The organism is Paenibacillus sp. FW104-T2 (genome assembly GCF_058789975.1).
In genome coordinates this window covers 1-57,671 of the sequence record NZ_JBYTCE010000022.1, presented here as the reverse complement: position 1 = coordinate 57,671, position 57,671 = coordinate 1, and the positions used below count along the sequence as shown (strand labels likewise).

Here is a 57,671-nt window from a genome sequence, read left to right as displayed (position 1 = left end):
TTAAGTGGATCAGGCTTTTTTTATGACAATATGATGATTCGTAGCCACCTAAATGTTGGAGTATTATCAATAAAATATGTAATGGACTTGCCGAAACGACAAGAATGTGTTGCAAAATGTAATAATTTAGTTCAAAACGTAAATTTAATCTCCAATTATTTCATTTATCTTGTTATGATCTAGAGGATAGATTTGGTAACACACAACATAAGACAAGAGGTGAAAGGGATTTATGAAGCATCGTAGTAAGCTCAGCTGGATTGTCATCATGGTTTTGGTGTTCTCTACTCTTTTTGGTGGAATTGCGGCTGCCGAGACGTACACCGTTAAAAAAGGAGATACGTTGTGGACCATCGCCAAAACAAATGGGACAACCGTAGCAGAGATGCAAAAGCTCAATCGATTGAAAAACGTAAATGTCCTTCAAATTGGCCAAAAGTTAAAGCTTCCTGAGAAGCCGTCCACAGGGAGTGAGGTTCCTCAAAAAGAAGAGGAAGCCGACTCCACTACAATCACCATTCTGGGCACCTCTGACGTGCACGGGAATCTGTGGGGCTATACTTATGAAGATAGTGCGGAAACAACGAATAACGGGCTCGCACGGATATCTACATATGTCAATGAAGTGAAGAAGACCTCCCCTAACGTGCTGTTGATTGACAATGGGGACACATATCAAGGCAATATTTTAACTGATGATATTTATCGTAAAAACACAGATGTCATTCATCCTGTTTCCAAAGCCATGAATGCCATGAAGTACGATGCCATGGTTTTTGGTAATCATGAATTCAATTTTGGACTGGATCATGTTGATCGAATTATGAAAGAACTGAACTTCCCCGTACTTGGAGCCAACATCAAGACAGAAGATGGCGGAACACTTGGCGAGCCGTACAAGATTATTAATGTAGATGGCATAAAAGTAGGAATTATCGGTGTAACGACACCCAATGTACCTCGTTGGGACGGCGATAAGGTAGACGGCCTTACGTTCGAGCATATGGGTGAAACGGTGAAGAAGGTTGCACAATACCTCAAAAATGAGAAAAAAGTGGATGTACTTATCGCGAGCGCTCATGCAGGCATGTTTGCTGAGTTCGACGAAGACGGAGCTTCAGACTCGGCTGAACGAATTGTAAAGATGGTGCCTGAACTTGATGCCATGCTGGTTGGGCACATGCACATTGTGGTTAACGAAAAAATCGGACAAACCGTGATCGGTGGCCCTCGTAACCTCGGCCGTGACATTGTGCGTTTTGATATCGAAGTGAAAAAAGATCAAGGTAAAAATAAAGTGACGGACCGTCAGGTTCAAGTGGTAGACATGGCTTCCTACACCCCTGATCCGGCGATTCGTGACCTGGTGAAGGAAGAGCACGAAGCTACGATCCAATTCATTACAGGTGGTGGTTCTGCCGGAGCGGAAGGCTCGTCGGGTGGTATCTTCGGTCAGGCAACCGAGGACTTCCAGCCTGTGAATGAAATTAATGGGATTCCTGAAGGCAAACTTCAAGATACAGCCGTGGTTGATCTCATCAACAAGGTTCAGATGGAAGTGAGCGGAGCGGATGTTTCGGCTGCTGCACTCTTCAAAGACACCTCCAATCTGAAAAAAGGTAATATCACATATGCGAATATTTTCGATATTTACAAATTCGATAACGTGCTCTATACCGTTAAGGTTACGGGTAAAGAACTGAAGGCGTATATGGAATGGTCTGCTTCCCATTACAACCAGTGGAAAGAGGGAGATGTTTCGATCAGCTTCGATCCTGAGGTTCCAGGTTATTTGTATGACATGTTTGCTGGCGTAGACTACAAAATCGACCTGTCCAAGCCTGCAGGGCAGCGTATCGTCGATGTAATGTATCAAGGCAAGCCTCTGGCTGATACACAAGAACTGAGGCTTGCTGTAAACAACTACCGATACAGCAGCGCACTGAAAGCTTACAAATTGGTAGAAGCAAACCGCGATTGGGAATCACCACGCAGCATTCGGGATTACCTGGTTGAATATATTCAAGAACATCAGGAGATTTCCCCGGAAGTGGACAATAACTGGGAGATCGTTGGAATCGATCTCGCTAGCCCTTATCGGGATGAGATCATTAAACTGGTGAATGAAGGCAAGATCGATGTTCCTTATGACCAATCACTTAATGTGAACGAGCTGCTCAAGCAAGGAATTATTAAGAAATAATAGGAAGTAAACCTGCTTCCAAATTGCAAGATAAATCAGTCGCCATCATGGCGGCTTTTTTATTTTGTGAAGGCAATTCGGATAGGTCAGATTATGTAATAATGTGGTTTTGGTTATTCTTCAAGTTGACATGACCAGGAGATTAGACATCTGGTGAACGAAGGAGTATTCTTGTTTATACTTATGATTAATTGAAGGAGACCGAAAGATGAAGCCGCATTCCATAGAACGTATTAAGATTCCAGCCGGATTCTGGGCAGGCTTGGAGCAATTGGGGATCGACACGCATGTCGTAGCCCGCAGAGCACAACTGCCACTCACCAAGATTACGAATACAATCGTCAATACAGACGAATATTTTGCAATCTGGCAGGCTTATTCCGACCTCATGGGCGATACGGCTGAAGGAATCATCAAACTGGCAACCGCTTTTGAAACAGCCCACTATCCACCAAGTGTATTAGCCACCTACCATGCTCGTGACTACCGTGATGCGCTATATCGGATGGCTCGGTACAAACGGATGTGTCCTCCCGAAGGCTTGCACATTACCGAGGAGCATGATCGCTGCATTATTGAACTGGAGTGGATGAATGGTGGACCGTCCGGACCTCCCGTCCTGGTTGGAATTACGCTGGCCTTTCTTCTGGAGCTGGGACGTCGTGGTACAGGGCTCTCTTTGAATGCACTGCAGGTCGAATTCTCACAGCCCATGGGGGATGTGAAGGCTCTGGAAGCTTACTTCGGCTGCAATATCCGGATGGGTGCACCAAGCAATCGATTGATTTTGCATCAAAAGGATTTGGATCTGCCCTTCATCACGTATAACGAAGAGCTGCTTGAGATGCTGACGCCCATACTTGATCGCTCGCTGGATGAACAGAAACAGGCTCAATCCATGACAGAAGCGGTCGTATGGATTCTGAAACGGAGCCTCACAGGTGGACGTCCCGATGTCCAAATCGTAGCGAAGGAGTTAGGCGTAAGTGATCGTACACTACAGCGCAGACTCACCGATGAGAACACCAGCTTCAAGCAGCTGCTGACCCAAGCCAGACATGAGCAGGCTCGAGTATACCTAGCTGATCCGTCACTTGATATCAAAGAAGTGGCCTTTCTTGTAGGGTATGAAGACCAGAATTCATTTTATCGGGCATTCCGGCTATGGGAAGGGGAGACGCCTTCGAATTGGCGCTCAAAGCAAGAAAGCTGGCCTGAAAGGCTAGTCACGAATTGATGGATAATCTATTAGATACAAAAACCACTGAATTAGGATTCAGTGGTTTTTGGTGTTAATGAAATAAATGATAGATTAGTGCCTATTCTTCATAAGGAAGGATGGCATAGATTTTCCAGCTGTTATCATTCATTTTCTTGAGTTTATACAATCCGTCCATGGAAACCGTTTCTTCCTGTTGTTCTTTACCCGAATGGATCGTTACTTTCATCTTGCCGCCTTCTGCTTCTAATACAGCCAAACGGTTAGAGGTTTCGATGACGGTAAAATTCGGTTGGGAGAGCATTTCAATATCCATTGTGGTTTCTTCATCTACTGCAGAAGTGATATCTTCCAGAGACGTAAAATTGGATGAAAGCTGATACCCTGTGTAATAGGTTGCATAGGTTACAGACAACTGATCATATTTATGATCCGTCATAGCTTGAATCTCCGACTTCGTAGCAGTGGAAGCAAGTGCCGTCAGTTCAGATGTATCCGGCAGCTCGGTTTGCTCCAATTGTAAAGCACGTTCAAGCATGACTACAGCTTGAGCGCGTGTAGCTTTTGCGAAAGGTTGAAACGTAGTCGTTGTCATTCCTGAAACAATACCAGCCTGGCTCGCTTTGGTAATAGCGGAAGCTGCATAGTAGTTTGGGACGTCCTTGAAGGTTTTGGATGCACCTTTAAACTCCACCGTATCGGAGAACGCACGTACGACCATTACCGCGATATCGCCGCGCGTGATCGGGAGGTCAGGTCCGAATTCAGTGCTGCTTACACCCCCAACGACGCCAAGTGAACTGGCAATCCGAATGGACTCAGCATACCATTTGCCTGCTTTTACATCACTGAAGGATTTTCCTTGAGCTGTACTATGTAGTCCTGTAGCCTGAACAAGAATAGCTACGAATTCTGCACGAGTGATGGGATGATTGGGCTTAAGAGCGACCTCGCCATTGCCTAGGCTGTAACCGTTAAGGAGGTCAGCGTTAACGAAATTGTCAAGCGTATCGTACGCCCAGTGGCCATCAATATCTGTCGGGAAATACAAATCTAGCGATTTGTACGAAGCGGCAGCATGGGCTTTGCTCCACGAAAAAGGGAATACCACAAGGATCATGGCGAAGAAGAAAAGAGTGAAGCGGTTAATCTTTTGTCTCATCTAGGAAGTTCCTCCTGTAAATTGAAATTTGCCGTCATTCAGCATAACAGAGAAGGGGAGGGATGGCTAAAGGAAATCTTTGCTAACGATTGATTCGATTAAATTTGAGACTAAAGATCCATTTATATACCATTTATTCACTTATTTTATATATAGTGTAAATTATATTATAGGAGAGTGAATAATGTGAAAAAGAGTAAAATGTTTTTTGCCATGGTCATGAGCATACTGATAGCCATTTCGATACCTGGTATTGGTCAAAGCTCAAAGACATTCGCTGCGACAGAACGGACACCTGTTGTTTTTGTTCATGGATTAACAGGTTCTGATAGCAATTTCACTTTTATTGAAAGTTATCTGCGTGGTCAAGGTTGGTCCAGAGATGAGCTGTTTGCGATTGATCTGCCCAGCAAGCAGGGGAATCAGCTGTTGAATTCGGCAGCTATCAGTCAATTCGTAGACAATGTACTTCGGGAAACAGGCCATAGCAAAGTCAACATTGTGGCTCATAGTATGGGCGGGGCTAATAGTTTATATTACATATTGAACCGCGGGGGCTCTACCAAAGTGGACAAGCTGGTCACCTTGGGGGGCGCCAATCGTTTGACTACAACTTCAGCCCCACAGGGAGTTGAGGTTACTTCCATCTACTCTACCAGTGACACGATCGTATCTCCTGCACTTTCCCGTTTGAGCGGAGCGAATAACATACAGGTTTCGCTAGTTTCCCATATCGGTCTGCTCTTCAATTCACGGGTTAATGCCTTGATTAAGACAGCATTGAATGAATAGAGAGACAGCGGCAGCTGAATGAAACATGAGTGATCCCATAGGTCACTCGTGTTTTTTTGTATTTTGTTAACAGATGAATTTATAATAGATTGTATTGTACATTGCTGGGTCCATACATAGAATTTTGGCTGCCCAAATAGACACAACGAAGGAGATTTCAAGAATGACGATGACCGAGAAAGAAAAAGCACAACAAGGGCTCTTATATGATAATAACAACGACCCGCAATTGGTAAACGAACGCCTTGAAGCAAAAGAGCTGTGCTACGACTACAACCAGCTTCGTCCGCGCATGATATCCGAAAGAGAAGCCATTATGAAAAAACTTTTGGCGAAAACAGGAGAGAAGTTTTGGATTGAACAGCCTTTCTATTGTGATCAAGGATACAACATTGAGATTGGAGAAAACTTTTATTGTAATCATAATGCGGTGATGTTGGATGCAGCGAAGATTACCTTTGGCAGCAATGTGTTCATTGCACCAAATTGCGGATTTTACACTGCTGGTCATCCCCTGGATGCTGAACAGCGCAATCAAGGGTTGGAGATTGCACTCCCGATTACAGTAGGGGACAATGTCTGGATTGGCGGAGGTGTATCTGTGCTGCCAGGTGTAACGATTGGAGATAATACAGTGATCGGCGCGGGAAGCGTAGTGACGAAGGATATACCGGCAGGAGTCATTGCTGCAGGCAACCCATGCAGAGTCATTCGAGCGATTACGGAAGCGGATAAGAATAAATACCCTAGACGGTAAATGGGTCATAGCCCAAGAGAATAGAAGAGAGAACGGGAGCCAGTTTACTGGAACCCGTTTTTGGTTTCATTGATTTGGCGTTGGACGGATGCATTCCCTTCAGAAGAATGAACGAAATGATCACATGACTTGAGCTTCAGAGCAAAGTAAATCTTGCAGAAAAGCGTTATGGTTATGTTTGCAGCAGATGACAGAAGGTAGGAAGAAGAATGGATGTACAACGAACTGAAAAATTAATTCATGCTCCCAAAGGAATGGAACAGGCACCAGACAAAGAGGGAAGCTTGAAATGGAATGGGCTTACAGTCATCCAATTTTGTTTGCATACGCAGGGAACCAGAGGAAGCTTTTTTCTGAAAGACCATCTACTGCTGTTCGTTAAATCAGGCGTATACACGGTTAAATTTAGGAATGAAAAGTATACAGTGCGGAGTAATGAAATGATATTCTTGCACAAAGCGATCAAGGTAGACTACGAAAAGTCAGGTGAGCCCGGTACTGAATATTTACTGGATTATATGATGTTTTATATGAACGGGGATATACTTCAGAAGTTCGCAGATTTTGCAGATTGGAAGACCATTCATTCCATCAATGAGGTCGCCCCGGTATCTGTCATTTCAGTTAACGCCCCAATGAGAGCATATATTAACTCCCTAAAATCATATTTTAACCAATCTGATTCGATCAGCGACGGATTGGTCGGCGTCAAGTTCATGGAGCTGCTGTTTCATCTTGCTGAAGCAAACACAAATTTGCTGCAACAGCTGCTGTATCCTCATCCTACTGAACGGAGTCAGATTGAACAGGTCGTTGAAGAGAATGTGACCAATCCCGTTTCCATTGAAGATCTGGCCTATTTGTCTGGCAGAAGCCTGTCAACATTCAAGCGTGAATTTCGGACATTGCATAACTCTTCTCCATTAAAATGGATCCGTAATCGCAGATTGGATCTGGCCAGTCAGCTCCTGCTCGAGTCGACACAATCGGTAACGGATATCTGTTTCGCCTGCGGCTTCGAAAATACGACCCACTTTTCCAAGGTGTTTAAAATGCGCTTTGATCTATCGCCAACTGAATATAGACGACGGAACTTAAGAAAAGAATAACGAGGAGGACGAGAAAATGGAATATGTGAAGCTGGGGAAGACAGGGTTGGATGTGTCTAGAATTTGCCTCGGATGCATGGGATTTGGCGATGCCAGCCGCTGGATTCATCAATGGGTACTAGACGAGGGGAATAGCCGGCCAGTCATTAAGAAGGCTCTGGAGCTCGGCATCAACTTTTTTGATACAGCGAATGTCTATTCGCTGGGTGCAAGTGAAGAGATCCTTGGGCGGGCCTTGAAGGACTATGCCAAACGAGACGAGGTTGTTATTGCGACCAAGGTGCATGGACGAATGCATGAAGGACCGAACGGCGCCGGATTGTCCCGTAAAGCCATCATGAGCGAAATCGATAAGAGTCTGATGCGGCTTGGAACGGACTATGTGGATCTGTATCAAATTCATCGCTGGGACTACCATACCCCAATCGAAGAAACCATGGAGGCATTACATGATGTAGTCAAAGCCGGAAAAGTAAGATATCTCGGTGCTTCTGCAATGTACGCCTGGCAGTTCCAAAAGGCCTTATTTGTCGCTGAGCGTAATGGCTGGACCAAATTCGTTTCCATGCAAAATCATCTGAACTTGCTGTACCGTGAAGAGGAACGAGAGATGCTTCCCCTATGTAAGGAGGAAGGGATCGGAGTCATTCCTTACAGTCCGCTTGCTTCAGGAAGACTGACGCGTGACTGGTCGGAAACAACGCATCGCTCGGAGACGGATCAGGTCCAGAAATCCAAATACGACTCTACTGCCGATACGGATCGCTTCATTGTAGAGCGGGTTGCAGAGATCGCAAGCAAGCACGGTGTTCCGCGGGTTCACATTGCTCTGGCATGGCTGATGCAGAAGCAGCCCGTAACAGCTCCCATTATCGGTGCGACGAAGATATCACATTTGGAGGATGCCGTTGCAGCCATAGATTTGAAGCTGACAGCAGAGGAAATTGCGTGGTTGGAAGAACCTTATGTGCCACATCCGGTTGTGGGTTTAATTCCAATTCAATAATCAGTGTAAATATATTAGCGGATGAAGGGCTTGCCCTAATCGTTCGCTTTTTTTTGTTTCCCGTCTTCAACATGAAAAAGGGTCGATTGGGAAAGGATACCTTAAGCGGTCCAAAATATTACAGAAGAGGAATGAAGAAATGAGTAAAGCATCAGAGGCCTCAACGGAGGAAAAGAAACTAAAGTGGTGGCAGCTCAGCTTGCTTGGTGTAGCAGGCACCATTGGTACAGGATACTTTCTGGGCTCCAGCCTCGCGATTTCGATCGGTGGCCCTGCAGTATTAGTGGCTTACATTTTGGCTGCCCTCGGTACATATGTAGTTTTTGATGCCTTGGCGAGAATGACATCGGATCACCCTGAGCAGGGATCTTTTCGTTCTTATGCCAAGAAGGCATTCGGAAGCTGGGCAGGCTTTGCCAGTGGATGGGTGTATTGGTTTTCGGAGCTGCTTATTATGGGAAGTCAGTTGACGGCCTTGTCCATTTTTTCGCGTTTTTGGTTCCCGAATGTTCCTCTCTGGATATTTGCTGCCGGATTTGGAATTGTCGGTCTTTGCATCGTTTTCTTCGGGAATAAAGGATTTGACCGGGTTGAAAATGTACTTGCCATAATCAAAATCGCAGCAATTCTTATGTTTTTGGTACTTGCCATCGCGCTTCTCGCAGGATGGATTGGGGGAACAAAATATGAGCATAACGTACCGCTGAGCATGACTGAAATTTTCCCGAAAGGCGGGATCGGTCTGTGGTCTGCGTTTCTATTTGCCTTTTATGCCTATGGGGGAATTGAGGTGCTCGGAATCATGTCTTACCGTCTTCAAAAACCTGAAGAGGCTCCCAAGGCAGGCAAAGTGATGCTGATCTCGCTTTCAACGGTATACGTTGTGTCGATTGGACTGGCTCTGACCATGGTCCCGCTGGGGGCCTTTAATCCCAAAGAGAGTCCTTTTGTACTGGCACTGAGCAGTGATCATTTGGCATTTGTTCCGCATTTGTTCAATGGAGTGTTAATTGTAGCAGGTTTCTCTACCATGACGGCGTCACTCTATGCGGTGACCTCCATGATGCTGACCTTGGCCCAGGAAGGAGATGCTCCGCGGTTATTCTCGCGAAAATGGAAAAAGAAATATCCATTATTCGCGCTCTCACTGATCGGATGCGGGCTTATCGCAACCATCGTCATGTCTTTGCTGCTTCCTGGCAAGGTGTATGAATATGTAACAACTGCAGCCGGATTGATGCTCATGTACAATTGGTTGTTTATTTTGTTATCTTCTGGCCGTCTCCTGAAAGCAGGGAGGTTCAGCGTTGTCAAACGATGGATTGGGCTTGTACTGATTGGCCTCGCTATAACAGGTACGCTTTTTCACCCGCTGAGTCGACCCGGATTCTTTATCAGTCTGCTGCTTGTCTTACTTATTGGAATTAGCGATATGATTGTGCAACGAGTTCGTAAGAAGAAGAAAAAGGAAGAGCCCACCAGCACAGCTCAGGAAGAAGAGCCGCATAACACCCTGGAAAGTCCGAGCTTCCACATTACCGGGATTCGACTTCGAAAGAACAAGATCAAATGAAAAACAGAAACTGAACAGCTTTCGCTCCAAAATAACATCCGAAACCGACAAGAGAGAGGCCGGAAATGATGGATATGCCCTTAAGGACGCCTAAAGTAAGATACTTGCGAAATAAACTCGCAGCGGCGGCCATGAATATATCCCAGATCAGGATACCCAGAATAACGGCTACGCTGTTGATTAGCGTCTGCTCCAAAGTTGAATCATTCACGGCCTTGGCCAGAATGGATCCGTAAATGCCAAGCCAGAACATAATGGATAGGGGATTGAACAGTGACATCAGGAATCCATTCATGAACGATTTGGATAGCGCTGCTTCGTCCCCTCTCATATTCGACTGCGTAAGGGTTCCAGCATTTTTGATGCTTTCCACACCGGTATACACAAGCACAAAAAAACCAAATAGCCATAAGAAAGCCTTTACAAAGGGCAGATCCAGCAAATGAATGATGCCGAAATAGACGAGCAGCATGTAAATGATATCAGCAGTGATCGCGCCGAGTCCAACAAACCAGGAAGGCATGAATCCACCCCGAACACCCTTGTCCAACTGAGCAGCATTGATGGGACCGATTGGGGCTGATAATGAAATCCCCAATAAGATATAACCTAGTATCATGGAACGTTGTCCTCTCCTTTCATGTACTTTATCAGCTTATTCCAGGGATTACTTAAATAGGACAACGTCTAGATTTTGGCATAATCTTTAAGGAAATGATCCATATTAAACGGAAAATAAAGGAGGTGAGATGATGCTGTTCCGCTGGATGAAAAGAGTATTTCAATCACAACCGCAGAACAAAGGGGAAGAACAACAGAGACAAACAAAACAACCAGTAAAATTGGGCCCATCTCTTCAAAGTAAATTTGAATTGATTAAAAAGGCGTTTGAGAGTAGTCCCGATTTTGTCGCTCGTGATTTTCCTAATCCTGTGCCAAGTCATACTTCGCTGGCTGTCTGTTATCTTGAAGGATTGACAGACCCATCGCTTGTAGGAGAACTCATGGAGAAAGTCATTCAAATAGTCAACACTTCTCCACAATGTGAAGAAGAAGTTCCCGATCTGTCCCTCGAATTAAGCCTGCCTTCAGGAAATATCGAAAGAATAGAATCCCTCGAGGAAGTGTATCAAGCGGTATTAACCGGACATCTGATCATTCTTGTTGAAGGGATTGAACATGTCATAGCTGTATCTGTTTCCGGAGGGGAACGAAGATCAGTAGAGGAGCCTACTTCCCAGACGGTCGTTAGGGGACCAAAAGAGGGCTTTACAGAAGAGCTTGCTACGAATATTACTTTGATTCGACGAAAGATACGGTCACCGGATCTGAAGTTTTTTAAACACAATATTGGTGAATATACCCAAACCTCGGTAGCTGTGGCCTATATCCAGGGGATTGCCAAACCGGAAGTGGTAGATGAAGTCAATAAAAGACTCCGTTCAATTCATACAGACAGCATATTGGAGAGTGGATACATCGAAGAATTCATTCAGGATGCGCCTCTAACACCTTTCCCAACCATGCTTAACACGGAACGACCAGATACCGTTGCTGGTAGTTTGCTGGACGGACAAGTTGCCATTCTAATTGATGGAACCCCCTTTGCCCTGGTTGCTCCAGTCACCTTTTTCAACTTTTTTCAGACCACAGAAGATTACTACCAGCGTTATGATATCTCCACTTTTTTGAGAACCATTCGTTTCTTGTCTTTTCTAGTCTCTTTATTGCTGCCATCTACTTTCATTGCTTTAACTACGTTCCAGCAAGAAATGATACCCACCACATTATTAATCACTCTGGCAGCTCAGCGGGAAGGTGTCCCTTTTCCTGCGTTACTTGAAGCCTTGCTTATGGAAATTACATTTGAGGTTATTCGTGAGGCTGGAGTTCGGATGCCGCGAGCAATAGGACCGGCGATCTCCATTGTCGGTGCATTGGTTATAGGTCAAGCTGCAGTAGAAGCTGGGCTGGTTTCGGGAGCGATGGTTATTGTGGTATCCTTCACGGCCATATCGAACTTTGTTATTCCATATTTCAGCATGGCAACAGCAGTCAGGTTAATGCGTTTTCCATTTATGGTGCTGGCAGGTACCCTTGGTTTGTTCGGCATATTGGCAGGTGCAGTGCCTCTGTTGGCTCATTTGGTGTCACTAAAGTCATTCGGCGTGGATTACTTAATGCCATTCGGTCCATTTTACAAGTCAAACATGAAGGATCTGATCTTGCGGGTACCTTGGTGGGCGATGAAGACAAGACCGGCTGAAAAAGCGGATTCAAATAAAACAAGGCAAGCTCCGCATCAATATCCGGCAGGTTCAGACAATGCCATAAGCAGTATAAACCAATCTGATGATAGCGAGTAAAGGAGCAGTTTATGTGATTCCTATGAATAGACGACACATGTTTTTAGCGCTTATGTGGGTAACTTTACTTGGAGGTTGTGGTAATCGGACTGAAATGAACGATCTAGGCATTACATCAGCAACGGGTTTTGACAAACAAAACGGAAAATGGAACATCACTTATCAGGTTATTGTACCACCAGCGAGCAGTACAAGCGGATCCTCAGGGGGAGGCTCTCAGTCTACCGTGACCACCTTTACTTCTCAAGGAAAAACGATCAGAGAAGCTGTTGCAAAAAGCAGTGTAGAAAATCCTAAAAAGTTGTATTTTGCACATACCAACGTGTTAGTAATTGGGGAAGAAGCAGCAGAACAGGGAATTGCGGAAATTCTTGATAATTACTATCGTAATATCGAACCCCGCGAAACCGTAAAGATGCTAGTCGCAGATGGGGAAGCAAGGGATTATCTGAATAAAATGGTTCCACCGGAAAAGAACCCAGGTCGTGCCCTTTCCGATATCTTACAACGAAATCATGAGCGGGGATCGTACTATCCTCTAGTTAACTTACACGAATTTGCTATGAAAATCTCTTCTGACAGCGGAGCGGCAGGGATACCCATCGTTACCGTCAAAGGTCAAGATCATAAAAAAATTGAAAATATAGATGTTTTTAAAGAGACTTCATCACCAGCCAAACTAAGACTGGAGGGGTTGAGCGTTTTCTCTAAGGACAAGAAAATTGGAAAGCTAAGCCAAAGTGAAAGCTTGGGGGTAGCTTGGCTAACGGATCAGGTCAAAAGGACGAATCTTAGATATGTAGGTGAAAATGGGGAAATCAACTCATTTCTTGTTCGAAAAGCAACTGTAAAGACAAAGCCGATCAAGACGGGCTTCCATTATACCATTCGTGTAGATGCGAAAGTGAGCGGAGAGCTGGAAGAGAGCACTTCCCCGAAAAAAATCTCATCTACAGAAAGTATCAATGAGTTACAGCATCAGGCTGAACAGTTGATCGAAGCACAGATGATGGAAGGGTGGAAGGCAACTCAGCAACTAAAAGTGGACCTCTTGGGGATTGGGAACAAAATTCATCAGCATCAACCCAAAGAGTGGAAGTCCCTAAAAGAATCCTGGCCAGAAGAAATTAGAAACATGGACATTAATATCAATGTGGATGTTAGCGTGAGAAGAACAGGATTACTTCAGGACTCTTTTAGCAAATTGCTTGGATCCGAATAAGGAAAAGGTGTAAACTCACTCAAGGAGATGAAGAATAATGACCACAGCTAATTCTCTTCGCATATCGGAACTGGCTGTTTGTCTTTCCCTATTTGAAGTTGGAAGTACAACTTTATTTTTAATGGGTGGGGAAGCCAAACAGGATGCGTGGTTAGCCATGCTTGCAGGGGCTCTAGCCGGGTTGTTACTGTTACTTATTCATTTGGGAATTCATCATCAGGAACCTGAATTGGATTTGTTTCTGTTGTTTCGTCGTTATATGGGTAAAATCATGGGAACCATACTTAACTTGATGTTTGTGGGTTATTTTGCTTATGAGGCTTCCCGAAACTTACGTGACTTAAGTGAAGTCACCGTATTGACGCTGCTAAACAGAACACCAATGTGGCTTATCACCGTGATCACCATCCTGGTGGTCTCCAATACTGTACGATACGGATACCGTGTCCTGTTTTTAATGTGTATGATTTTGTTTCCTATGATGCTGTTGGGATATACCTTGATCAGCATTTTGATTCCTTCAACAGGCATTTTTCACGCGGAACTGATATTACCTGTTTTGGAGAATGGATGGAATCCCATTTTCAAAGCTGCATTTCCTGAAATCATTTCCTTTCCATTCGGACAGGTTGTTTTATTTCTGGTTTTTTATCCATATGCTCGTAAAGGAAGAAATTTTAATAAAGTCGTGATCACTGCTTATATCGTAACTGCACTTGCTCTAACTTTTATTAATCAACTTATTATTTTTGTGCTAGGCACTAAGATTGCTGCGTATAGTACTCTGCCACTCCTCGAAACGGTTCAAATGATTGAATTGACTGAGGTGTTCGAGCGGATGGATGCTCTGTTTACTTTGCTTCTATTTTTAGGGTTAGGCATTAAAATTGCCGCCTTCTTTCATGGTGCTGTTATAGGTCTTGAAAGAGTAACAGGAGTCAATTACAAGAAGTGGGTATTTGCGGTAGGGATCCTTCTATGTGGTTTGTCATTCTTGTCACCGACTTATACTGAACATATAGAAGTCGGTCGGGGGGTTACATTGAATTATTCTTCTCCTGTATTCCAAATTTTCCTTCCGATATTGTTATTTGTAGTTATCTTACTAAAAAAAAGAACGAACAAAAAAACGACTCCGTGAAAAACAGAGTCGTTTTTTTGATGGGAAAAGTAACATTTAGTTAGAATTCACCAATTTTAAAGCATTATCCGACTTTTCCAAATCATGCTCGACTTGTTCTTCGATGTTGTAAGGATGATACATTTCGTTTTTGATCATATAATCGGCGATTTTTTGATGCGTATCAATTGCAGTGTCCAGTTGGGCCTTCAGCACTTTTCGAACTCGAGGTGTTGCCGTTTCGGTAAGAGCAATCGCGTAAGTGCGTACGGCTGACTTGGCGGACAGAAGCATATCGGTAGCAATCGCAAGATCATCCATTGGCTTGATGGCCTTTACCAGCATTTCTTTGGTCATCGTTGTAGACATAATAAGATCCTCCTTATTTCAATAGGGATTTCAACTCTTCAATCGCTTGGGAAGAATTGTTCAGATCGTCTTCAATCAAGGATTTTAGTTTCTCGTCTTGGACCAGCTCCAGCATGGTAACCGCTTTGGTAGCACATGATGTTTTGAGCGTTAGCAGTTCATGAATTTCAAGTTTCTCGTGGACAGCAAGTTCCTTCGTCGCCATCGTGAAACACCTCCAGATATCGTTGTCTATTGATTAGTACCCAAAATAATAGAGCAGAAACGTAAATGAAATGATAAATATAATGAATATTTCAATGGGTTAACGATTACTTATCGCTCGCTTTCCCATCGAGGTCGTGATGAAGTTCTGTGGCAGGAATGACAGGCTCGTAGACTTGTCCTTTTGGAACCGGGTTGGATACGTACACAAAATCCCCAGTACCATCTGGAGCACTTCCTTTCGCCCACAAACCTTCACTGGATTCTGTACCTTCGGAAAGATTCCAGAACTCATAGGCTTCAGGTTGAGATTCCTGCTCGGCCTCGGGTGGGAAGGAAGCAGGAACAACGACGCCGTTCTTTTCCTCCAATTCCTGAATGGCAGCCATCCACTGATACTGGTGGTAACGGTCACGTGCCAACATTTTGCGGAATGTAGCCCGAACGCCTTCATCGGTAGTCATGTGATAGAGTCTTGCAACCTGGAGACGGCCCTGACTTTCGGCGTGAAGGTTGGATCTCATGTCTGCAAGAAGGTTGCCGCTTGCCACAATATACGAACCGTTCCAAGGGACGCCGGTAGAGTTCGTAGGTAAGCCGCCCAGTCCACTCACCAGCAGATGTTGAGGATTGATGCCTCCCATAATGGCAGCCGTAACAGGGTCCTCAGCTGCTTTTTGCTGTTCAGCAGGTGTGGCGCCATCCAGCAGCTGGCTAATCAAAGCACAGAGCATTTCAACGTGGCCGATTTCCTCTGTGCCGATATCCATCAGCATATCTTTATATTTTTCTTCGCCACGACAATTAAATCCTTGAAAGAGGTACTGCATCATTACGGTCATTTCCCCGAATTGTCCTCCCAATACTTCCTGGACCTGACGGGCGAATACGGGATCCGGGCGATCTACTTTTACTTCAAATTGTAATTCCTTCTGGTGTCTGAACATGTGAATCCCTCCATTGGTATGGTTGATTAATTCTAAATCTATATAACCTGTCCAATTAAATTTAAACAAAAGGAAACACAAAAAAAGACAAAGAAGGAGCAGCACGCTGCTCCTTCTTTGTCTTGAATGGGCATTAAATGTTCCTAAAATTAGCCTCTGCTTAGGCTTTGTCCGAATCTGGTCTTTTGATTTGCAGAGGAGGAGGAACAAGCCAGCCTTTTTCTTTGACCAATTGCAAAATGCGCACACCTAGTGCCGTCTTGGTTACGTGATATTTGGCGAATAATGCACCGATATCTTCTCGGATGGATTGTCCCATAACCTGGCTTGCTGCAACCAGACCCAACGAGGTGTCTGCTGCGATTTTGGCTGCGATTTCAGGATCAGTGAACCTTGCGCCTGCGGGGATATCTTCCAATTTGACAGGAGGTCTTTCGGGCAGCATTGGAGCTGGAGCAATGCCATTCTCGGTTAACAAAGCATCGCACTCTTTGATTTCCAGTTTGGCCTGATCCAGCAGGTCATCTAGGATTTTTTTCAGATCCTTATCTCCGGCATGGTTCATGTACGCCTGGTAACAGGAAATGGAGCCTTTTGCCATCATGGAGCATTGCCACACGCTAAAGATTTCTCCGTAGTGCATAGGTTCATCTTTGGGATTGCCACTTAAAATACCCATTATCGTATCCCTCCAAATATTCAGTCGTTTTACCAGGTTAGGTTCTCCTTAATAAAAGAATTATATTCTTGCTTCGAATCCAATCATTGGTTGAGCTTGCTTTCACATAAATCCAGGAAGAAGGCAGAAACTAAGGCCGTAATTTACTTGAATGGAGGACGAGCATGTTTTTTTATAGAGAAGATCTGATTAATATGATTGTTCCGGATAAGCCGGATCCGGCCGCAGCTAAAGTGTTACAGGAAACATTGGGCGGGCAATTTGGAGAAATGCGTACGATGATGCAGTTTTTCTTCCAGAGCAGCAACTTCCGCGGAAAAGCAACACAATACAGAGACCTGCTTCGTGGTGTGTTTCTGGAGGAATTAAGCCACATCGAATTGGTACAACAAACGATAAATCAATTATTGACCGGAGCAGGAGCGGAGGGGGCAGGCGATGCCGGCCTGGACGGAGCTCCACTCGACGAAGCCATCAAGCATGCGAATCCGCATCATTATATTATGGGGGCTCAGAGTTCTCTGCCTGTAGATGCAGCTGGTAACCCATGGCTTGGGAATTACGTCTACGATCATGGCAATCTGGTCAGCAATTTGCTTGACAACGTTGTATTGGAATCGACGGGAGTATTACAAAAAACAAGAATCTATGAAATGAGTACAAACAAAGCGTTTCGTGAAACGTTGGGTTTCCTGATCGTTCGTGATAATGCACATCAAAATGCATTCGCGAAGGCCCTCGAAACGTTGGGTGTGAATTGGGGAAAAGTGTTTCCAGTGCCGAACTACGATATCAACAAATACCCGGAATGCCAGAAATACGTTGACCTCGGCTTCCATAATGCCCAGTTTAACTTCCGGTTGGACAATACCCGGATTGCTGAAATATATAGCGGCCAATCACCTAGTCGTAATGGCGGCGAACTGAAAGTTACTGACCCTCCGCAGGGATTCCCGCTCCCATATATGCCGGAACTTCCTAATGAGCATAGTCCGGGCCTGCATGACTTGAATGCCTGAGCACTTCCTTACATGAAATAATAGCTCCAAAAAAAAGAGCCCATATCCATGGGTTCCTTTTTTTTATACATATGTTATTGACGATGCTGGTTTGGAAACTGTCCGAACGTTTGCCCAGTAATACCGACATTCGGGTTGTTATAAGGTTGTTCTAAGTATGAAACATGTTGAGAAGTCGTGCTCACGAGCTGTTGAGCGAGATTGGCGATTTGCTGCAATTGCTGGATAGCTGTTTGGTGTCCTTGAAGTGCTGTTTGAATCATATGAGCCGCTTGCTGCTCGCGTTGAGCCAGTTGTTCGAGCTGCTGAGCATTGCTCTGCTCCTGTCTCAGCAGTTGTTGATACTGCATGGAAGCTTGCTGTGTTTGCTGCGTGAGCTGCTGAGCCAGTTGGCTAATTTGTTGGGACTGTGAAAATTGATTCAAGTGAGTAGCCTCCTAAATGTCATTTGGATTACTTGAAGTAGTATGCAAATCAGTTTGGTGAAATATTCATGATTTACTAAGAAAAAGGGAGCTAAACGTTACTTGAGGATGATCCAAGTTGAACAAAATACAGACTAGATATAATTTGTTAATTGCTCCCAGATTAATCCTCTTGTATACTAGATTCGTTCCAAATGTTTACTTTTTACGCAATCAAGATTTAGTAGATTTAAGAGCTTACATGAACATGAAGGAGGATTTCCATGCCGAACAAGCAGACTAAACCACAAACGGAGAAACGTAAATATCACCCCTACGTTCGCACCCTTACAGGGCTGACTGCTGCTATGATCGCTGTTAGCGGAGGGTACGCCGCGATGCCTTCTCAGGCACTGGCGGAGAAAGCGGATATCTCCATCTACGATTGGAATTCATATTCCAAATTAACGGTACCTGAACTTAAACCTTCCTGGACAGTGAAGGTAGACTCTTATACGAATCAGAATGAAAGCTTTCAAGGACAACAGGCTGTTGCAGAAGACGGTAAAGTATTTGCCTTTTCTAATCGCAAGCTGATCGCCTTGGATGCAGCAACGGGCAAACAGCTCTGGACATTTGGTAAAGATCTGACCCCGAGCATGGTTTATGACAATGGCGTTCTGTATGGTCTAACCTCCAGCCATAAGCCATATGCGGTAAATGCCAAGACAGGAAAGGCTGTATGGCAATCGGGCACTTCCACATGGATGGATACGCGCGAGCGGACCGAAGCATTAATTCCTACTGCAGATACACTATATGTCATCAAAGGAAGCACCACGTATGCTTTTGATCGGAAGACAGGCAAGCTGCGGTGGAAGGTGGATGAAGCATTAGCCGAAGGCAATGGTACATCGTATCTGCAGGAAGCGGATGGAGTGGTGCTGCGAACCTTCTTCGTGCAGGGGGCACTGACTTCTGTGCAATTGAATGCTTATGACAAGAAAACCGGGAAAAAGCTATGGAGTGAGTTCGGACAGGGAGAGGCATTTCAAATTAAAAACGGATTGGTGTATTCCGTCGATTACTACACTCCGCTGCTTCAAGATTATGAATCTGTTCCGGACCGGAAAGTACAGGTGAATGCCTTCAATCTCAAGACAGGGACACGTAAAGGAAGCATGGACTTCACTTGGAAAATGTCCGGCGACCCGCCGTATGAGCGCGGCCAAGGGAGTATATTGGCTAATGATGGGAAGATCTATATTGAACAGGCAGGCAAGATTGCTGAATATGATCTGAATACGTACAAGAATGGTGATGCTCCGACGAGGACATTTCAGCCTCCTGGTGGGGTGAGTGGCGAGCTGGTAGGGGTTGTTCAGGAACGTCTGATCTACAGGGACTCTGTTACAGATAGTGAATTAAAGGGTGTCAAGCTGGTAAACGGCAGTGCGGTTCAATGGAATGGCGATGCTCCTGTGTCGCAGGTTAGCATATATGGCAAAGGAATCTATCGTGCGCAGCGTAACGGAACACTGCTTGGAATCAATATGCTGACAAGCCAGCCTGTATTCCGTGTGAAAACCGGGGCTGACTTGCACGAGGCAACGCTGAAGACCGGCAGCATGATTATTGTACAGGCCGAAGGCAAACTGATTGGCGTCAAGCTACCAGCATCGCTGAAATAGTGGGCGATTGAAGAGTGGTGCTATGAGGGAAAATAAATAGAGCTTAGAGGGACGGATATTTTTCGTCCTTCTTTGCTGTGCATAAGTGTCTTATAAGATAGGCAAATATGGATTGACGAATGAGTGCATAGTGTATATATTATATATACACACTATGCGCTTAATAAACACCAATGAGGTGAATGACCATTAAAATTCTGATATCCAACGCTTCGAGCGATCCTATCTATATGCAGATATTAACCCAGATCAGGCAAAGTATTTTAAGCGGGGAGTTGGTTGCCGGGGATAGTCTTCCCTCCATCAGGCAGCTCGCCAAGGATCTGCAAGTCAGCGTGATTACCACCAAACGTGTCTATGAAGAGCTGGAAAAAGAGAAATTAATTGATTCCGTTGTAGGCAAGGGCAGTTTCGTCTCAGGAGCCAATCAGGATTTTATTCGGGAGCAGCGGATGAAACGGCTGGAAGAGAAAATGCTGGAGATTATTCGGGAAAGTAAGGAATTAAGTATGACGGAGCAAGATGTGATTCATCTTTTTACTATGTTGTCTGAGGAGGAAACTTCATCATGAATGCAATTGAACTGCGTAATTTAACCAAGGTGTATCCCTTATTTAAGGTGGACAATGTATCTCTGGATGTAAAACAGGGGTATATTACTGGCCTCATTGGACCGAATGGGGCGGGGAAAAGCACCCTGATCAAAATGATCATCGGCTTGATCCACCCAGACTCGGGTACGATCAGGACACTGGGACAGCGGATGCCCGCTCAGGAGGTAAACATCAAGCAGCGTATTGGTGTCGTATCTGATGAATGCTTTTATTATGAACATCTGACGATCCGTGAAATGAAAAAAATGATTGCACCCTTCTATAAGAAGTGGAATGAGCAAAAATTCAATGGCTACCTAGAGCAATTTGAATTGTCTCCGAAAAAGAAAATCGCTGATTTGTCCAAAGGGATGAAAATCAAGTTCTCTCTGGCCATCGCTCTATCACACGATGCTGATCTTCTCATTATGGATGAGCCGACATCCGGTCTTGACCCTGTATTCAGAAGAGAACTTCTGGATCTGCTCTCGGATCTGATACAGGATGAGACAAGATCCATTATTTTCTCAACGCATATCACGACGGATCTGGAGCGTATAGCGGACTATATTGCATTCGTCAATCAGGGAAAACTTGTTTTTAACGAAACAAAAGATGATGTGCTTGAGAGGTATACGATCGTTAAAGGAGATATGGAGCTGCTAGATGGGGATATCCGGAATCAATTTATCGGACTTCGCGAGACAGCTGTTGGTTTTGAGGCACTGGCAGACAACAGGGAAGAGGCTGCACGGTTATTTGGAAGTTTTGCCCTTTTGCAAAGACCAACTTTGGAGGATCTGATCTACTTTACGGCAAAAGGGGGACGCAAACATGCTTAACCTGCTTCGCAAAGACTTCATAGCATTAAGAAGTTCATTATGGACTATAGGATTATATCTTGTTGTGTTTAGCTTGGCCTTTATACCCAATATTGAAATGTCGATGTATTTTGTGGGGATCTACACCGCATTTGGTTCGGTAATCTTGGCAACCATGATCGATATCAAAAACCATAATCATAATTTCCTGGTTACCCTGCCAGTCAGCCGCAAAAATATCGTGCAAGCCAAGTATGTATCGGCCATCCTATATACCTTATTTGGCGTGCTGGCCTCGTTCGGAATTCACTGGCTGGTTAACTTGAATTTCCCAGAACTGAACAAGCCAAGCTATACCTTCATGGACATTATGGTTTCCATAGGCATGGTAATGGTGCTGGTATCTATCTATATGCCGCTCTTTTACGCACTTAGTAAAAAAGGAGCCGGAATAATCAACGCCATTTTCATGGTTACACTCATTCTTCTGGCGCAGCCTTTTGCTGTGCTTATGAATATGGTCAGTGAGAAGGGCGTAGATGGCCAAGTAATAGCCATGATATCGATTGGGATAATACTCATCTTCGGTGCATCCTATGTTTTAACCACTCGTTTGTTTGCGAGAAAGGATTTATAAGAATTTGATCAAATGATATGAAGAAAACCCCGTCGCCTGATTCATCAGGTAACGGGGTTCTTTATTATTTTGGATCGGATTTCGTGACTTCAATCTGAAATTGATCGGAATATGATTTGAGGTTGCCTGCTAGGCTGGCAAGCTGACCAGAGATATCCGACAGTTCGCTCGCGGATCGCTGCTGCTCCTCGGCACTGGCTGTGACTTCTTCCGCCATGGCCGAAGTTTCCTCTGTTGCAGAAGCGATATAGCTTAGGTGCTGTTCCACTTCCTGACGAATGGAATGCATATTCATTGTGCGGTTCTCCAAACGCTGAGCAAGCTCGTGCACTTCAGTCGATAATTGGCTAACCTGTCTGAACGCCTGAAGGCAATCAGCAATCTGTTTTTCCTGCTCTTTGACTGCTACCATATTCGCTTCAAAATGACTGCCCATCCGGTGGATTTCTTGAACAAATGAACTCAGAATCCCATCAATCTCCTGGATGGAACGTTCAGATTGCTGAGCGAGCTGTCCCATTTCACCAGCAACGACGGCAAAACCTTTACCTGCCTCACCAGCGCGGGCAGCCTCGATGGAAGCATTTAGCGATAAAATCTGGGTTTGTTTCAGGATATTATGAATTTGTCCACTAATGGAAGCAGCGAGCTCTGATTGAGTGGTTAAAGACTTGGAAATTTCCTGCTGATGCTCAACCCGCTTGGCATTCTCCCGCCCCTTTTCAAGCAGAACTTCATGTTCGCGTGTAACTTGCACTTGTACGGCAGATAGCTGCTCAGAAGTATGGGTGAACTGCTGCACGTATGAACCTACTTCATCCATAATCTTGCCGAGGTTCTCCGAATGCTGGACGGAGTGTTCTGTCTCTTCCGCCTGTTTCATGGAGCCTATGGCGATTTCCTCAATTGCTCTGGAGAGTTCTTTGGTCTGGCGCTGGTTTGTCTGAGCGGTTTCTGCAATATTTGCCGAGGACTGCTGCAGTGTATTCGACCCTTGCTGTATTCCCATCAGTATGTTCGTTAGTTGCGAAGCCATGACGTTAATCAGATCACTGATGTCACCGAGCTGATCGTTGGTCAGATGTTTGGATACCACTGTGAGATTCCCATCCGCGACCTGTTCAAGGCTTGATTTGATATCGCGCACTTGTCTGAGAATGCCTCTTACCACCAATAGCATCATGACAAGCGATAGAATCAATACAACCACAAAAATCGGAATAATGATCCGATACGCATTATTCACCGATTCAGCGGATACTTGATTCACTGCTGCAGCAGAAATATCAATGCCCAGATAGCTAATTACTTCACCTTGTGAATCCTTGATTGGAGTAAAGGAGGAGAGAAGCTGTCCCCAGGTTGGATCGTCCACAATGCCTGTAGTAACGACTTCACCGCTTAGCAAGCGTTCCTGAATCTGGGGATTGAATTCCATTGCCGTTCCGTAAGGGCTGTATTCCGTATCGTCCCAATCAGCTCCATCTACCGTGTAAATCCACCCGTCTGGCGTTTTGTTATACATATATACATAGAGGGCTCCCGATTGAAGCCGAACTTTAACGAGTTCGTCTCTAAGACTTTTGTATTCCTCGCTTTCCTCGGAAGCCGTAGAGGATAATGTCTTGATCAATTCCGATTCCTGGCCCAGCAGGGAGGCGGTGTTTACTGCTAGCTGCTGGTTCTTATGCTGTATGGTCATTACAGATGCATTTTCACTGGATTCGATGGTTGTCCACATGATGAGACCGCCCATGGCCAGCAAAGGCACCAGAATGATTAAATACAGTTTGAGTCTTAAATCCATCTTGATCTTGCGAGTCTGTCTCACGTTCTGTTCCCCCTTGGAAGTAGTTAAAACAACATGGTTACTCGTATAACCCCATACTATTTATCGTAAATTGAAAGGAAGAAATGAAGATTAGTCCTAGATTTATATTTACATATGTGAAGATGAGTTGCTTCGAAAACAGCGAAGACCCTGCTACAACCGGTTTAAACTGAATGATCTGAACCTCTGAGGTAAAACGGAGAATGGATGCTGGACACAACAAAAAAGACCTAATCCGGTTGGATAGGTCATAGCCGTGTTCATGGCATTTTTCAATTACTCAAATGCTGTACCAGCATATCAACGAATCGTTTGGCGAATTTCAGATCGCTTTGAATGGTAACGTGATCCACTTCTGAAGCCAGACTCATTTTCTGCAGCATACTCATCATGGATACAAAGATAAAATGGGCTGTGTTAAGGGGATCTGGATCAGGCTTCAACGTACCATCATTATATCCGGTCTCCAGAGCATCCAACAGGAAATGTTGTTCCTTTTTACGTTTGATAAACAAAGTGTATTGTTCCTTCAATTCTTGGACTGAATCATAGGCTTCATAATGCAGGTCGAATAATAATACGAATTTGATATAACCAAGATGAGTGGAGGCGAAATTCACCCAAGCTTCAAGCATGGAAGCAAGCATCTCTTGGCCGCTCATTCCAGGTGTAGCAGCATTGCTCACGTATCCGGTCATACTCTCCAGAATCTCCACTTGGACCGCTAGAATCAGTTCGTTCATGGATTGAAAGTGCTTGTAAAAGGTAACCCGGCTTATTCCGGCTTCGCTGCATATATCTTTGATATTCACATTAAGGAAGCTTTGCTTCATGCATAATTCTTTGGCTGCTGCAATCAGAGCTTCCCGGTTTTTGTTTTTAAAATTTTGGTGCCAGTTCTCAGTCATAGGAGATAACCTGTTCCTTCACATGGTTTTTTTGCATCGTCCGGACAAGGGCGAGCCCAAGGATAAGTGCACCAACACTATAAGGAATATGAATGTGTTTGTCAAACAGCAATCCAGTAAACATGGGTCCATTAATGTTCCCTTCGCTAGAATAGCCTCTATTAATCCTGCAGCATATCCCAGACGATCTCCGGCAAAATTGGTGATCGAAGTTTCATGAAATATGAATATATTTACATTTATTTTACATAAACATGCAAAAATCAACATATTCCTCTCGTATGCTATAGCTGGCTAATCTAGTAATTTTTAATGAAATAGTGCTAGATGCACATTAATGCCAAATGAGAGGAGAACATGATGATTAACCCATTGTACAAAAAGGTTCTGGCCATCCTGCTATCAACCGCACTGGTTATAGGATGGTTTGGGGGACTGGGCTCAGCACCAGTAGTTAAAGCAGCAGAGACGGTTGAACCTCAAGCAGACATCTTGCTTAGCAAAAATTCAACGTGGAAGTATTTTGATCAAGGTCAGGATTTAAAATCGGTATGGCAGGCTGTCTATGAAGACAATACATGGGCAGTAGACAATGCTCCTTTTGGTTACAAAGACAATGGTAGCGGTATAACAACGACATATTTCGGACCGCTTCAGACAGAAGTGGACTATGGTGGAAACGAAGATCTGAAACACCGGACTACATATTTTCGGACAACGCTGACAGTTAACCAGGAACAAATCCAAAACTATGGTCAAATTCTGGGTACTTTCGGCATTGACGACGGTGCTGTTCTGTATGTTAATGGCACGGAAGTTCGCAGATTCGGCATGCCTGATGGTGAGATTAACTATTCTACCAAAGCAACATCTTCGAAGGATCTGCCGGTTATGTATACCGATGTGGATCTGACCGAACCGCTTCAAACGCTCCTGCATGACGGGGAGAATATCATTGCTGTGGAGGTACATCAGCAAAGCGATGGAAGCTCGGATCTGTACTTTGATATGGAGCTGAGAGCGTTAGCTGACGCACCGGCAATCGATATTAGCAAAGTCACAGCGACGTTCCATGGTGACGCCAAATCAAGTAAAGGGTTTACTTGGTATACTCCGCTTGGTTCAGAAGAAAGCCATGTACAAGTGGTGCGGAAACAGGACAGAGCTCCTGATTTCAACGCAGCACAATCCTTCAGTGGTGAAGCAATCATCTCCAGAAATTCTCCGGGAGAAAGGGTTCATAAAGCAATAGCTACAGGACTTGATGCGAACACTTCATACTATTATCGCGTAGGTGACGAGAGGCTTGGCCTCTGGAGTGAAACTGGGGAGTTCAAAACAGCTCCGATTGACGGAGCATTTACCTTTGTTGACTTAACGGATACACAAGCGAAGGATGAGGAAGAGGCCCGTTTATCCGCGGAAACGCTGTCGAAGGCACTAGCAACCGTTCCGAATGCAGAGTTTGTCGTTCACAACGGTGATGTTGTTGAGAATGGGACCTCGGAACAAGAATGGAACTGGCTGCTTGGGTATTCTCAAGAGGATTTGATGAGAACGACAATTGTACCTTCTGCAGGCAATCATGAGAACAAAAACTATGCATTCTACGATCATTTTAATGTAAAACAGCCGGAGAATGCGGCGACGGTCACAGGTGCTTATTATTCCTATGATTATAGTAATGCACATTTTATCGTTCTGAACTCTAATGAAAATTCGACGGATTATGCGAACTTCTCAAACGAACAAGTGGAGTGGATGAAGCAGGATGTGGAGCAGGCCAAATCTGCTGGAGCTGAGTGGATCATCGTCAATATCCACAAAGGACCGTATACCACATCCAATCATGCGACCGACAGTGATATTATTGGTGATAACGGGGTTAGAAATAAAATTGCCCCGCTCATGAATGAGCTTGGCATCGATCTTGTTCTTCAAGGACATGATCACATCTATGCTCGGACCAAACCAATCAAGCAGGATGGAACAGCTGAAGAAGTTTCCACTATAGAAGAAACATTTCAAGGACAAAGCATTAAATACACCGTTAACCCGGATGGAACTATTTACATGATTCCAGGTACGGCAGGGGCCAAAGTATACTTCAAAAATACGAAACCTCAACTGGGCGATGCATACTTTAGCCTGTTTGAACGAGCAGAAGAGAATCATGCCCGTGTGTACGGAGATACAACGAGTGCAGCAAGAGGTCAGGTGCAGAATTTTACCTCATTGACAGTTGATGGCGGCAAGCTTACAGCGATCGTTTATGAAATCGATCAGAATCGATTTAATGCTGAACCTTTTGTCGTAGATACATTTGGAATTACCAAGGACACACAATCCAATGATGAGCAAGTGAGCAAGGTTACGGTTACGTTTAATGGAGATCCAACCACTAGCAAAGGATTTGCCTGGTACACATCCGAACAAGTCACAGGAAGTGACCTTCAGGTCGTAGAAAAAACAGCAAATATCGCTGACTTCTCCAGTGCAATCTCTTATGAAGGACGTTCCGGCCGCTCCGTGAATTCGCCTGCTGAACTTGTACACAAAGCGGAAGCAACGAATCTGAAGCCAGATACGCTTTATTCCTTCAGAGTGGGCGAAGCTTCCAGCAATACGTGGAGCAAGACGGGCACGTTCCGTACAGCGCCGAAGACAGGGGCCTTTACATTTATCGACCTGGCCGATACGCAGGCGAAGGAAGAGGATGAAGCGATCCTTTCCTCCGAGACACTGGACAAGGCACTTGCAACCATTCCGAATGCACAATTCGTGGTGCACAATGGAGATATTGTTGATAAAGGTGTCAAAGAAGAGCAATGGAACTGGCTTCTCGGACATTCTCAATCAAGTCTTCTGAATACAACCATCGTTCCATCGGCGGGGAATCATGAAGATGAAAATTTCGCTTTTATCGATCATTTCAACCTGGATGTACCGGAGAACTCGGCGACAGAGACAGGGGCTTATTATTCGTACGATTATAGTAATGCACACTTCGTGGTGCTGAATTCGAATGAGGATTCAGAAGAGTATAACAATTTCTCAGCAGAACAGGTACAGTGGCTGCAGGACGATGTAAAAGAAGCTCGCAAAAACGGAGCTGATTGGATCATCGTCAATATTCATAAGGGTCCTTATACAACGTCCAATCATGCGACAGATTCGGATATTATCGGACCAAACGGAGTACGTAACAAAATTGCTCCGCTGATGGCAGAACTGGATATCGACTTTGTGTTACAGGGGCATGATCATATTTACGCCCGCACCAAACCGATTGATAAGACAGGAAAGGCAAAAGATGCTGTCAAGATTAAGGAAACATTGAATGGTAACAAGATTGAATACGCCGTGAACCCGGATGGTACCATTTATCTGATTCCAGCAACAGCTGGACCGAAAGTATACTACAAAAATCAAGATCCTGTTCTTGGGAATGCGTATTACAGCTTGTTTGAGTTGGCAGAAGAAAATCATGCTGCAAAGTATGGACCAGATCCAAAGGACGATCGTCGTCCGAAACGCGGGCAGGTTCAAAACTTTGTGGGCATCACCATCGATGGGAACAAGCTTACAGCGGTAACGTACGAGATTGATCAGAATATAAATGATGCAAAACCGTTTATTATTGATCAATTTGGAATGATCAAGAAGTCGAATACAGAAACGCCGAATCCAGGACCGGGTACATCTAATCCTGGCTCAGGTGGCAGTTCTGGAAACAGTGGCGGGTCTGGAAGCACTCCCCCAACACCTGGAACAGATTCTGAGACGACGCAGCCAGGAACAGAGCAGGGAAGCAAGCCGGACACCAGTAATCCTAGTCAACCTGGCACTGGAACTGTTGGCGGCAGCAATGGAAATCCGCCACAGCTGAAAGATACGGAAGGACACTGGGCGAAGTCGCTCATCGATCAAGCTTTGACTGCAGGATTTGTACAAGGATATGGCGATGGAACCTTCCGTCCGGATCAAAAAGTAACCCGAGCGGAGTTCATTACCATGTTGGGCAGAGCCATGAAAATGAATACAAGCAGCACGGCAACTACGTATACCGATGCAAAACAAATTCCAGTCTGGTCTGCTCCATACATTGTGGAAGCAGCTTCAACAGGCATTATCAGTGGGTACACGGATGGCTCATTTAAGCCGAATAAACCACTGAACCGCGCTGAAATGGTAACCATGATTGCTCGTGCAAGCAGCACACCGGAAGGCTCCACGGCTTCGCTTTCTTTTGAAGACCGGGATCAGATTCCTGCATGGGCAGTGCCGTACGTGGCTTCGATGGTTGAGGCCGGTTTGATTGATGGTGTAGGCGGTAATCGATTTGCACCATTGCAAACAGCAACGCGGGCTGAATCGGTCAAATTAATCTTGAGTCTTCTGGACGAAAACTAAATATTCGTTGATAGTCAGCCTGACCCTGTACGGTTATTTACCCGGGGTCAGGTTTTCTTGTGTAACAGAACGATCCTTCTATTTAAATTTCACAGATAGGTAATCCATTCTCTGATACAATGATAGACAAGTGCGGTTAACCCATAATTAGGAGTTGAAATCATGTTACCCATTATTAACTTGCAAGGAGTCTGGAGAATGCAGCTTGACGAGAACAAGCTGGGAATTCATTCTCCGTATGACGACACGATTACCATGCCAAATACAACGTCCCATGCCAGAAAGGGAAAGAGAAACGAGCTGGCTGAGGTTGGGGCGCTCACGGACGAATACGCTTTCGAGGGATGGCTCTGGCTGGAGCGGGAGTTCGAGGTTCCGGAGGAATTGGAAGGAAAGTATTGCTGTCTGCACTTGGAGCGTACACGGGTTACAACGGTCTGGATAGATGATATTCCACTAGGTACACGAAACAGTCTCAATACGCCCCATGAGTATGTTCTGAATGACGGGCTCTCTGCAGGTACACATACCGTTAGGATCAAGGTGGACAACACGAGCTACCCAACCAAAGGCGGGCATATGACCTCCAAGGATACACAGACCAACTGGAACGGCATTACGGGGAAACTGGAATTGAAATTCAGCAATGAAGCACGTATGAGTGATGTGCAAATTTACACTGATGCGATGCATAAATCGATAACGCTTTCGGTAAAATTGGATGGAGTGCTACAGAACACCCAAATTGCAGTGTCTGCCAAAAGTTTCGCCATTGATGAACGAACTTCCGGCCCAGAAGAAGCGGCATATGAAGTTGCCGAGTGGATGTACCCTGTTGATCATAACGAGATGAGTATCTCTTATCCGCTCGGGGATAAAGCGCTCTTATGGAGTGACGATGCACCTCATTTATATAAGATTGCCGTCACGTTGCGCGAAGAGAATGGGAGAATCATTGATGATCGTGACATCGTAATTGGACTGCGGGATTTCAAGGCGAGTGGAGACAAGTTTACAATCAATAATCGGCCAACCTTTCTGCGCGGCAAGCATGATGGGTTGATCTTCCCGTTAACGGGCTATGCACCAACGGACGTAAACGAGTGGGTGAGAATCCTCGGCATATCGAAATCCTACGGTATTAATCATTATCGTTTCCATACCTGCTGTCCACCTGAAGCAGCATTTGTTGCAGCCGATCTGCTGGGAATCTACATGGAACCCGAGCTGCCATTTTGGGGAACGATTACGGAAGAGAGCGATGCGAACCATAACCAGGCAGAACAGGATTATTTGATTGAGGAAGGCTTCGCCATTCTGCGCAGCTTCGGGAATCATCCTTCATTTGTCATGATGTCACTGGGGAATGAGTTGTGGGGGAGCAAGGAAAAGCTAAGTGCTATTCTGAGAGACTATAAGGCATATGATCAGCGTCATCTATACACGCAAGGCTCCAACAATTTTCAGTTTACCCCGGTTATTCTGGAGGAAGAAGATTTCTTCAGTGGTGTGCGGTTCTCCCGCGACCGCTTGATCAGAGGTTCCTATGCCATGTGTGACGCTCCGCTGGGTCATGTTCAAACCGATCTGCCTGGTACAATGAAGGATTATGATGAGCACATCTACCCTCAGCAGCACTCTGGACTAGAGGATTCCCATTCGCAGGAACAGGAGATTCAAATCCAATACGGGACAGTCTCCAAAACCGTGAAAGCGGCTGCAACGGACAAGGAGCTTATTCCTCATCTTCCTGTAGTCTCTCACGAGATTGGACAGTATGCCATGTATCCGGATTTTGCGGAGATTGAAAAGTATACAGGCTCAATCAAAGCACATAACTTTGAAATCTTTCGAGAACGATTACAGGCCAAGGGCATGGGGCATCTCGCTGAATCATTCTTCCGTGCCTCAGGTCAATTGGCCGTAGACTGTTACAAGGAAGAGCTTGAGGCAGCTTTCCGATCCGAGCGACTTGCAGGCTTTCAACTGCTTGATTTGCAGGACTTTAGCGGACAAGGGACGGCCCTTGTCGGCATATTGGACGCATTTATGGACTCCAAAGGTTTAATTAGTGCGGAAGAATGGCGAACCTTCTGCTCGGATGCTGTCCTTTTGGCTCGCTTTGAGAAGTATAACTATGCTGCTCGTGAGACATTTAACGCTTCGGTAGAATTGAGTTACTATCGTCCGGTCCCTCTGAATGGTGAGACGTTGCGATGGGAATGTACTCAAGGAACCAACGTTATATCCGAAGGAGAACAGCTCATTACAGAGGATCACATGAAGCCCTACCAGAAGCTTGGGAACATCCTTGTAACTCTGCCGAGTGTAGAGAATATGACTCAGGTAACGTTAAAGTTGTCCATATCGAATACGGACATTTATAAATCCTATAACATTTGGGTCTACCCTGAGCAAGAGGATCGTCAGTTTGCTGACGCGCCTGTGTACAAGGAACTGACAGATGCAGCGCTGCAGAGGTTGGAAGAGGGAGGCTCAGTTCTTCTGCTGGCTTCTCCCGGACAGGTTAGCAACGCTATTGAGGGCTTATATAGCACTGATTTCTGGTGTTATCCCATGTTCCGGTCCATCTCGGAAAGCATGAATAAACCTGTTCCGGTGGGTACGCTTGGTTTGCTAATTCAGAATGATCATCCGGCTCTTCAGCATTTCCCGAGCGAGATGCACTCCACTTACCCATGGTGGAATATTGTCACCCATTCAAGCTCCATCATTTTGGACGACCTTCCGGCTGATTTACAGCCGATTGTGCAAACGATCGATAACTTTGAGCGTAATCATAAGCTCGGACTGTTATTTGAGTGCAAAGTAGGCAGCGGCAAAGTGTTAGTTGGGGCGCTGGATTATGACCAGCTGCTTGGTCAGATCGAAGGGCGACAATTTATTCACAGTCTGCTGCAATATATGGAAAGTGATGATTTTCACCCGACGCACGAGATGACTGCTAATGCATTGAATCAGCGGTTGTTTAAATAAACGTCAAAATGTGATAGAGGCCGTCCTTAAAGGACGGTTTTTTATTTTTTTGTACATTGCTACATTTGATTGTAGAGACTCACCGGGGGTAAAATTGCATTTTTTTGATGACAAGCAAGTTTGCAGCGTATTCGACATAGAATCACCTATCCCAACAAATGAGGTGATGGTTTGTTTTTCAATATCAAAGAATTGCAGTATCATGCGAAACCGGATCGTCCGGATCCCGTATTTGCGAGAAAACTTCAGGAAGTCCTTGGCGGACAGTTTGGTGAGATCACTGTTGCTATGCAGTATTTATTTCAGGGCTGGAACGTACGCGGGGATGGAAAATATAAAGATTTACTTATGGACACGGGGACAGAAGAACTCGCCCATGTGGAGATGCTGGCTACAATGATTGCGCGTTTGTTGGATAATGCACCTCTGGCAACATTGGAGGAAGCCGCTAAAGATCCTGTCATCAACGCTATCCTCGGGGGGAGCAATCCTCAACATGCCATTGTGACTGGATTGGGAGCAGCACCAACAGATAGCAACGGTTATCCATGGAACGCCAAATATACAATTGCAAGCGGTAATCTGCTTGCTGACTTCAGACATAATCTGGCTGCGGAGTCTCAAGGGAGGTTGCAGGTTGCCAGACTGTATGGAATGACCAATGATCGCGGGGTCAGAGATATGCTATCCTGGTTACTTGCACGAGACACGATGCATCAAAATCAATGGATCGCAGCTATTCAGGAGCTGGAAGAAAAAGAGGGTGTTGTTGTTCCAACAACCTTCCCGAGAGAATTGGAAAAACAAGAGGTATCCTACGTGCTGTTTAATTTCTCGCGAGGAGACGCAAGTGCAACTGGACGTTGGGCTCATGGACCAAGCATGGATGGTCAAGGCGTGTTTCAATACGTGCAGCATCCTCAGCCGCTTGCAGCTGCGCCCAAATTGCCTCCTGCACCTCCATACATTTATAATACACCGGCGTATGCTCTCAGGAAGGAGAATGCGGAGAGCCTACCGCCCATGGTTTAGTTGTACAATTGAATGGTTCAGATGTATTCGGAATATTTACAGCGAGCAGGCATTCGATTCCCCCGAAGGCCTGCTCAGCGTTATCGTGTTTCTGCTTATAGCGAAATTGCTTTGTTGGCCATGGCTACATCGTTCGCCAGCAGCTTCGGAAGATCATAGGAAGGGTAGAATCCCTGTTCAAGCATAAAATAAAACACTTTGCCATGCAGGTTAATGGCGCCGTTTAATTGTTTTTGTAACGTTTCCCGTAGTTGGGGAGTGGCCGTTTCGGTAATTGCAATGGCATAGCTCCGAACGGACGTCTTGGCGAATCCGAGCAACTGGCCCGCGTAGAACGCGGTCATGTCCTGATCATTTCCGCTGTTTCTGTTTCCTTGGGGGGCTAGAGGGAAGTATTGCAAGAGCTCCTTCAGGTTCTGTTCGATGCTCATGATGGCCTCCTTGTACAAGGCTTGCAAGGTAGGGTTCTTCACATCGTTAACTACCATTTTAAAATGTGTTAATTGGTTGCTCTGAAATGCAGTTAATTCATGGAGCTCGAGTGTCTCGTGCCATGCTAGATGCTGTTGCCGGTTAGCTTCATAAGTATACAACTAAAATCCCTCCTAAACGGTATGCATTAGCCTATGCACGACATTAGCAAGGGTTACTGATCCGTTGAAATACATAAAAAATGTAAAAAAGCCTTCTGCATATCCTTGGTCCATAAAATCAATAATAAACTTCGGACTGCGCCAAAAAGCAGACAAATATGAGGAGGTTACACGATATGCAATTGCAAAATCATCAAAACATTGAAACAGGTACGATCCCACCACAACTCAACCATGGCGGACATGAGATGTTTGATGTCCATGAGGTGCTTGCTGGAGCCATTAATACGTTAAATACCTATACGATGCTGAGTCAGCATGTCCAAGATCCGGAACTGCGTGATATTTTGCTGCGTCAAAAACAATTTATGTCCGAAGAGTACAACATTACGCTGGAATGCTTCAGAACTGGACAAGATCCATCCAAACCGACGCAAAGCTATAAAATGTCACAAGACAACGACTTCACATATGGCATGAAACCAAGCCAACCGAAGAAGCCAATGCTCTCGGCAACTGAAATTTGTGACCAAAGCATCTCTCTGAGCATGTTGAATGCAGTGAAATCGGGAGCAGTAATGAAAACAACGGCTGCGCTTGAATCGACAAACCCAGTGGTGCGTCGTGTACTGGCAGATTCACTGCCAAACTGTATCGAGATGGCATATGAGATTTCCAGTTATCAAAACAAGAATGGATTCTATCAGGTGCCACAGCTCCCGCAGCAGGATATGCAGCAAATGCTGAACGGGTACGCGCCATCCATGATTGCATCCCAAACAGGTGGAAACTTGCCACACTAATCTTTAACGTGTAAAACCGGACCCCATAGAGGACATGAATATGTCTACTATGGGGTTTGTCATGCGCTTTGTTCATATATATAAATGTTGGATATTAACTTAAGCAGTTTTTGCTCCGAATTGACCAATAAAAAAAGAACACCGGGCTGAACGCCAGATGTTCCATTATAGGTATAGATCTTAAAATTACAAAAAGATAAGCAATAAGGTTCCGGCAATAAAACAGTAGTAGGAGAAATATTTCAAGTTGCCTTTAGCCATAATGCCCATGAACCATCTCATTGAGAAATACGTGACTACGAGTGTCGTTATGAAGGCAATCAGATAAGGAATGGCAAGCTCTGACCGATTGGGATCGTTTGCGATGTCGGATGCTCCCATGACCAGACCACCCAAGCTAATTGGGATATAGAGCATAAAGGAAAACCTGAGCGCGGTTTCCTGTTTCATACCGACCGCAATGGAAGCTATTACGGTAGCTCCGGAACGGCTGATCCCTGGAATCAGGGCTACAGCTTGAGCCAGTCCAACGAGAATCGCATCTTTGGTAGACAGATCTCCATCACGTTTACGGCCGCGCAGATTGCGAATGAGCCACAAAGCAACTCCGGTAACTAAAAGAGCAATGGAGACGGTATGTACGGAGGCAAAAACTTCTTCAATTCGATCCTTCAACAGTACTGCAGCGAGCGCGGCAGGAATCGTCCCGATAATAATGTATAACACAAACATAAATTCTGCCCTGTATTGCTGGTCACGTGTACGAAGGTATTGAACTGCGCCAACAATCAGCTTTTTGATATCTTCACGAAAGATAAAAACAATAGCTATTAGTGAAGCTGTGTTGGTTAGAATTTCAAACGATAATCCGTTTTGTTTCATGCCCATCAGCCGCTGTGCAATGATTAGATGTCCGCTTGAAGAAACGGGAATTGGCTCCGTTGCTCCTTGAACTACACCCAAGAACATATACTTCAACCACAAAATAATATCTTCCATCTTCTCCTCCTTGACGTTATTTCCTGAAAATATACATAGGTTTTCATTCTATCATGATCATAGCTTGTTCTCTTGTTGGGTTGCAAGTTTTAATATCAAACCGTCATGATTCACTTGAAATAATTGGTTGATTTTAAGGGAGGTCAACGATTATACTAGACCATATCTTTTGAATTGAGGTGAAATGAATGTCTTACCGTATCGTTCGAATTAACTAGTTTTCGGGCCGGATTAAAACGCGTACCGGCTATCAAGGGGTTCGTATGCCCATTTGATCGCATGAAACTAGAAACTTTGAATGGTGCCCAGGCAATCATTTTGTTCGCAGGCCAGGACACATCAGATCTATGGAACCTACAATGACCTTCTCATAGAGAAGGTCTTGCACAGGTCCATGTCTGGAATCGTCCTGGCTTTTTTCTCATTTTAAAAGATAAAGGGGCAGGAAAACGGTGTTAAAACAATGTTTATTTCAATTAAAATGGTGGATTTTCCTATACGTTGCCTTAGGCTGGGGCATTCAACTATTCAGCAGTTTGGGGATTCTTTTCTTCCAGAAAATATTGGACACGGCTATAGAGGTTAATCAGATGGATGAGATGATCCATATGATCATGATCTACGGAGCACTTCTGGTGGGGACGATCATTCTGAACTACGTGGATGAGTATCCAAGTGTCTATCTCTCCAAGCGGTTAACCGAGCAATTGAAGATCATGGCACTGGCCAAAATAGCAAAAATCGATTATCAGGCTTATCAAAACGTGGGAACTGGACAAATGATCAAAATCATCGAAAATGGTGCAGAGGCAGGAAATGAGATCATTTATGGTTTTTACCTTAAAACATTGCATGAACTGCTGCCAACGATTTTGTTCAGTCTGCTGTTTATCAGCTTCTACGATCCACGGATTATGATTATTATTGCGGCTGGTTATGTCGTCGTTTTTGGAGTAACAAACCTGATCTTGAAATTTCTGTACCGAATGAAATCAACGATATTGAACGAACAGGAGTCCATCTCCAGATACTCTATACGCGGATTCATGGAACTGGTTGTATTTCGGACGAACAAACGATATGAGAAGGAAATGGCGAAACTCAGCGCATCAGCACGGTTAATGATTAACAAAAGCGCGCAGCTGCGGATGATTCATGAAGCTTTTTTTGCGATATTTGAGGTGTTTATCACCGTCATTAAGCTTGTCATCCTGTTCTTTGGGGTTAAGAGCGTTATTACAGGGGTCTCCTCCATTGGCGTTATTGTGGCATTGTTTCTTTTTATAGAAAAGATATACACACCTATCGCCATTTTCAACGTGCTGTTCGTGGATTATCGGCTGAATCAAGTGACCTATAAGCGCTTTGAATCGTTTATTCAAGCTCCGGAGGACCGCAACCTGGATCGTGGTCATGAAGTGATGGGGCTGAAGGGGAAGATGGAGTTTCGCGACGTCTCATTCGGTTATGGTGGGGATCGTATCTTACATGATATCTCGCTGATCATTCCCCGAGGTTCCTCCGTTGCACTGGTTGGCATGAGTGGGAGCGGAAAATCAACGTTGATCAAGCTGTTAACCGGCCTGTTAAAAAAGAACAGTGGCAAGCTGCTGTTGGATGGCGTGGATATCGACGAGCTGAAGCTGAATAGCTACTATGACCATATCTCATATTTGTCACAGGAGACGCCAATCTTCGATGCGACCATCCGGGACAATATTTGTTTTGATCAATCGGTTTCGGATGAAGCTATCTACGATTTGTTGGATAAAGTTCATCTGAAACATACCATTCTAAAATGGCCGGACGGATTAAACACGCTTGTTGGCGAGAGAGGGTTGAAGTTGTCCGGCGGGGAACGTCAGCGTCTTGCCTTCGCCCGAATCCTGTTACAGCGCAGAAACGTGTTGATTCTGGACGAACCGGTGTCGGCTCTGGACAATATTACGGAGAAAAGCATCATGGAAACGATTCTGAAAGAGTTCAGCGGCAAAACGGTCATTATCGTCGCACATCGATTGAACTTCATCCGGCAGGTTGATCAGATCGTGGTTATGGACCAAGGAAAAATTGTCGGTCACGGACCTTTCGACAAATTGATTCAGAACTGTGAACCATTCCGGAAACTGTGGCTAAGAAAGGACGCAGAGCAAGCTTTGCAGCCGATTGAATGATGGTGGTGGGTAGATCCATTTCTTATATAGCTTAGGTTCGGATTGTTCCAGAACAGATCAGAAGATAACAATAAAAAAGGATTTCCGTCATTGGACGGAAGTCCTCTTTTTAGTTTACTGCTTAATCCATATCTTAGAAATGTCCATAAAACCAAAGTCCGACGTCTGAAGGCCTGAAAGGCTCGAATTAAGCTGAGCCCTTTTGTTCACATGGGCCCCATGCAATATCCAGCAATTACGGCGTAATATATCCTCAGCTTCATTCAGCAGGCTTATCCGATCAGGTTCATCCAACTGTGCAAAAGGCTCCAGCTTATCATCCAATATGGACATCTGCTCAGGTGACATGCAGGCATTGAACTGATTGGACGACGTCTTGAAATAATGAATCATGCCGTATTGCCAATCCTGCTCCAGAATCTCCTCCGCCATGATCAAATCCGCAAACGATGTCTCTTGAGGCTGGAGGTTGTCGATGGAAGCAGCCACCTCAATGTGCAGTCCAATTGCTGCTGCACGTTGCTGTATCCAATGAGCAACACGCATATCCTTGTTAACGGTACAAGACAGAATCAAGGTTTCGCCCTGATAACCGCTGTCCAGCAATTCATGTGCATGATCAAGCGATGCTTCGGACCAGTGCTGCTGCGCACTTCTCCATGGGAGAAAGCTGCTAGCGGGTGTAATCAGATTCTCTCCCAGTTCAGCGACCAGAGCTGCAGAGTCATACACCATTCTCAGTGCTTGCCGAAAATGGGGATGATGGTGGATACCAGGCTTCTGGAAGTTAAACAGCAAATACTGACATCCGAGTGCAGGATAATCAATATCTTTCGTTGCTTCATCATTTGAAGGTTTATTCAAGCGTTCGCTTCCTTGCAATTCGTAATGTCGGTATTGGCTGCCCAAATCCGGTACAAACCAGATATATACCTGATCAAGGAGGGGACGAAGTCCATAATAGCTGTCAAATGCACGAAGTACGAGCACATCATTATTTAGTTCACTAATCTGGAATGGACCTGTACCGATCAGTTGATTGGAACTGTCAACATCATAGGGGAGAATGGTCATGGGAATGCAGCTGAACAGGTGCAGAAAAAAACGATTGGGCCGATGAAGATAAAAACGAATGCAGTAATCACCCTCTAATTCAGTGTGCGCGATATCCCGGTACAACCATAGCGAAGGACTTTGGACCTCGTGCAGACGCTGCCACGTTGACTGCACATCTGCTGAAGTCATGATGCGTCCGTGATGAAACCGGACACCCTTACGCAGATAAAAGACCCACATCTTATGGTCCTCACTGCATTCCCACGAATGTGCAAGACTTGGCTGAAATGTTCCTGACTGAGCATCGAAGGTAAGTAATGTATTGCAGATCTGACCAAGCAGATAAGTCTCAAATGCCGTGTAAACAGAAGCCGGATCCAGGTTCCCCAGACGGCGCGAACGCATCATTCGAAGTACATCCTGACCCGAGCTTGTTTCCATATGGCTGTGAAAACCCATCTGCTGGTTCAACAAACGCAGCAATTTCTGCCTGACCACGCCATTCAGGTCCCAAGATTCCAGCGAACCGATGAGTTCGACAGCTTCCTTCATTTTGCCATTGCTTATTAAGCCAAGAAAGTGATCTTCCATTACTTCGTCCATACTCTTTAGAAGTGTCAATTTGGAATGATGTCCCCTGCCGATTCCCGGCTGCCAAACAATGAAACCAGCTGCTTCCAGCTTACGCAATATGAATTTGACATTCCGTGGAGTACAGAATAGCGCGATCGAGAGGTTTTCTATAGTTATCGCAGCAGGTTCATTCACATGAAGTGCAAGCTGCTCTGATGTGACAAGCCGAAGGTAGTGTGTGATGTATATATCCATAGGTCTGCTCCTTTAAAAAAGGTGAAATGAAAAATGAATTGCTTACACTTTTATTTCCCCCTTTGATCCTTACAATTATAACTAATGAAAGTGACATGCGCAGTCCTTTTTTAATCACCCGGAATAGGAGATATACCTTATGAAGCATCTTCTCAGGCAAATACACCCTTTGGCGTGGACCATCATTATCGGTACCATGTTCGGACGTCTGGTGACATCCATGAGCATTCCGTTCTTATCCATCTATTTAACTCGCGTATTGGAGGCTTTACCGACAGAAACAGGCCTAACCGTTGCAGTAAGCTCGCTGGCTGGCGTACTCATTAGCTTCTACGGAGGATACATCTCGGATCGGATTGGTCGTCCAATTGTCATGCTGGTCTCGGTGTTTAGCTGGGCAGGCGTTTTTTTTATCTTTTCATCGGCGCAGCATTTATGGGTATTTTTCATTGCCAACACACTAAATGGCTTATGCCGCGCTTTTTTTGAGCCGACCTCACGCGCGTTATTGTCGGATATTACTCCTTCACAGCACAAGCTGCTCGTTTTTAATCTGCGCTATGCCGCGATTAATCTTGGTGTTGTTTTTGGTCCAATTATCGGACTTTACCTTGGATCGGCTGAATCGACGTTTCCGTTTATCATAGCAGGCATGGTATATGAGATGTACGGCATGGTCTTGTTGTTTCAGTTTAGCGTTAGGTATACCGATCTCCCTAAGCCAGTCAACACGCTTGCACCAAGCCTGAGGGCTGCTCTGAGTACAACCACCAGAGACCGGGTATTCCTGATGGTCCTCATTGGAACAACGTTCTGCGAACTGGGTTTTGGACATTTCGGTTCAACATTAGCTCAGTATCTGACCCTGAATCCGAATGTAGAGGACGGAAGCCGAATTTTCTCCTACATGTTCTCTCTTAACGCCATGACCGTGCTCCTCGTCCAATACCCGATTGTTCGGACAGCCAGGCATTATTCGCCAATTGCCTCTCTTATTCTTGGTAATATTCTTATTGCTGGAAGCTTGCTGATGTTCGGTTGGGCGGACGGTCTGGTGCTTTTATTCATTAGTGTCATTCTGTTTACCATTGGAGAAGTGCTGCTGTTTACCATGATGGACTTGTTCATTGACCGGATTGCTAAACCGGAGAACAAAGGGATCTATTTTGGAACCATTGGCTTTAATCATTTGGGCAGTGTGATAGCACCTGTATTTGGAGGAGTGCTTCTTGGCCATTTTGGCGCAGCGAATGGGGGTTCCGTCTTTGTTCCGCTGGCACTCGCAACTGCATGCGGACTTCCTTTTCTATGGAAGGCACGGCAGCATCAATTATCGAGAGAACGTAAAGAAAAAATGTTTCAAGCGAGTGCTTAATAAGGTAATGGAAGGTGCGGCTGTTGACAGTTATAAGTACATGGTTGAGACAAAACATTTTTGATTGAAAGAGGGATTATTGTAAATGATAAACATATTGCGAACGAATCCAGCATGAAAAAACACATACTCAACTTTCACCAAAAAATGGTTTGGGTTAAGGAATGAAAGATATGAGGAGTGCGCTTTACAACGGTAAATAAAGAGTCAAGGCAAGGCATACTTATGTAGTGACACCGTGAGCATCATAATTGGAAAAGAAATCAATACTTAAAATTTAAATTGTTTATTTTCACAAAAAGATTATGACTGTATAATGAGCAATACGTCTGAAAAAAATGTAACACAGTAACGTAGTAGACCGAGAAGGGGAGGACATATGAAAACAACAAAGGTCTCGTTTTTTGTACTTTCGCTAGTGCTGCTCTTGGTGACCGGATTATCCGGTTGGGCGGGAGCGGCTGATGCAGAGTCCAACACCAGCAAAACTTATGTCATCGGCACAGACATTACCTTTGCTCCGTTTGAATTTCAGGATGTAAATGGTGATTTTGTCGGAATCGACATGGATTTGCTTGATGCCATTGCCAAAGATCAAAATTTTAAGTATGAAATTAAAGCGCTCGGATTTAACGCCGCCGTGCAGGCACTGGAGTCAAACCAGGTGGATGGCGTTATTGCGGGGATGAGTATTACCGATGAGAGAAAACAAAAGTTTGATTTTTCTGAATCATATTTCGAATCAGGCGTGGTTATGGGCGTTAGTGCCAATAACGATACCGTGAAAAGCTACGAGGACCTCAGAGGTAAAAAAGTTGCTGTGAAAACGGGAACAGAGGGTTATACTTTTGCAGAGTCTGTGGCCTCAAAGTATGGCTTTACCATTGTACCGTTTGATGATTCTTCACAAATGTATGATGATGTAAAAACCGGCAATTCCGTAGCTTGTTTCGAAGATTTCCCCGTACTAGCTTATGGGGTCGATCAGAAAAACGGTCTTAAAATTGTTACCGATAAAGAAAAAGGTGGTTCCTACGGGTTTGCCGTAAGCAAAGGGCAGAACCAGGAGCTTCTGGAGATGTTTAATACCGGACTAGCGAATATCAAGGCTAACGGGGAATATGACCGCATTACCGAAAAATACCTCGGTGAAAATGCTCCAACAACCGCTACTATGGGACGCTGGGAGTTGGTTCAGAAATCCCTACCATCCCTGATTAAAGGTCTGGGTAACACGCTCTTGTACACCATTATTTCACTGTTTTTTGCCTTTATCCTGGGCTTGATCTTCGGATTTATGAAAGTGGGACAAAATAAATTCCTTCGCGGTGTAGCCACGGTATTTGTGGATGTATTCCGCGGGATTCCATTGATCGTCCTTGCCTTCTTTATTTATTTCGGGATTCCGCAGGCGCTTGGCTTCACGATGCCTCTGTTCCTGGCAGCCATTCTGACGTTAAGCTTGAATGCCGGAGCATATGTTACCGAAATTATTCGCGGGGGGATTCAATCGATTGATCGTGGACAGATGGAAGCTGCCCGTTCACTGGGTATTCCTTATCGCAAAGCGATGATGAAGATTGTTATCCCTCAGGCCATCCGGGTTATGATTCCTTCATTCATTAATCAGATGGTTATTACACTGAAAGATACGTCGATCTTGTCCGTCATTGGTCTGGTGGAGCTGACGCAATCAGGTAAAATTGTCATCGCAAGAACGTTCGCCTCTTTTGACATCTGGTTAACGGTTGCGATCATGTATCTGATTGTCATCATCACATTGACTAAAATCGCTGACCATCTGGAGGTGAAGGTTCGCCGTGGGTAAAATCAAGGTTGAAGGATTGAAGAAAAGTTTTGGCTCGAATCAGGTTCTGAAAGGGATCGATATGACGGTCGCCGAGGGCGAAGTGGTCTGTGTCATCGGCCCGTCCGGTTCGGGAAAAAGTACGTTTCTGCGCTGTATAAACCAATTGGAAGAGATCACTGCAGGCCGGGTTATCGTGGATGACCAGGATCTGAATGATCCGAAAACCAATATCAATAAAGCTCGTGAAAATATCGGCATGGTATTTCAGCACTTTAACTTGTTTCCGCATTTTAGCGTGCTCAAAAATATCATGTTCGCACCAAGAGAGCTTGGTAAGCTCAACGAGCAGCAAGCTAGAGAAACGGCTCTTCGTTTACTTGATCGGGTAGGTTTGTCAGATAAAGCGGATAGCTATCCTAACAAACTTTCGGGTGGTCAAAAACAACGTGTCGCAATTGCTCGCGCGCTTGCGATGAATCCAGACGTCATGTTGTTTGATGAACCGACTTCCGCGCTTGACCCTGAGATGGTTGGTGAGGTTCTGGGCGTAATGAAGGACCTCGCCAGCGAAGGAATGACGATGATGATCGTTACCCATGAGATGGGATTTGCTCGTGAAGTTGCAGACCGGGTTATCTTCATGGATGGCGGATACATTGTAGAGCAGGGCACGCCTGCCGAAATATTCGGTAATCCGAAGCATGAACGCACCATCAGCTTTTTGGAAAAAGTTCTTTAATATTTGGCGAAAAAACCTTCAAGACACTGTTCTTGAAGGTTTTTTTGTTATATATATATCAGAAAATAAGAGGTTAAATATGGTAATATTAGAACGGTTTTATTTTTTGGTAAGTTATTTTAAATAACAAGGGGGTTCGGAGATATTGAAACTTCAAATAAAACGACGGATCGGGATATGTTTTGTTGTGATTATTCTCTCGATCTCCGCATTGTTAACTTATGTCTATCTTAACGATAGACCTGGAGGGTTCTCAGATCAACGGATGTCCAAATGGTTGGGAGTGGATGAGACCATACACATCCCTATCGGGAAGACTCCCGAAAGCGCGATTCAAAAGTTTAGAACAGAACAGTTATCATCACATATTATCCATGAAGAGCCAGTGGAAGGCGGCATGATTGTATTTACACAAAGAGCAAGCTCTGAATCCAGTAACCTTCAGATAGAATATGTACGAAAGCGGATTTTCGGTTGGAAATGGGGATGGGGTGGAGGATACGGGATTAGTAAATCTTCTTCAAACCCGTCGGCCATGGACTATATGAGTATGCCTCGAATGGAGCATATCGAATCTCCTTTTCCCATCATATTCGGAAATGTACTGAACCCTGCAATCAAGCGGATAACGGTCGAAACGAAGGAAAATGAGAAACAGATTTCTACTGAAGCTAAATTGGTTGAGGTGGGGGCTGAAAGAAACATATGGTTTGTATTGCTTCCCTCGACTGCAAGCACTCCATTCGAAATAAAGGCATTTAACGAAGAAGGCTTACTTATCGTAATTAAGGAGGTTAATGATCCAAACGACAGCGGATCTCTAATGATTGAAGACTGATTACATTCAGCGTGTTAAGAATTGCAACCCGAACAAAAAAGCTAAAGTGTTACACATTTTAGGTCGCCATATGAGGCGGCCTTTTTGATGCTTTTACCCTTACCAACCGATTCTCCACCGAATGAACCGATCCTGCAAAAGCTTGCTGTATAAGCGATTGGTTCATGATTTGGCCGATTGCACGATTGTTGATCGTGCTACTCGCCCATATGATGTGAACAGAGGATCCTGCTCATCATTCACACTATTAACTGCTAAAGGGGGCCCGAGATCGTATGGCTGAACTGACGGAAACACCTGCCCGGCAACCCGGAGTTACAGTCGTCAAACGTGCCAAAAAAGGATATTTGCGAAACATGAGGAAACATTGGATGCTGTATGTCATGATCCTGCCCGGTATTTTGTTTTACATTATTTTTAAGTATATCCCTCTGGGAGGAAGCGTCATTGCATTTCAGAATTTTCAGATCATGAAAGGGATCTGGAGCAGCCCATGGGTGGGCCTGGATAACTTTAAGTTTATTTTTACGTATCAGGACTTCTATAATGTACTTCGAAACACAGCTCTGATTGCGTTCTACAAGCTGGTTGTCGGATTTCCAGCTCCCATCCTGCTTGCGCTGCTGTTTAATGAGGTACGGAAGATGCTGGCCAAACGTTTCCTGCAAAGTCTGTTCTATTTACCGCATTTCCTCTCTTGGGTCGTAGTGGGTGGAATCGTCTTTGAAGTTCTTGCCTCGGGTGGTTTTGTAAACGCTGTCCGTGGATGGTTTGGCTTCGAGCCCATTCTGTATATGCAGCAAGAGCAATATTTCCGGCCCATTGTTGTCTTGTCTTCCATATGGAAGGAAGTGGGGTGGGGGACCATTATTTATCTTGCGGCCATCAGCGGCGTTGATCCAACCCAATATGAAGCTGCCGTCATGGACGGAGCTAATAAGTGGAAACAGGCGATTTATATTACACTGCCCGCGTTGTTTCCAACGATCCTGATTCTGTTCCTGCTGAATATCGGCAATTTCCTGGAGCTTGGTTTCGATCAGGTTTATAACCTGCTGACCCCGATGACCTACTCGGTAGGAGATATTATTGAAACTTATGTATACCGTTCAGGTGTTCTGCAGGGGCAGTATAGTGTCACCACGGCGATTGGACTGTTCCAATCCGTCATCGGGTTTATCCTGCTCTGGGTCTTCAATCGATTGGCCAAAAAGACAGGGGAGGGGTTGTGGTGATAAAACAAACCTTTGGTGAAAAGTGCTTTCAAGTCGCCAACTATGTGTTCTTGACAGCTGCGGCATTAACCATGATCCTGCCATTGCTTCACCTGCTCGCTGTTTCCTTAAGTTCCCCGGTTGCCGCCGATTCCAAGGAAGTTTTTCTGTGGCCGGTCGGCTTTACCATGGCTTCCTGGAAACATATTTTACAGAGCTCAGGCTTATGGCAATCGTTTGGCGTAACCGTATTCATAACGGTCGCTGGAACAGCGCTGAGTATGCTCTTTTCCGTGCTGACCGCCTTTCCGTTATCACGCAAAGAGTTTCTAATTCGCAAACAGGTCATGCTCGGGATAGTCATCACGATGATCTTCAATGCGCCGATGATTCCCTTCTTCCTGACGGTCAGAGAGCTGGGGATGATGAATTCCATATGGGCACTGATAATACCGGGGGTCATCGGTACGTTTAACATGGTCATTTTGCGCACCTTCTTCATGAACTTGCCGAAGGAATTGGATGATACTGCCCGGATTGATGGCTGCCATGATTTTCGAATCCTGTTCCAGATCTATCTGCCGCTATCCAAACCGGTTCTTGCCACAGTCAGCCTGTTCTATGCCGTAGGATACTGGAATACGTTCCAACGCGCCGTACTCTTCGTTCGGGATCCTGATCTATGGCCGCTTCAGATGAAACTGCGTGCCTATTTGACCAGTCCGGAAGAACTGGCTCAGGTCAATATGTTCCTTGATGATTACGACTTCAACACTACCACATTGAAAGCAGCAACGATTCTTTTTGCAAGCGTTCCCATTATATTGGTGTATCCTTATTTACAGAAATATTTTGTCAAAGGTTCGCTGCTTGGATCGCTGAAAGAATAAATCATGATCAAGGGGATGATTCGATGAGAAGACGACTGACCCAAAAGTTTGTACCGATTGTGCTCAGTATGGCCATGCTGGTAGTCGCCGGCTGCAGTTCCAATACCAGCGATTCAGGGAGTGGTTCTGCTGAAGGGAGCTCCGGTATCTCAATCGTAAAAGTATTCAAGAGTCATATGGGCATCGGGAGCATGCCCGCAGCTGATGATCCACACGTGAAATATGTTACTGATAAGACGGGTGTCCAATACGAGCTGATTACGACGCCTCCAGGCTCGGAACCATCGGAATATCTGAATCTGATGATCGCTTCGGATGAGCTGCCGGATATTCTGCGCCCGATCGGAGGCGTTGAACAAACGTTGATTCAACAAGGTGGAGCGCTGCCCCTGGATGATCTTCTCCCTGAGTATGCTCCGCACGTCTGGGAAAGTATTCCCCAGGAAGCCTGGGATATTGTTCGCTCAGCTTCTCCTGACGGCAAAATTTATTATGTCCCCAAAGTATTCCTTGTCCCGGAACGGGCACCTTTGATCCGCAAGGATTGGCTGGATAAGGTAGGCATGGAAATGCCAGCAACCGTTGACGATTATGTTGAAGTGCTCAAAGCCTTCCGTGACAAGGACCCGAACGGCAATGGCAAAGCAGATGAACTGCCCACAAGCGGAAGGGAATTCGGAAGGTGGATGGACCATCTATTTGCCATGTACGGAGTCGCCATGTGGGAAGGATATCCGGAATGGGATGAATACAACGGCAAGATTCAGTATGCCGGGACAACGGATAACATGAGAGAAGCAATTAAATTCATTCGGATGTTATATGAAGAAAAACTGCTCGATAATGAAACGTTTTTGAACAAAGGGGAAGTATGGCAGGCCAAAATTAACAATAACCTGGTGGGCAGCTGGTACCACTTGCCGGCGAATGTTCGCGATCGTCTTAACGCCATGCTGACACAGGCACCGGATGCTTATATCGCAGCGATGCCACTGCCCAAAGCCGAAGGCTTCGAAGCGTTCGTGACGCAGAAGAGCATGGGTGAGCCGGAATGGATGATTCCAGCCGTGAAGCAGGATAATGCGCCCAATGCATTGAAGCTGCTTGATTTCTTCTACAACCCTGAAAATGATGAATTTGTCCGTTTCGGCCTGGAAGGAGAGCAGCATGAAGTCAAAGACGGACGAAAAGTCATTCTTCCGCCTGCCGACAACAAACCGCTTGCCTTGGGTATGAAGAACCTGACTACTGCAGAGGACATGAACAAACGTATTGAAGAGACCTATCCGGAGGACCAACAGCAAATGGTGAAAGACATGTTCGTTGTGAGCACAGCCGATGCCCGGCAAATTGCGGGTGATGGTCTCCCGGCTTCCGTGTACGAAGGGTTCCCAGATATCCAGTCACATAAGCTGTTTCAGGAAGTATTGACCAAGATCGTTATCGGAGAGCTTCCTCTGGAGGCTTATGATGAGTATGTGAAGAAATGGAATGCTTCAGGAGGCGAAGTGGTCACTCAGCGGGTCCAGGAGTGGTATGAGAAGGTGAAGAAGTGAAAAAAAGATACGCTATATGCGGAGTGAGCGGCAGAGCTTTGGGGCAGTTCGCCAAGCCTATACATGAGTTGTTCACCCACAATTCGGAGATCGTGGCACTGCTGGATACGGATCCCGCGCGTTTTGAAGCTTATCGATCGCGCTTTCCGCATCACTCCGAAGTTCCTGTGTATGGAGCTTCTGATTTTGCGTCCATGGTGGAGGATACCAAGCCAGACTGCATTATTGTCGCCGGCAGGGATGATACCCATGTCCACTATATAACCGCCGCACTGGAGCGGGATTTGGACGTAATTACCGAGAAACCAATGGCGACAACCGGAGCGGACGCCAGGCGAATACTGGATGCTGAAGCGGTGAGTAAAGGTAAAGTCATCGTAACATTCAACTATCGATATATGCCCATTCACATGCGGATTAAGGAAATGATACAGGAAGGTAAGATTGGCCGAGTCACTTCCATCGATCTCAACTGGTACATTGATACGCATCACGGCTCCAGCTATTTCAAGCGCTGGAATCGTGAGCGGGCTTATTCGGGTGGACTGTCCGTTCACAAAAGCACCCATCATTTTGACCTGGTTCAGTGGTGGATTAACCAAAAGCCTGTGGAAGTCTTTGCTTATGGAGCACTGAATTATTATGGCGCAGATGGGGAGTGGAATCCGGCACGGGAAGATGGGCGGCATTGTCGTACGTGCAATGTCTCGGAAGATTGTGCGTATTACTCCCGTTGGACACCTCGCAGTCGGCAGATCCGCGTACCGGATGATCATCTGAACCTGCTGGGTTCGGCCACTACGGACTTTCCATACACAGCATACCGTCCGGATCAATGCATTTTTGATTCTACCATTGAGATCGAAGATACGTATACAGCATCTGTGAGATATAGTGGCGGGGCACTCATGAGTTATTCGGTCAATTTTTCCCTTCCTTATGAAGGCTATCGGCTGGCTGTGAACGGTACGAAGGGGCGCCTAGAAACACTTGAATACCATATGCCGGCACGTACTCCTTTTCCGACGCCGGTTCAGACCATTGACTATTTCCCCCTGTTTGGTTCCAAAGAGACCATACATGTCGTACATCGGGAAGGCGGACATGGTGGAGGGGATCCATTACTTCTAGAGGATATCTTTCTTGGAGAAGATCAACACCGTCCTTTCCGGATTCTGTCCGGAGCCGTGGATGGAGCGTATTCCGTTGCTGCGGGGGAAGCCGTATGGCGTTCGGTCTCCGAGCATCGTCCCATATCCATAGAAGCGGTGCTAGGCGGATGGAGGAATATGGTGTCTATGCAGAATTCGAGAAGTGAGTGAACATTTAATTACGTTAAATGATGGTGAAAACAGCCAAAACAGCGGGCAAGTGTGAGATCGAGATGCTTGAAGAAGTCAAAATAGGCTGTTGGGCCGGGTCGCACCAGGCAGGGCAAAACTGTATAATTGCGGTATATTGCACATAAGGTGGGAGATAACTGTGACCCTTTCCTTTTTGAAGTGGTTAAAATTCAATTTCACCAATACCCAGACCCGGCTGCTGCTTATTTTGACCATTGTTGTCTTCATGATTATTATCGCAGTAGGCATGACAACGTATTATTCGGCCAAGTCGGTATTACAGCAGGAGCTCAGTGAACCGCAGCACCAGATGCTGCGCATCAGTATGAATGATATTGATGAAGTTATTCGGGAAAGCGACCAGATTGCTGTGAAAATTGCACTGAATAACCATGTGTATAAATTTCTCACAAGTGAGGTGCAGGGGTCATACCGCAATGTCACCGAATTGGTACAGTTTCTTGAAACCTTGACTAGCAGTACTCCTTTTATTAAAAGCGCTTACATTTATGATGTGGAAAGGGAGAGCATGGTCGCTTTTCCTCAGGGATATAGTTCAAGCAAAGTCAATTTTCCCGATTCGGGCTGGGTGGATGTGGCTGCTGAATTAGATGACCGTCCCATGCTGGTGAAGCGGCGGGAGATTGCTGCAGGTTCAGCAGTTCCTGCCTCCCAGATTACACTTTATCGCAAGATTATGCTGGCGGGTCAACTTAAAGGGATCATTGCCATCAATTTCAAAACGGATCAAATGTTCAAGCACATGCTTCTTACTTCCGTCTCTGATCTCGAAAATCATCGTTTCATTCTGGATGCCGACAATAAGCCATTGTATGATCTTGGTAATTATCCAGTAGGAGAGGAAGCAGTGGACCAGGTCCTCGCGACTCTGGAAGGAGAAAAGCTTGGTGAGTTCAAGCACGAGGGCCAAGTGCTGCTCGCTTCACAGACGATGTCCCCGTATACAGGTTGGCGTTATCTTTCAATTATTTCCCAGGAAAGTTTACTGTCCAATGCCCAGAAGATTAGAGACGTTGTGTTCTTCGTTTCACTGTTGGCACTTGCCGCAGGAGCCGCCACGATTGCTTTTTATAACAGGGCAGCCTTTAAACCGGTGAAACGAATGAGACAGCTGCTTAGCGGGTATGACCGTCAACGTATCAGTCCAGAGCTGATTGATCTCGAGAAAATAACAGGACAGCTGCTGACAGATCATGCACAGCAAGCCATCAATCTCAGACAAACACTTCCTGAGGCATCCTCCAAATTTCTGACCGATATCTATGCGGGACACATGACGGGTTACCGGGAAATTGGTGAAAAGTGGAACCGATACTTCAAGGAATGGAGTGATAGTCCATTGACCGTTGCAATGTTGTCTATTGATGATTATCACGCATGGTGTGAAAGGTTTAAGAAGTCGGATCAATCCCTTTTAAAATTTGCCATTGCCAATATCATTGCAGAGCTTCTGTCAGGAGAATGGCGTCTCATTCCTGCAGATCTCGGCAGGGACCGATTGCTAGTCATGTTACAACCGCTTGATCCCGGCAGAGATATGGATGCAGCCACTTCGATTGGTGAAGCACTGAGGATGATTCCGAAACTGCTTAAGTTCCAGGTCTCCGCAGGCGTAAGCGAGGACCACGACGGATTCAAGGAACTTCAACAGGCGATGCAGGAAGCGGACAGCGCTCTGGGTTTCAGATTGTACCATGGATATGAACAAGTGATTCGGTTTGAGGACATTTCCGGTCACCAAGAACCTGGACGTGCAGAGGAAAATGAACTCATGTCCCAATTGACCGAAACGATCGAAGCCGGCAGTGGTGAAGAGGCAATCAGGATCATGGATAAAACATTTAGCCGAATGAAGAGTGAACGGTGGCACCCGTCCTCGGCGATATCTTATCTCGATTCTGTAGCGGAGACGCTGGAACGAATCCGCATGAAACAGGATCCTGAAGCATGCGGGTTCCGAGTTTCCGGTTTGCGGACGATGAATCTGGAGTCTGCGTGGTCACTGCTGCGCAATGAGGCAGAAGCGCTCGCAGCCTGGTATGACAGCATGCTGCTCAGGAAGGATTATATCGTTTGCCAAACGATGATTGCATTCATGAGTGACCATCTGGAAGACCCGGTTAGCATTCAGGACATTGCTGAGCATGCGGGTATCGGTTCCAGTTTGGCAAGTCAGCTGTTCAAGCAAGAAATGAACGACACCATTCTTGGTTACTTTACGAAGCTCCGTATGGACCGGGCTTGTGAACTCCTGCGGGATACCAACTACAGAATATCTGAAATCGCTTCCATGGTGGGGTATCAGCATGAGAATAGTTTTATCCGTGTATATCGCAAAACCAAGAATATTACACCGGGGAAATACAGGGAGATGATGCGGGCCCGCAGGGATTCCTTATTGGAATCCTAGTCCCCCATTCGAATGAAGAGAAGGAGGAACAGCTTACATGAACCGTAAAACGATAGTCACGCGAAACCATCCGGTATTGACCCAGCTTGAGCCCAGGTCTCCTTTGTCTGTCGGCAACGGCGAATTTGCATTTAGTGCTGATTTTACCGGCCTTCAGACCTTTCCGGAAGCATACGAAATCCCTCTTGGCACACAGTCCAATTGGGGGTGGCATTATACCGGAGGGCATGAGGTTTTCGGCGATCAGGATATCGTCTACCAGTCGTTTGAAACGTATGGACGGAAGGTGGCGTATCCCATGAAACCTGAGAACCGAGAAGAAGCCTATCACTGGCTGCGGCAGAATCCGCATCGTCTTCAACTGGGGCGCCTCGCGTTTCGCATACTGAAAGAAGATGGAGAAGAAGCAGATACGTCACATGTGAATCCGGTACGACAGGAATTAAATCTGTGGACAGGCACACTTCACAGTGAGTTCACCGTAGATGGGTTCATGGTTCAGGTGGAGACTGCCTGTGATCCGGAGAACGATGGCATCGGCATTCGTGTACATTCAGAATTACTCCGCAAGGGGCGTCTGCATTTGTTCCTTGTTTTCCCCTGTCCGGATATGACACATCGGAGCTGGTCCAAGTCCGTTTTTCCCGATTGGGAACAGGACAGCAGACATCGCACCGAGCTAATGGCGAACGATTCGGCTTCAGCTTCACTGAAACGGATTTTGGATGAAGACGAATATGGAGTGAGGTGGATCTGGGACAAGGGGCGTCTGGAGCAGACCGGAGCACATGAGTTTACGCTTATTCCTGAAGTATTGGAGCTTTCAGATAGCTGGTCTTGCAGTGTTGCTTTTGCTGCGTCGAACCCATCAGTTCAACCAGCTGAGGCCGTATTCCACGCCAGCTCGGTCTACTGGGAGCAGTTCTGGAACAGTGGAGCAGCCATGGATCTATCCGGCAGTAAAGATCCCCGAGCAGCAGAATTGGAGCGACGAATTGTGCTGTCCCAGTTCCTATGTGCTGTACACAGTGGCGGCTCCATGCCGCCTCAGGAAACGGGTTACATGTATAATAGCTGGTTCGGTAAAATGCACCTAGAAATGCACTGGTGGCATGCTGCACATTTTCCCCTGTGGGATCGTACAGATCTGCTTCGCAAAAGTATGGATTGGTATATCACCATTTTGCCCAAGGCTCGTGAACTGGCACGTTCACAGGGATATGCTGGTGCGCGCTGGCCCAAAATGGTTGGATATAACGGTGGGCAGAGCCCGTCACCAGTAGCACCAGGGTTAATCTGGCAGCAGCCTCATCCGATGGCACTTGCCGAGATGTGTTACTTGGCCCGGCCTGAGAGGTCTGTATTGGAACGGTATAAGGACATCGTATTCGAGGCAGCTGATTTTATGGTTTCCTTTGCCCACTGGGATGCTGAAAAAGAGGCATATGTACTTGGGCCGCCGTTGATTCCAGCTCAGGAGAATCATGCCATGAATGAAAGTCTGAATCCGCCATATGAACTGGAATACTGGAAATTTGGCTTGGAAATCGCCGCTATGTGGGCGGAGCGGCTGGAGCGGCCTGTGAATCCGGAATGGAAAAAGGTTTCGGCTCATATGGCAAATCCTGTGCATGAGAATGGAGTGTATCTTGCGCACGAGAATTGTCCAGACACATTTACTGCCAAGAACCATGATCATCCTTCCATGCTCGGAGCGCTCGGCCTGCTCCCCGGCACGCTGATTGACGGCAAAATCATGAAAAATACACTTCTCAAAGTGAAAGAATGCTGGGATTGGGAATCCGCATGGGGGTGGGACTTTCCGATGTGTGCGATGACAGCGGCAAGGCTGGGAGAACCTGAGCTGGCCGTTGACTTTTTATTGATGGATGCCACCAAAAACACCTATTTGCCCAATGGACACAATTATCAAAGGCCAGGATTATGGGCGTATCTGCCTGGGAATGGTGGACTGTTAACTGCGGTAGCAATGATGGCTGCCGGATGGAGCGGTGAGGAAGGCGGGAACAATCCGGGATTTCCGCAGGACGGGAGTTGGTCAGTTCTATGGGAGGGGCTGCACCCCCTGACCTGAACCGATTAGGTGATCGTATGTTCACACGTTGAGTAGTCGGGATTGGCTTGAGCAATAATACGCGAGCGAAAAAGGAGCGATTACGTTGGTTGAAACGTTAACAAAGGTCTCTACTCAGAATCGCAGAATGTCTGCCAAAATTGCGGATACGCTAGTTTCCGAATGCCGGGATGGGAATCATCCCAAAATTGCCGGGAAATGGGGGTACGTTGCCGGAATGACGCTTCTGGCCCTCGAACGTGCCGCCGTTTGGAATAGTGAACCTCGATATAGTGAACTGGTTCTCCATCATATGGATGGCCTGATCGATAAAGACGGTACCATCAGGAACTATCAACTTGAGGATTATAACCTGGACATGATCAATGAAGGCAAAAATCTCTTTTCTATGTGGAAGCTTACTGGGGAAGAGAAATACCATCAAGCCATCTTGCAACTGGTCGCCCAGTTGAAAGGGCAGCCTCGAACCAGTGAGGGCGGATTCTGGCACAAAAAAATATATCCGTTCCAGATGTGGCTTGACGGGATCTATATGTCTTCCCCGTTTCTGGCAGAGTATGGCCATATGTTCGATCACCCTGAGAGCTTCAATGAAGTCGCGCGTCAAATTCTACTGATTGAGCGGAAGACCCGGGATCCGCGAAGCGGTCTGCTGCACCATGCATGGGATGAGAGCAGGGAACAGCGCTGGTGCGACAAAGACACGGGTCAATCGTTCCACGTCTGGGGCAGGGCGATGGGGTGGTATGCGATGGCGGTAGTGGATGCATTGGAGTTTTTTCCAATTGATCATCCTCAGCGCGGTCAGATCATGGGCATCTTCGAGAGAATGGCCTATGCAATCGCCCATGCCCAGGATCAGGAGAGCGGACTGTGGTATCAAGTTATGGACCAGAACGGCAGGGAAGGCAACTATTTGGAAGCGTCGGCTTCCTGCATGCTGACCTACGCCTTAGCCAAGGGTCAGCGTCTGCATTATTTGGCTGAACTGGATCGCAAAGTTGTTGATCTGGCGTATGCTGGTATTCTCAGTCACTTTGTTACGGAGGATGAACAGGGGGTACACCTGCACCGCATTTGTCATGGGGCTGGACTCGGAGGAAAGAAATATCGTGACGGTTCTTATGCCTACTATATTAGCGAACAGATCGTCAGTGATGCTCAGATGGGAGTAGCACCATTCCTGCTGGCCAGTATTGAAATGGAGATGCGGGGAGCAGAAGGTGCGTGAAGAAATTAAACGGATCTCAAGCGGGCAGACCCGATAGGAACAAGATGATTCTGAAGTATCCCGCTTCATGGTGGAAGGGGATGTGGCGGGAGGCACTTCCTTCCGGTAATGGGATAATGGGTGCCTCTGTGCGAGGTGGTATACATCAAGAAGTGATTTTACTGCAGCATGGTGAACTATGGCACTGGGGAAAAAAGGATGAACTCCCCGACGTCAGTCACACATTGCAGGAGACCCGGCGACTTATGGACGCTGGGGAATTTTCGGAGGCCAGCTGGCATCTGACCCGTGCCGTGCAAGCAGAAGGATATGCTTCCAAACTATCCTCCCGTTTTCCTTTGGCTGAATTGACACTCACCATGAATTGTGACAATGCTTTTCACCATTATCGCAGGGAACTGGATATGGAAACGGGAGAAGTTCATGTCTGCTGGGAGGAAGGGGAACGAAAGATTTCAAGAAGTCTTTTTGTCTCTCGTGCAGATGATTGTGTGGTGTTCAGAATAAACGCGAAAGTACTGAGCACGAGCGATTCGGTACAGGTTAGGGAATCAGGAAGTACGCCAGTGATATCGGGAAGTGTTGGTCTTCAATTTCCGCCGGGTGACCGTGAGCGGGATGATGAAGAATTTAAGGAACTGAAAATATCTGTCACGGTTAGAACGGATGAAGATGAGCAATATGTATTTTATGGTGGCAGAAATGACGATGGAGAGGATTATGGCGCTGTAATGCGTCTAATGTGTGTGGGAGATGATCATGGGGCTGGAGTGATGCCTTCCCATAGAGCATTACATTTCCCGGGAAAAGGGGGTACCATTCCAGACACGGATCAGCGAGATGACAGCGGAAAACAAGCCATTCACGCAGAGATCCCGTTCGAAATGTCGGGCGATGTGCTTGTTCTCGTTAAGATGTTTGTTACAGGCAAGCGGGAAGAGGAATGGTTACGACTGAAGCAGGAGCTTGCAGGGCTGGAGACTGATTATAATTCAATGCTATCCAGACATATGGAGCTACATCAGCCGCTGTTTCACTCCGCAGAGCTTGATCTGGATGATGCGGCTGATGACGGGCGCAGTAATGAAGAGCTTCTGTTAGATGCTTATGAAGGCGAAGCTCCCTTGGGGTTGATTCGCAAGATGTGGGCATTCGGTCGATATTTATTCATTAGCGGAACCTCTGAGGAAGGCAATATGCCTTTTGGTCTTTATGGGCTATGGGGCGGAGATTACCGATTAATCTGGGGTCATCACATGGCTAATGAAAATGTTCAGATGATGTATTGGCATTCGGCTGTTGGCGGTTTAACCTGCATGAACCTGTCTTTGTTTCGGTATTACACCGATTTGATGGATGTCTTCAAGGAAAATGCACGCAAGCTCTATGGCTGTCGCGGGATCTACATCCCTGCTGGGACTACGCCAGGCATGGGCATCCCAAATCAGGTTGTTCCTGTCATCATGAACTGGACCGGAGCAGCCGGGTGGCTGGCCAGACATTATTATGAGCATTTTTGGTATACCGGTGATATGCAATTTCTGCGCGAGCAGGCGCTGCCCTTTATGAGAGAGGCCTTACAGTTTTATGAAGACTTTCTGGTGCTGGACGAAGAGGGATGGTATATGGTATACCCATCCGTTTCACCCGAGAACACACCACAGAATTTCATGCCTCAGGATGGTAAACAACTCGCACATCCCATGCCTACAGCCATTAATGCCACAATGGACGTCGCCATCATCAAGGAATTATTGCAGCATACCATACAAGCGAGTCGGATAATCGGTGTAAATAGCAGCAAAATACCAGAGTGGGAAGATATGCTTACACGTCTGCCTTCCTACATGTTGAATGAGGAGGGGGCTGTCAAGGAGTGGCTTCATCCTGCTTTTGAGGATCGGCAAGATCATCGTCATCTGTCCCATCTATACCCTGTTTTTCCAGGACAGGAAGTCAGTCGGGAAGAAGACCCACTGCTTTTCAAAGCCTTCGAGAAAGCAGTACACCAGCGAAGACTTGGAGCACAGAGTGGGTGGTCCCTGGCTCACATGTCATCGATCTATGCCCGGCTGGGCGACGGAGAACGGGCTTTGGACAGCCTGGATCATCTTGCCCGGTCCTGTGTTCTATCTAATGGTTTCACACTCCATAATGATTGGCGCAGTATGGGAATTTGCCTGACGTTAGATGCTGCTCCAGTTCAGCTTGATGCCAATATGGGCTGGGTTAATGCCGTACAGGAAATGCTGCTGCTGGTCTCGCCTCAACGGATCAAGCTGCTTCCGGCACTTCCTGTAAGAATGCTGCGTGGAGAGCTGCAGAATTGGCGTATACCCGGAGGCGTTCTGTCGCTTGCATGGGACCGCAAGTCAGGGACATTTCAAGCTGAGTTAGCCGCCACTAGGCGGATGTCCTCGAAAGTTCAGCTCCCGGACTGGGTCAACATCTCTTTATGTAGACAGTTTGGCAAGAACAAATATAAACCACTCCCCATGGAGAATGGTGCATTCCTGCTTCATTTAGAAGAAGGGGAAAAGTGGTCGGTGGAACTGAACACGGAGTAATATGAGACACTTAAGAAGTCGCCCAAGTGGCGGCTTCTTTTTTATTTTTATATAT

Annotated in this window: 45 protein-coding genes; 32 read left to right on the top strand and 13 right to left on the bottom strand. The window is 45.9% G+C overall.

Going from position 1 to position 57,671, the window contains the following annotated elements; genetic code table 11:
• Nucleotides 1-232 precede the first annotated feature (232 nt).
• The gene (locus tag AC3WQ3_RS23410; RefSeq protein ID WP_492473744.1) at nt 233-2,203 is read left to right on the top strand and encodes a 5'-nucleotidase C-terminal domain-containing protein; all 1,971 of its coding nucleotides are present in this window, start codon (nt 233-235) and stop codon (nt 2,201-2,203) included.
• Nucleotides 2,204-2,411: 208 nt separating this feature from the next.
• Entirely contained in the window at nt 2,412-3,440 is a 1,029-nt protein-coding gene (locus AC3WQ3_RS23405; RefSeq protein WP_492473743.1) for a helix-turn-helix transcriptional regulator, read from the top strand.
• Between the two features lie 82 nt (nt 3,441-3,522).
• Here the strand turns inward: AC3WQ3_RS23405 and AC3WQ3_RS23400 are convergent, their stop codons facing one another.
• Nucleotides 3,523-4,584, bottom strand: coding sequence for an S-layer homology domain-containing protein (locus tag AC3WQ3_RS23400; protein WP_492473742.1), 1,062 nt, complete (start codon nt 4,582-4,584; stop codon nt 3,523-3,525).
• Nucleotides 4,585-4,770: 186 nt separating this feature from the next.
• Here AC3WQ3_RS23400 and AC3WQ3_RS23395 point away from each other — a divergent pair, with 186 nt between their 5' ends.
• The 5 genes from AC3WQ3_RS23395 (at nt 4,771) to AC3WQ3_RS23375 (ending at nt 9,821) form a co-directional block, all read left to right on the top strand.
• Nucleotides 4,771-5,376, top strand: coding sequence for an esterase/lipase family protein (locus AC3WQ3_RS23395; protein ID WP_419719976.1), 606 nt, complete (start codon nt 4,771-4,773; stop codon nt 5,374-5,376).
• 169 nt (nt 5,377-5,545) lie between these two features.
• Nucleotides 5,546-6,133, top strand: coding sequence for a sugar O-acetyltransferase (locus AC3WQ3_RS23390; protein WP_492473780.1), 588 nt, complete (start codon nt 5,546-5,548; stop codon nt 6,131-6,133).
• Nucleotides 6,134-6,342: 209 nt separating this feature from the next.
• Complete coding sequence (locus AC3WQ3_RS23385) at nt 6,343-7,242, top strand: helix-turn-helix domain-containing protein (RefSeq protein WP_492473741.1); 900 nt, start codon at nt 6,343-6,345, stop codon at nt 7,240-7,242.
• Between the two features lie 16 nt (nt 7,243-7,258).
• Entirely contained in the window at nt 7,259-8,248 is a 990-nt protein-coding gene (locus AC3WQ3_RS23380; protein ID WP_336779957.1) for an aldo/keto reductase, read from the top strand.
• Nucleotides 8,249-8,387: 139 nt separating this feature from the next.
• Entirely contained in the window at nt 8,388-9,821 is a 1,434-nt protein-coding gene (locus AC3WQ3_RS23375; RefSeq protein ID WP_336779958.1) for an amino acid permease, read from the top strand.
• On the opposite strand, the gene AC3WQ3_RS23370 is transcribed toward AC3WQ3_RS23375, so the two are convergent.
• The gene (locus AC3WQ3_RS23370) at nt 9,814-10,440 is read right to left on the bottom strand and encodes a LysE family transporter (protein ID WP_336779959.1); all 627 of its coding nucleotides are present in this window, start codon (nt 10,438-10,440) and stop codon (nt 9,814-9,816) included. The two genes, AC3WQ3_RS23375 and AC3WQ3_RS23370, sit on opposite strands and share 8 nt — an antisense overlap.
• Before the next feature lie 130 nt (nt 10,441-10,570).
• Here AC3WQ3_RS23370 and AC3WQ3_RS23365 point away from each other — a divergent pair, with 130 nt between their 5' ends.
• Genes AC3WQ3_RS23365 through AC3WQ3_RS23355 form a run of 3 tightly spaced genes read left to right on the top strand, consistent with a single transcriptional unit; the run spans nt 10,571 to nt 14,550 of the window.
• Complete coding sequence (locus AC3WQ3_RS23365; RefSeq protein WP_419719977.1) at nt 10,571-12,187, top strand: spore germination protein; 1,617 nt, start codon at nt 10,571-10,573, stop codon at nt 12,185-12,187.
• Nucleotides 12,188-12,209: 22 nt separating this feature from the next.
• On the top strand, nt 12,210-13,409 hold the full coding sequence (locus tag AC3WQ3_RS23360; protein ID WP_336780245.1) for a Ger(x)C family spore germination protein: 1,200 nt from the start codon (nt 12,210-12,212) through the stop codon (nt 13,407-13,409).
• A gap of 37 nt (nt 13,410-13,446) precedes the next feature.
• Nucleotides 13,447-14,550 (top strand): GerAB/ArcD/ProY family transporter, encoded by a 1,104-nt coding sequence (locus tag AC3WQ3_RS23355; RefSeq protein ID WP_095358228.1) that lies wholly within the window; start codon nt 13,447-13,449, stop codon nt 14,548-14,550.
• Between the two features lie 36 nt (nt 14,551-14,586).
• On the opposite strand, the gene AC3WQ3_RS23350 is transcribed toward AC3WQ3_RS23355, so the two are convergent.
• The 4 genes from AC3WQ3_RS23350 to AC3WQ3_RS23335 form a co-directional block, all read right to left on the bottom strand.
• Nucleotides 14,587-14,898: a spore coat protein gene (locus AC3WQ3_RS23350; RefSeq protein WP_492473740.1), complete on the bottom strand. Its 312-nt coding sequence runs from the start codon at nt 14,896-14,898 to the stop codon at nt 14,587-14,589.
• 13 nt (nt 14,899-14,911) lie between these two features.
• Complete coding sequence (locus AC3WQ3_RS23345) at nt 14,912-15,103, bottom strand: spore coat protein (protein ID WP_095287312.1); 192 nt, start codon at nt 15,101-15,103, stop codon at nt 14,912-14,914.
• Nucleotides 15,104-15,209: 106 nt separating this feature from the next.
• Nucleotides 15,210-16,049, bottom strand: coding sequence for a manganese catalase (locus AC3WQ3_RS23340; protein WP_095287311.1), 840 nt, complete (start codon nt 16,047-16,049; stop codon nt 15,210-15,212).
• A 160-nt stretch (nt 16,050-16,209) separates the two neighbouring features.
• The gene (locus AC3WQ3_RS23335; RefSeq protein WP_154893271.1) at nt 16,210-16,728 is read right to left on the bottom strand and encodes a DUF3231 family protein; all 519 of its coding nucleotides are present in this window, start codon (nt 16,726-16,728) and stop codon (nt 16,210-16,212) included.
• Between the two features lie 164 nt (nt 16,729-16,892).
• Between AC3WQ3_RS23335 and AC3WQ3_RS23330 the strand changes: the two genes are divergently transcribed.
• A complete protein-coding gene (locus tag AC3WQ3_RS23330) occupies nt 16,893-17,747 on the top strand; it encodes a manganese catalase family protein (RefSeq protein WP_095287309.1) in 855 nt (284 codons plus the stop codon).
• A gap of 74 nt (nt 17,748-17,821) precedes the next feature.
• Here AC3WQ3_RS23330 and AC3WQ3_RS23325 read toward each other — a convergent pair whose 3' ends face one another.
• On the bottom strand, nt 17,822-18,172 hold the full coding sequence (locus tag AC3WQ3_RS23325; protein WP_336779961.1) for an AMP-dependent synthetase and ligase: 351 nt from the start codon (nt 18,170-18,172) through the stop codon (nt 17,822-17,824).
• A gap of 263 nt (nt 18,173-18,435) precedes the next feature.
• Between AC3WQ3_RS23325 and AC3WQ3_RS23320 the strand changes: the two genes are divergently transcribed.
• The 4 genes from AC3WQ3_RS23320 (at nt 18,436) to AC3WQ3_RS23305 (ending at nt 21,893) form a co-directional block, all read left to right on the top strand.
• Complete coding sequence (locus AC3WQ3_RS23320) at nt 18,436-19,842, top strand: outer membrane protein assembly factor BamB family protein (protein WP_492473738.1); 1,407 nt, start codon at nt 18,436-18,438, stop codon at nt 19,840-19,842.
• A 188-nt stretch (nt 19,843-20,030) separates the two neighbouring features.
• Entirely contained in the window at nt 20,031-20,414 is a 384-nt protein-coding gene (locus AC3WQ3_RS23315) for a GntR family transcriptional regulator (RefSeq protein WP_154893703.1), read from the top strand.
• Nucleotides 20,411-21,277, top strand: a complete 867-nt coding sequence (locus AC3WQ3_RS23310; protein ID WP_492473737.1) for an ABC transporter ATP-binding protein — start codon at nt 20,411-20,413, stop codon at nt 21,275-21,277. Before AC3WQ3_RS23315 ends, AC3WQ3_RS23310 begins: the two co-directional genes overlap by 4 nt.
• Entirely contained in the window at nt 21,270-21,893 is a 624-nt protein-coding gene (locus AC3WQ3_RS23305; RefSeq protein WP_336779964.1) for an ABC-2 transporter permease, read from the top strand. The genes AC3WQ3_RS23310 and AC3WQ3_RS23305 overlap by 8 nt, the downstream gene beginning before the upstream one ends.
• Nucleotides 21,894-21,957: 64 nt before the next feature.
• Here the strand turns inward: AC3WQ3_RS23305 and AC3WQ3_RS23300 are convergent, their stop codons facing one another.
• The 3 genes from AC3WQ3_RS23300 to AC3WQ3_RS23290 all read right to left on the bottom strand — a co-directional run bounded on the left by AC3WQ3_RS23300 (nt 21,958) and on the right by AC3WQ3_RS23290 (nt 24,756).
• Complete coding sequence (locus AC3WQ3_RS23300) at nt 21,958-23,724, bottom strand: methyl-accepting chemotaxis protein (protein ID WP_492473736.1); 1,767 nt, start codon at nt 23,722-23,724, stop codon at nt 21,958-21,960.
• Nucleotides 23,725-23,996: 272 nt separating this feature from the next.
• Nucleotides 23,997-24,632 (bottom strand): TetR/AcrR family transcriptional regulator, encoded by a 636-nt coding sequence (locus AC3WQ3_RS23295; protein WP_492473735.1) that lies wholly within the window; start codon nt 24,630-24,632, stop codon nt 23,997-23,999.
• Nucleotides 24,625-24,756, bottom strand: a complete 132-nt coding sequence (locus tag AC3WQ3_RS23290; protein ID WP_492473734.1) for a hypothetical protein — start codon at nt 24,754-24,756, stop codon at nt 24,625-24,627. Before AC3WQ3_RS23290 ends, AC3WQ3_RS23295 begins: the two co-directional genes overlap by 8 nt.
• 236 nt (nt 24,757-24,992) lie before the next feature.
• Here AC3WQ3_RS23290 and AC3WQ3_RS23285 point away from each other — a divergent pair, with 236 nt between their 5' ends.
• From AC3WQ3_RS23285 to AC3WQ3_RS23275, 3 genes are all read left to right on the top strand, one after another.
• Nucleotides 24,993-29,045, top strand: a complete 4,053-nt coding sequence (locus AC3WQ3_RS23285) for an S-layer homology domain-containing protein (protein WP_492473733.1) — start codon at nt 24,993-24,995, stop codon at nt 29,043-29,045.
• Nucleotides 29,046-29,207: 162 nt separating this feature from the next.
• The gene (locus AC3WQ3_RS23280; protein WP_492473732.1) at nt 29,208-32,042 is read left to right on the top strand and encodes a DUF8487 domain-containing protein; all 2,835 of its coding nucleotides are present in this window, start codon (nt 29,208-29,210) and stop codon (nt 32,040-32,042) included.
• A gap of 171 nt (nt 32,043-32,213) precedes the next feature.
• Entirely contained in the window at nt 32,214-33,074 is an 861-nt protein-coding gene (locus AC3WQ3_RS23275) for a manganese catalase (RefSeq protein WP_336779969.1), read from the top strand.
• Nucleotides 33,075-33,169: 95 nt separating this feature from the next.
• Here the strand turns inward: AC3WQ3_RS23275 and AC3WQ3_RS23270 are convergent, their stop codons facing one another.
• Nucleotides 33,170-33,667: a spore coat protein gene (locus AC3WQ3_RS23270; protein ID WP_336779970.1), complete on the bottom strand. Its 498-nt coding sequence runs from the start codon at nt 33,665-33,667 to the stop codon at nt 33,170-33,172.
• Nucleotides 33,668-33,843: 176 nt separating this feature from the next.
• Between AC3WQ3_RS23270 and AC3WQ3_RS23265 the strand changes: the two genes are divergently transcribed.
• On the top strand, nt 33,844-34,470 hold the full coding sequence (locus AC3WQ3_RS23265; protein ID WP_492473731.1) for a spore coat protein: 627 nt from the start codon (nt 33,844-33,846) through the stop codon (nt 34,468-34,470).
• Nucleotides 34,471-34,656: 186 nt separating this feature from the next.
• On the opposite strand, the gene AC3WQ3_RS23260 is transcribed toward AC3WQ3_RS23265, so the two are convergent.
• A complete protein-coding gene (locus AC3WQ3_RS23260) occupies nt 34,657-35,469 on the bottom strand; it encodes an undecaprenyl-diphosphate phosphatase (RefSeq protein ID WP_492473730.1) in 813 nt (270 codons plus the stop codon).
• Nucleotides 35,470-35,921: 452 nt separating this feature from the next.
• Between AC3WQ3_RS23260 and AC3WQ3_RS23255 the strand changes: the two genes are divergently transcribed.
• Complete coding sequence (locus AC3WQ3_RS23255) at nt 35,922-37,643, top strand: ABC transporter ATP-binding protein (protein ID WP_492473728.1); 1,722 nt, start codon at nt 35,922-35,924, stop codon at nt 37,641-37,643.
• Between the two features lie 114 nt (nt 37,644-37,757).
• Here the strand turns inward: AC3WQ3_RS23255 and AC3WQ3_RS23250 are convergent, their stop codons facing one another.
• A complete protein-coding gene (locus AC3WQ3_RS23250) occupies nt 37,758-39,527 on the bottom strand; it encodes an ABC transporter substrate-binding protein (protein WP_492473727.1) in 1,770 nt (589 codons plus the stop codon).
• 139 nt (nt 39,528-39,666) lie between these two features.
• Between AC3WQ3_RS23250 and AC3WQ3_RS23245 the strand changes: the two genes are divergently transcribed.
• The 12 genes from AC3WQ3_RS23245 (at nt 39,667) to AC3WQ3_RS23190 (ending at nt 57,616) form a co-directional block, all read left to right on the top strand.
• On the top strand, nt 39,667-40,902 hold the full coding sequence (locus AC3WQ3_RS23245) for an MDR family MFS transporter (protein WP_492473726.1): 1,236 nt from the start codon (nt 39,667-39,669) through the stop codon (nt 40,900-40,902).
• Between the two features lie 379 nt (nt 40,903-41,281).
• Nucleotides 41,282-42,730 (top strand): amino acid ABC transporter substrate-binding protein/permease, encoded by a 1,449-nt coding sequence (locus AC3WQ3_RS23240; protein WP_492473725.1) that lies wholly within the window; start codon nt 41,282-41,284, stop codon nt 42,728-42,730.
• Entirely contained in the window at nt 42,723-43,451 is a 729-nt protein-coding gene (locus AC3WQ3_RS23235; RefSeq protein ID WP_127535854.1) for an amino acid ABC transporter ATP-binding protein, read from the top strand. The genes AC3WQ3_RS23240 and AC3WQ3_RS23235 overlap by 8 nt, the downstream gene beginning before the upstream one ends.
• A 145-nt stretch (nt 43,452-43,596) precedes the next feature.
• Nucleotides 43,597-44,289 carry a hypothetical protein gene (locus AC3WQ3_RS23230; protein WP_492473724.1) on the top strand — a complete coding sequence of 231 codons (693 nt, stop codon included), beginning with the start codon at nt 43,597-43,599 and terminating at the stop codon, nt 44,287-44,289.
• A gap of 356 nt (nt 44,290-44,645) precedes the next feature.
• Nucleotides 44,646-45,524 (top strand): ABC transporter permease, encoded by an 879-nt coding sequence (locus tag AC3WQ3_RS23225; RefSeq protein WP_246310935.1) that lies wholly within the window; start codon nt 44,646-44,648, stop codon nt 45,522-45,524.
• Nucleotides 45,524-46,393 carry a carbohydrate ABC transporter permease gene (locus tag AC3WQ3_RS23220; protein ID WP_095287290.1) on the top strand — a complete coding sequence of 290 codons (870 nt, stop codon included), beginning with the start codon at nt 45,524-45,526 and terminating at the stop codon, nt 46,391-46,393. The genes AC3WQ3_RS23225 and AC3WQ3_RS23220 overlap by 1 nt, the downstream gene beginning before the upstream one ends.
• Nucleotides 46,394-46,416: 23 nt before the next feature.
• The gene (locus AC3WQ3_RS23215) at nt 46,417-47,949 is read left to right on the top strand and encodes an extracellular solute-binding protein (protein WP_492473723.1); all 1,533 of its coding nucleotides are present in this window, start codon (nt 46,417-46,419) and stop codon (nt 47,947-47,949) included.
• Entirely contained in the window at nt 47,946-49,271 is a 1,326-nt protein-coding gene (locus AC3WQ3_RS23210; protein ID WP_492473722.1) for a Gfo/Idh/MocA family protein, read from the top strand. Before AC3WQ3_RS23215 ends, AC3WQ3_RS23210 begins: the two co-directional genes overlap by 4 nt.
• Nucleotides 49,272-49,446: 175 nt before the next feature.
• The gene (locus AC3WQ3_RS23205) at nt 49,447-51,723 is read left to right on the top strand and encodes a helix-turn-helix domain-containing protein (RefSeq protein ID WP_492473721.1); all 2,277 of its coding nucleotides are present in this window, start codon (nt 49,447-49,449) and stop codon (nt 51,721-51,723) included.
• Between the two features lie 37 nt (nt 51,724-51,760).
• Entirely contained in the window at nt 51,761-53,818 is a 2,058-nt protein-coding gene (locus tag AC3WQ3_RS23200; RefSeq protein WP_336779981.1) for a glycoside hydrolase family 65, read from the top strand.
• Nucleotides 53,819-53,945: 127 nt separating this feature from the next.
• Nucleotides 53,946-55,049, top strand: a complete 1,104-nt coding sequence (locus AC3WQ3_RS23195) for a glycoside hydrolase family 88/105 protein (RefSeq protein WP_336780247.1) — start codon at nt 53,946-53,948, stop codon at nt 55,047-55,049.
• Nucleotides 55,046-57,616: a glycosyl hydrolase family 95 catalytic domain-containing protein gene (locus AC3WQ3_RS23190; protein WP_492473720.1), complete on the top strand. Its 2,571-nt coding sequence runs from the start codon at nt 55,046-55,048 to the stop codon at nt 57,614-57,616. The genes AC3WQ3_RS23195 and AC3WQ3_RS23190 overlap by 4 nt, the downstream gene beginning before the upstream one ends.
• The last annotated feature ends 55 nt before the right edge of the window (nt 57,617-57,671 follow it).

Excerpts from the sequence above, each read along its gene's own strand:
- AC3WQ3_RS23410 (WP_492473744.1), top strand. The coding sequence starts at position 233 with ATGAAGCATCGTAGTAAGCTCAGCTGGATTGTCATCATGGTTTTGGTG.
- AC3WQ3_RS23405 (WP_492473743.1), top strand. The coding sequence starts at position 2,412 with ATGAAGCCGCATTCCATAGAACGTATTAAGATTCCAGCCGGATTCTGG.
- AC3WQ3_RS23400 (WP_492473742.1), bottom strand. The coding sequence starts at position 4,584 with ATGAGACAAAAGATTAACCGCTTCACTCTTTTCTTCTTCGCCATGATC.
- AC3WQ3_RS23390 (WP_492473780.1), top strand. The coding sequence starts at position 5,546 with ATGACCGAGAAAGAAAAAGCACAACAAGGGCTCTTATATGATAATAAC.
- AC3WQ3_RS23385 (WP_492473741.1), top strand. The coding sequence starts at position 6,343 with ATGGATGTACAACGAACTGAAAAATTAATTCATGCTCCCAAAGGAATG.
- AC3WQ3_RS23380 (WP_336779957.1), top strand. The coding sequence starts at position 7,259 with ATGGAATATGTGAAGCTGGGGAAGACAGGGTTGGATGTGTCTAGAATT.
- AC3WQ3_RS23375 (WP_336779958.1), top strand. The coding sequence starts at position 8,388 with ATGAGTAAAGCATCAGAGGCCTCAACGGAGGAAAAGAAACTAAAGTGG.
- AC3WQ3_RS23370 (WP_336779959.1), bottom strand. The coding sequence starts at position 10,440 with ATGATACTAGGTTATATCTTATTGGGGATTTCATTATCAGCCCCAATC.
- AC3WQ3_RS23365 (WP_419719977.1), top strand. The coding sequence starts at position 10,571 with ATGATGCTGTTCCGCTGGATGAAAAGAGTATTTCAATCACAACCGCAG.
- AC3WQ3_RS23360 (WP_336780245.1), top strand. The coding sequence starts at position 12,210 with ATGAATAGACGACACATGTTTTTAGCGCTTATGTGGGTAACTTTACTT.
- AC3WQ3_RS23355 (WP_095358228.1), top strand. The coding sequence starts at position 13,447 with ATGACCACAGCTAATTCTCTTCGCATATCGGAACTGGCTGTTTGTCTT.
- AC3WQ3_RS23350 (WP_492473740.1), bottom strand. The coding sequence starts at position 14,898 with ATGTCTACAACGATGACCAAAGAAATGCTGGTAAAGGCCATCAAGCCA.
- AC3WQ3_RS23345 (WP_095287312.1), bottom strand. The coding sequence starts at position 15,103 with ATGGCGACGAAGGAACTTGCTGTCCACGAGAAACTTGAAATTCATGAA.
- AC3WQ3_RS23340 (WP_095287311.1), bottom strand. The coding sequence starts at position 16,049 with ATGTTCAGACACCAGAAGGAATTACAATTTGAAGTAAAAGTAGATCGC.
- AC3WQ3_RS23335 (WP_154893271.1), bottom strand. The coding sequence starts at position 16,728 with ATGGGTATTTTAAGTGGCAATCCCAAAGATGAACCTATGCACTACGGA.
- AC3WQ3_RS23330 (WP_095287309.1), top strand. The coding sequence starts at position 16,893 with ATGTTTTTTTATAGAGAAGATCTGATTAATATGATTGTTCCGGATAAG.
- AC3WQ3_RS23320 (WP_492473738.1), top strand. The coding sequence starts at position 18,436 with ATGCCGAACAAGCAGACTAAACCACAAACGGAGAAACGTAAATATCAC.
- AC3WQ3_RS23310 (WP_492473737.1), top strand. The coding sequence starts at position 20,411 with ATGAATGCAATTGAACTGCGTAATTTAACCAAGGTGTATCCCTTATTT.
- AC3WQ3_RS23305 (WP_336779964.1), top strand. The coding sequence starts at position 21,270 with ATGCTTAACCTGCTTCGCAAAGACTTCATAGCATTAAGAAGTTCATTA.
- AC3WQ3_RS23295 (WP_492473735.1), bottom strand. The coding sequence starts at position 24,632 with ATGACTGAGAACTGGCACCAAAATTTTAAAAACAAAAACCGGGAAGCT.
- AC3WQ3_RS23290 (WP_492473734.1), bottom strand. The coding sequence starts at position 24,756 with ATGTTTACTGGATTGCTGTTTGACAAACACATTCATATTCCTTATAGT.
- AC3WQ3_RS23285 (WP_492473733.1), top strand. The coding sequence starts at position 24,993 with ATGATTAACCCATTGTACAAAAAGGTTCTGGCCATCCTGCTATCAACC.
- AC3WQ3_RS23280 (WP_492473732.1), top strand. The coding sequence starts at position 29,208 with ATGTTACCCATTATTAACTTGCAAGGAGTCTGGAGAATGCAGCTTGAC.
- AC3WQ3_RS23265 (WP_492473731.1), top strand. The coding sequence starts at position 33,844 with ATGCAATTGCAAAATCATCAAAACATTGAAACAGGTACGATCCCACCA.
- AC3WQ3_RS23260 (WP_492473730.1), bottom strand. The coding sequence starts at position 35,469 with ATGGAAGATATTATTTTGTGGTTGAAGTATATGTTCTTGGGTGTAGTT.
- AC3WQ3_RS23250 (WP_492473727.1), bottom strand. The coding sequence starts at position 39,527 with ATGGATATATACATCACACACTACCTTCGGCTTGTCACATCAGAGCAG.
- AC3WQ3_RS23245 (WP_492473726.1), top strand. The coding sequence starts at position 39,667 with ATGAAGCATCTTCTCAGGCAAATACACCCTTTGGCGTGGACCATCATT.
- AC3WQ3_RS23240 (WP_492473725.1), top strand. The coding sequence starts at position 41,282 with ATGAAAACAACAAAGGTCTCGTTTTTTGTACTTTCGCTAGTGCTGCTC.
- AC3WQ3_RS23225 (WP_246310935.1), top strand. The coding sequence starts at position 44,646 with ATGAGGAAACATTGGATGCTGTATGTCATGATCCTGCCCGGTATTTTG.
- AC3WQ3_RS23215 (WP_492473723.1), top strand. The coding sequence starts at position 46,417 with ATGAGAAGACGACTGACCCAAAAGTTTGTACCGATTGTGCTCAGTATG.
- AC3WQ3_RS23200 (WP_336779981.1), top strand. The coding sequence starts at position 51,761 with ATGAACCGTAAAACGATAGTCACGCGAAACCATCCGGTATTGACCCAG.
- AC3WQ3_RS23195 (WP_336780247.1), top strand. The coding sequence starts at position 53,946 with ATGTCTGCCAAAATTGCGGATACGCTAGTTTCCGAATGCCGGGATGGG.